Here is a 56298-nt window from a genome sequence, read left to right on the forward strand (position 1 = left end):
GGGGGGGGGGACCTCCCCCCCCCCCCCCCCCCGCTCCTGGGCGCGTGCGGTGGGTGGCGATTTCTCGTCGTCCGCCGCGCCGCGGGGCCTCCGCAGCCGCTCCAGGAGACGGTCGCGCTCGGGGATCATCCGGTCGTCCGTGGTGTAGTTGCGGTGGCCGTTGATCGGCGGGAAGACCGGGTGCCGCGCCCTCGGTCAGAAGGCGCCGAACGCCCAGGCAGACCGGCTTTCTGACGCATCTCAGGGCGCAGGGCCAGGGTGCGGAGGGCGAACGGCATGAGGGCCACGAGGGCCGCGAGCAGCGGGACACTCGCGGTACCCAGCAGGTCGTAGAGCAGGCTGCGCGCAGCCATCTCCGGTTTGCGCAGGCCCTTGACCCGGTCGAAGAGGACGATCCAGACCACGATCGCGAGCGCCGTAAGCCCGGTCACCCAGTTCGTTGACAGCGGTCGGACCGTCACGCAATGGAGTCTTGCGATGAGAAAATCTCACCCTCCGTACATGGTGGGCTCAGGTGAGCGGCGGCCCGGGCTCGGGGTTCGGCACCGGCTCCGGTCCCGGCGGGATCGGCGACGGGGAAGGGTCCGGGGGCTGGGGCGGAGGCGGACTCGGTGGCGCCGGCGGGGGCGGCCCCGGCGGGGGCGGGGGACCCGGGGGCGGTGGCGGTCCGGGCGGAGGCGGTGCGGGTGGCTCGGGAGCCGGCGCGGGCTCCGGCGGCGGAACCGGGTGCGGTTCGGGGTGCGGCGGCTCCGGATACGGCGGTTCCGGGCCCGGGGTCGGTCCCGGATGGACCGGGTCCGGATACGGGTTGGTCATGGCGTCCTCCAGCAGTCCGTGACATCGGCTCTGGACTACTCCCCCGCGTACCCGAGGGCCGCGCCACCAGTCACTCACCCGCGTCAACGACGGCGGCCAAGTGGGCCCGTCAGGACCAGTGTCGTCCTTCCCGGACCCGCCCGGGAACGGCCCGCTCGGAACCGCCCGTGTCAGAACCGCTCGGGGTGCGCCCGCAGCCAGTCCTTGGCCGCCTCCAGCAGCGCCGGGTCGGCGGCCGGGGCCTCGTCAGGGTGGCGTTCGGCCCACTTCACGACGTACGGGCACAGCGGCGCGACGACGACTCCCTCGCGCGCCGCCATGCCGTACAGCTCACGCGCCAGCGAACCCGCGATGCCCTTCCCCTCGTGGGCCGGTTCGACGATGGTGTGGACGGGGACGAGGGCGCGTGCCGGGGACTCCAGGACGAAGTACTCGATGTGGCCGGTGACTTCGTCGCCCTTCAGAGCCTCCAGGCGGCCCGCCGCACGGTCGTCGCGGATCTCGATCTCGCTCATGGCACGCTCCCTGGTCCGTCTTCCGTCTGCTGCCGCGGCGGTCAGGCCACCGGCACGGCCTGCGGGCTGCGCTCCTGGTCGGAACCCGGCACCGGCTCGGAGGGGTCGGCGCCCAGGGACACGATCCGGTTGGCGCCGTCCACGTGCACGACCCGCGGTTCGAACTCCCGCGCCTCGGCGTCGGCCATCTGAGCGTAACTGATGATGATCACGAGGTCGCCGGGGTGGACGAGATGGGCGGCGGCCCCGTTGATCCCGACGACTCCAGAGCCACGCTCGCCCTCGATGACGTAGGTCTCCAGGCGGGCGCCGTTGGTGATGTCGACGATGTGGACGAGCTCACCGGGCAGCAGGTCGGCGGCGTCGAGCAGATCCGCGTCGATGGTCACCGATCCCACGTAGTGCAGGTCGGCCTGGGTGACGGTGGCGCGGTGGATCTTGGACTTGAACAGAGTACGCAGCACTTTGGACTCCTGAAGGACGGCTCCCTGCCTGCTTTGTGCAGGTCAAGGGCGTTGTTCACTGTACCCCGGCACGCGTCGAAGTCGACGATTGTGAGGAATATCGCTCCGGTCTGGCGAGAAGGGTCTCCGCAGCGCAGCCAAGAGGCCCGCGCCCGTTGTCCACCAGGGAATTGGGAGATGGCTGCATCCCGCGAGCCGCATCGGCGCGGCCCGGACGTGTCGCCCGGCGAGGTCGGCTTGTTCGGCTGTTTCGGCTGTTTCGGCTGTTTCGGCTTGTTCAGCCCTGACTGCTCGGCTCAGGGTTCACCCCCGTTCCGCTCGGTGGATCGCGGTGTCCTCCGAGTCGACGGTGCCTCGGGCGCAGGTCCGGACCCCGGTCCCCTCGGTCACTCCGGCCCGGTCGGCCTGCGTGAGGCCGCCATCGCCCCGGCCACGTCGGCCAGCGGCCGCAGCCGGTAGGTGTAGGAGTAGTCGCGGCTCGGGAACAGCTTGTACCGGTCGTGGGTGTGGGCGCCCCAGCTGTTGTCGCCGCCCAGGCCCATCTGCCGGTGGTTCACGCGCAGGACGACCTCCTCGCGCGGGGCGAGCTGGTACTCGTGGCGTACGCCGGACGACAGGTCCTCCGGGGTGAAGTGCGAGGCGTTGACCTCCAGCAGGGGCTCCCCGGAGACGAGGAGGCCGCTGCCCGAGGTGTCGGTCAGGGCGATCCAGCGGACGTCGGTCTTGTTGCCGTTCTCCTGGGGCCGGATGTACGGGGTCCACTGCTCGGAGACGGTGCCGGAGTACACGCCCACGTCGGTGCCGTCGTGGCGGTCGACGTAGTTCTCCTCGGGCCCGCGGCCGTAGTAGCGCAGCCGCTCGAAGCGTCCGGGCAGGTGCAGCAGCGTGCCGACCTCCGGGATGTAGGGCAGTGACGCGGCGCCCGGGTGCAGCGTGTTGTCGACCTTGATCTCGCCGTTGCCGAACACCGTGTAGGTGGTGGTGTACGTCGACTCGACGGCCGTCGGCAGGGCGCCGGCGACCTTGATCTCGACGGCCCTGTCCCCCAGGGGGCGCGTGCTGACCTCCGTCACCCTCCGGTCGGTGCCCGCGTCGCGCCAGGTCTGGTTGCGGGTGTGCTGGCCGTTGCCACGGTCGTTCTCCGTGGGCGCCCGCCAGAAGTTCGGCACGGGGCCCGAGGTGATGAGCCGGGTGCCCCGGGCCTCGTAGGAGGTGATGGTCCCGGTGCTCTTGTCGACGGTGACGGAGAAGTCCTTGCCCTTGACCGTGACGGCCTTCTCCCCGTCGGTGTGCTGCAGCACGGGCACGCTCGCCAGTGGTGCGGGCGTCAGTGCCGGGACGTCGGCGTCGAGGGGCAGTTGCTGCCTGGCCACCTCGAAGCCGGCCTTCGCCCACGGGGTGGAGTCCTTGGTGGTGAAGGACAGTTCGAGGAAGTACTCGGTGCCCGGTGCCGGGTCCGCCGGCAGCCGGACCGGCACCGTGATGTCCTTGCTGCTCAGCGGCGGGACGTCCAGCTGGGTGCGGGTCAGCTTCCCGCGCCGGACCACCTCGCCGTCGGCGACCAGCTCCCAACAGCCGTCGAACTCACGGAGGTTGGTGAACAGATACTCGTTGGTGAGGGTGATCGCCGATCCGGGAGCGAGTATGTCACCGGAGGCGGGCGTCGCCTGGACGGCCTGGTAGATCCGTTTGATCTCGGCCGCCTTGCCGGTGTGGCGGCGGTCGGCGGTGACGATGCCGTCGGCGTTGGAGGTGCCGTCGTTGGGGTTGTCGCCCCAGTCGCCGCCGTATGGGAAGAACGTTTTCTGGCGGGGCCGCTTCTCGGTGAGGCCGGCGGTGGCCGCGTCGAACCAGAACCGTACGCCTTCGTCGCCGGGACCGCGGCCGTCGGAGCCGAGTTCGGCGGCGCTCAGCGCACGCGCGTACACGCGTGCCCGGCGGATCGTGCCGCTGAACTCCCGGGTGGGGTTGTCGACATCGGTGGCCAGCGAGAGCGGGGCGGTGTTGGGGGCGGGCCTGCGCGTGGTCGTCCGGGTGGCCTTCTCGGCGCCGTCGACATGGAGGGTCAGCGTGCCGGCGTCCGCGTCGAAGACACCGGCGATGTGGTGCTCGTTGCCGGTCCAGTCGTCCGGGAGCGCCCAGGTCGCGGTGATCCACTGGCCGCCGCCGTAGATGAAGAACTCCAGGTTGCGGTCCGACTGCTTGAGCGCGTACTGGGTGTCGCCCTTGACGAGGATCGGCTGGTGGTAGCCGGTGTGGTGCGGGGTGATCCAGGCTTCCAGGGTGAGCGAGCCGGTGAGGTCGAGGCGGGCGTCGCGGGGGAAGACCGTGGCGCCGGAGACGCCCTTGGCGCGGTCGAAGGTGCCGCTGGCGGTGAGGACCTCGCCGCGCAGTGCGTCGGGCCCGGACTCGGTGAGGATCTTGCGGACCGGCACGGGCCAGCTCAGCGACTGGTCGACGAAGTCCCAGATCCAGCCGCCCTGGAGGACGTCGTAGCGGCGGACGATGTCCCAGTACTCCTTGAAGTTGCCGTTGGAGTTCCCCATCGCGTGCGCGTACTCGATCATCACGTACGGCCGGGTGTCGGCGGTGTCCTTCGCACGCTGTTCGACGCGGGAGGGGCTGTCGTACATCTCCGAGCGGATGTCGCTGATCGCCGGCCGGTCGTCGCCCTCGTACTGGACGACGCGCGTCGTGTCGTAGGACTTGATCCAGTCGTGCATGGCGACGAAGGTGCTGCCACCGCCCGCCTCGTTGCCGAGCGACCAGACGACCACCGAGGCGTGGTTCTTGTCGCGGTGGACCATGGCCTGGGCGCGGGCGACGCACGCCTTGGTCCAGTCGGCGTGGTCGCCGGGGTACTCGCCGCGGATGCCGTGGGTCTCGAGGTTGGTCTCGTCGACGAGGTAGAGGCCGTACTCGTCCGCGAGTTCGTACCACAGCGGGTTGTTGGGGTAGTGCGAGGTGCGGACGGAGTTCATGTTCATCCGCTTGATGATCTCGATGTCCGTGACCATGTGGTCGCGGGTGAGTGCCATGCCGCTGTCGGGGTGCATCTCGTGCCGGTTGGTGCCGCGGAACGAGACGGGCTTGCCGTTGATCCGCATCAGGCCGTCCTTCAGCGCGAACTCGCGCAGGCCGACGCGGTGCGAGAGGGTCTCGGTGACCTTGCCGGCGGGATCGCGCAGGCGCAGTACGGCGGTGTAGAGGTTCGGGTGCTCGGCGGACCACAACCGGGGCGCGGGCACGGCCCTGCTCGCCCGGACGGTCACGTCCTCACCGGCGGGGGCGGAGGCGAGGTCGACGGGCTGCTGGAGCGGTCTGGGCCAGACGGGATGGCCGGCGGGGTCGTACAACTGCGTCTCGACGCGGTAGCCGCCCTCGCCCCGCCCGTCGTACGCGCGCACGCTCGCGGTCACGGTCAGCTCGGCGGCCGTGCAGTCGTCGCTGAGCGGGGTGTCCAGCTTGAAGTCGCGCAGATGGACGGCCGGTGTGGAGTAGAGGTGGACCGAGCGGAAGATGCCGCTCAGCCGGATCATGTCCTGGTCCTCCAGCCAGTCCCCGTCGGAGAAGCGGTAGACCTCCACGGCGATCTGGTTGGTGCCGGGCCGCAGGTGCTCGGTGATGTCGTACTCGGCGGGGGTGAAGGAGTCCTCGGCGTATCCGACCAGCTCCCCGTTGATCCACACGTAGTGCGCGGACTTGACGCCCTCGAAGTGCAGGAAGGTCCGGCGTCCCGCCCAGCCGCGCGGCACGGTGAAGGTGCGCCGGTACTGCCCCACCGGGTTGAAGCGGGTGGGCGCGGCCGGGGGCTGCGCCTCCTCGCCGAGGCCGTTCGGCCCCCACCAGGGGTAGGTGATGTTGACGAAGATCGGGCGGTCGTAGCCGTGCATCTGCCACACCGAGGGGACCGGGACGGTGTCCCAGTCGCTGTCGTCGACGTCGGTGCGGTGGAAGTCGGCGTCCCGGTCGTCGGGCCGGTCGGCATAGGCGAACTTCCATGTGCCGTCGAGGCTCAGGCGGTACGGCGAGCGGGTGCGGTCGGCGGCCAGCGCCTGGGCCACGTCGGCGTACGGCATGAGCGTGGTGTGCGGTGGCTGGGTGCCGATCCGGAAGACGTCGATGTGGCCGTTCCACTCCGGGGTGCCGGCCGCCGTCGCGGTCCCCTCGGCCGCGTGCACCGTGGCGGACGACCCGGAGACGGCGAGCGCGGCGAGCAGGGCGGCTCCGCCCTCCAGCAGACGGCGGCGGCTGACCGGCATGCCCGGCGAGCGGGACGGGCCGGTGGGGGACGCGGGAGAGAGCGGCATCGACGGTGGCCTTCCTCGGGACGACAGTGCGGCGCTGCACGGCTTGAGGGAGCGTCAGATCGTGTGCGGTGCTGTTCGGAAACCCAACGCACACTAAGTTGAGAACACAGGGGAAGCAATGAGGCTGTCGATGTTTGTGTGTTCCTGATGGGTACGGCCGACGACCTTGGCCGATTCCGCCCCCTCGGCCGCCGGCCGCACCGCGCCCTACGCCACCACCTCGACGTCCGCGATCCCGCCGGACCGCTCCTCGAACTGGGTGCGGTACAGCTCGGCATAACGTCCCTCGGCCGCCAGCAGCTCCTCGTGCGTGCCCCGTTCGACGATCCGGCCGGCCTCGACCACCAGGATCAGGTCCGCCGCCCGCACGGTCGACAGCCGGTGCGCGATCACGACCGCCGTCCTGCCCTCCAGGGCCTCGGCGAGCGCCTCCTGGACGGCGGCCTCGGAGGTGTTGTCGAGGTGGGCGGTGGCCTCGTCGAGGATGACGACGCGCTGGCCGGCCAGCAGCAGCCGGGCGATGGTCATGCGCTGGCGCTCACCGCCGGAGAGCCGGTAGCCGCGCTCGCCGACCACGGTGTCGAGGCCGTCCGGCAGGGACCGTACGAGTTCGTCGAGGCGGGACCGGTACAGGGCGTCCCAGAGTTCGGCGTCGGTCGCCGAGGGCCGGGCGAGCAGCAGGTTGGCGCGGACGGTGTCGTGGAAGAGGTGGCCGTCCTGGGTGACCATGCCGAGCGTGTCGCGCAGGGACTCGGCGCTCAGGTCGCGGACGTCGACGCCGCCGACGCGTACGGCGCCCTCGTCGACGTCGTAGAGCCGCGGGAGAAGCTGGGCGACGGTCGACTTGCCGGCGCCGGACGAGCCGACGAGGGCGACGGTCTGCCCGGGTTCGGCGCGGAAGGAGATGCCGTGCAGCACCTCGGCGCCGCCGCGCGTGTCGAGGGTGGCCACCTCCTCCAGGGAGGCGAGGGAGACCTTGTCGGCGGACGGGTAGCCGAAGCGGACGTCGTCGAACTCCACCGCCACCGGGCCCTCGGGGACCCGCCGTGCGTCCGGCTTCTCCTCGATGAGGGGCCTCAGGTCGAGCACCTCGAAGACGCGCTCGAAGCTGACGAGGGCGCTCATGACCTCCACGCGGGCGCCGGCGAGCGCGGTGAGCGGCGCGTACATGCGGGTCAGCAGCAGCGCCAGCGCGACGACGTCGCCCGGCTCCAGGGTGCCGCGCAGGGCGAACCAGCCGCCGAGGCCGTAGACCAGGGCGAGGGCCAGGGCGGACACCAGGGTGAGCGCGGTGATGAACACCGACTGGGCGGTGGCCGTCCGCACGCCGATGTCCGCGACCCGCCGGGCCCGGTCCGCGAACTCCTGCGACTCCTCCTGCGGACGCCCGAAGAGCTTGACGAGCGTGGCGCCGGGGGCCGAGAAGCGCTCGGTCATCCGGGTGCCCATCGCCGCGTTGAGCGCGGCAGCCTCCCGCTGCATCCCGGCCATGCGGTGGCCCATGCGCCGGGCCGGGATCACGAACACCGGGAGCAGGACCAGGGCGAGCAGGGTGATCTGCCAGGACAGGGTGAGCATGACGACGAGGGTGAGCACCAGCGTGACGAGGTTGCTGACCACGCCGGAGAGCGTGTTGCTGAAGGCCCGCTGGGCGCCGATCACGTCGTTGTTGAGACGGGAGACCAGCGCTCCCGTACGAGTACGTGTGAAGAACGCGACCGGCATGCGCTGCACATGATCGAACACAGCCGTCCGCAGATCGAGGATGAGACCCTCGCCGAGGGCCGCCGACAGGCGCCGCGCGAGGATCCCGAGCGCCGCCTCGGCGACCGCGATCAGGGCGATCAGCAGGGCGAGGCGGACGACGGCGGCCTCGTCGCCACCCGTCACGATCGCGTCGACGATGTGTCCGGCCAGAACGGGGGTCGCGACGGCGAGCAGTGCGGTCAGCACCCCCAGCACGACGAAGAGCGCGATCCTGCGGCGGTGCGGGCGGGCGAAGGCGCCGATGCGGCGCAGCGTGGCGCGGGCGAACGGGCGGCGCTCCCGCTCCGCGTTCATGACGCTGTGCAGCTGGGTCCAGGCTGTGGTCTCCATGCTCATGGGAGGAAACGTAGGACCTCAAGCAACGTTGAGGTCAATATCGCCGCCTTCGTGAGGACCGGTGTCCGTCCGCAGCCGGTCCGTAAGACGCCGTCTGCGCTTCCGCAACCCGCCGTTGTCGCGGCACGGAAAACCTCTCCCGATGTGACCGCTGTACGACTCCACGCGCAACGCCTGCTCCGGCGCGTCCCGATCCGCCGGATACTGGTCCTGCTACCGCTCGCCCTCGTCGTCCTGGTCGCGGTGCGGCACCGGACCGTGCTCGCCGAGGGCATCGGGCATCTGGCGACGGCCAAGTGGCCGTGGCTCCTCGCCGCGGCCGGCGCCACCTGCCTGACGTGGGTGGCGGCGGCGGTGACCCGGCAGGGAGCCGTGGTCGACCGGCTGCCCAGGCTGCGGCTGCTCGTCACGCAGTTCGCGGCGGGCTCGGCCAACCATCTGCTGCCCACCGGGCTGGGTGCGAGCGCGGTGAACCTGCGCTTCATGACGGTGTGCGGGCTGCCGCTCGCGCGCTCCTCGGCGGCGCTGGCGCTGTATCTGCTGGCGGAGAGCGTGGCCCGGGTCGGGCTGCTGGCCGCGCTGCTCATCGCCTTCCCGCACGCGCTCCAGCCGGGGCCGCTGCTGCCCGACGGGGCATGGGGTCCGCTGCTGCTGGTCGTCGGCGCGGTGGTGGTCGTGGTGGTCGCCCTCTTCGCCCTGGTCCGCAAGCTGCGCACCGCCGTGCTGTCGTTCCTGGGCACGGCGCTGGGCGAGGCGCGCTCGGTGCACACCCGCCCCTCGCGCGCGCTGGCGCTGTGGGGCGGCTCGATCGCCTTTCCGGCGCTTCAGGCGGCCGGGCTGGTGCTGGTCGGGATGGCGCTGGGCCTGGACGTGCCGCCTGCGCACATGGCCCTCGCGTATCTCGCGGCGACCGTGGCCGTCGCGCTCGTGCCGACGCCCGGCGGCCTCGGCTCGGTCGAGGCGGCGCTGATCGTGGCGCTGGTGGCGGCCGGCGGCCCGGTCGCGGTGGCGACCGCGGTGGTGCTGGCGTACCGGATCATCACGGTGTGGCTGCCGCTGCTGCCGGGGGCGCTGACGCTCGGGGCGCTGGTGCGCTTCAAGGTCATCTGAGCGACGCTTCCGCTGGAAGGCCAAGTGACCGGTAACTAACGTACGGGGTCCGACCAGAGGAGGGCCCCGCCATGCCGGTCCGTATCGAGCGCCAGGGACACGTCACCACCGTCGTCCTCTCCCGCCCCGAGGTCCGCAACGCGGTCGACGGGCCGACGGCCGTCGAACTCGCGGACGCCTTCCGGGAGTTCGACGCGGACGACGAGGCGCGGGTGGCGGTGCTGTGGGGCGAGGGCGGCACCTTCTGCGCGGGCGCCGACCTCAAGGCGCTCGGCACCGGGCGGGGCAACCGGGTGGCCGAGGAGGGCGACGGCCCGATGGGACCGACGCGGCTGCGGCTGTCGAAGCCGGTCGTCGCGGCGATCGCCGGGCACGCGGTGGCGGGCGGGCTGGAACTCGCCCTGTGGTGCGATCTGCGGGTCGCCGAGGAGGACGCCGTCTTCGGGGTGTTCTGCCGCCGCTGGGGCGTGCCGCTGATCGACGGCGGCACGGTACGGCTGCCCCGGCTGATCGGCACGAGCCGCGCGCTGGACATGATCCTGACGGGGCGGCCGGTCGCCGCCCGCGAGGCCCACGCCATGGGGCTCGCCAACCGCGTGGTGCCCAGCGGACGCGCCCGCGCCGAGGCGGAGGAACTCGCCGCCGTGATCGCCGGGTTCCCCCAGGCGTGCCTGCGCTCCGACCGCGCCTCCGTGCTCGAGCAGGACGGGCTGGACGAGGCGGCGGCGATGCGCGGTGAACTGGCCCACGGCACGGGCGTGCTGGCCGAGAGCATGCAGGGTGCGGCCCGCTTCGCCTCCGGCGCCGGCCGGCACGGTTCGTTCACGGACATGTGACGGGGCCGCGGGGACCGGCACCGGCACCGGCACCGGCACCGGCGGGTCGCGGGTCGCGGGGCCCGCGACCCGGGTGACCGTCGGAGCGCGCACCGCTGTGTGCGACCCGTGTGCCGCCCCCGCGCATCAAGCGAGCCCCGGCGTGCGGCCGTTCGGACCTCCGCGGAGACGGCGGTCCGGGAGAGAATGCCCGAAAGCGGTCGACGAGGCCGCCCGGCCGACGCTCCCTGTACGAACACGTGTACCCGATACGGCAGGATGAGCCCTCGTGCCGGTCACGGGGGACGGGTGACCGGCACGACGGCACATCGCGGAATCGAGCAGGTGACAAGGTGACGAGACTTCACATCCGGCCGTCGGCGGATGGATTCGCCGCAGTTCTTCTCCCCGGAGGTGACCGGTGAACCGAGCGCTCACCGTGGACGACCTGGTCATCGCCGGGATCGCGCTGGCCGCGGGCCTGCTCGCGGCCTTCCTGCTGCGGATGCTGATGCGCTGGCTGCGGGGGCACGCCGACCGCACCCGCTGGAGCGGCGACGACCTCATCGTGGACGTGCTGCGGACCGTGCTGCCGTGGTCGGCGTTCCTCGGTGGTGCGGCGTCCGCGGGCGCGGCGCTGCCGCTGACCAGGACGGTCCAGCACAACGTCAACCAGGCGCTGACCGTGCTGCTCATCTTCGTCGTGACGATGGCGGCGGCCCGCGGGATCGCCGGGGTGATGCGTTCGGTCACGCAGTCCCGTCCCGGCGTCGCCGGCTCGGCCACGATCTTCGTGAACATCACCCGGATCCTGGTGCTCGCCATCGGTTTCCTGGTGGTGCTCCAGACGCTGGGCATCTCCATAGCCCCCCTGCTCACCGCCCTGGGCGTCGGTGGTCTGGCGGTCGCGCTCGCCCTTCAGGACACCCTCGCCAACCTTTTCGCGGGCATCCACATCCTCGCCTCCAAGACCGTCCAGCCCGGCGACTACATCCGGCTGAGCAGCGGCGAGGAAGGCTACGTCGAGGACATCAACTGGCGCCAGACGACCGTGCGGGCGCTCTCCAACAACCTGATCGTCATCCCCAACGGCGAGCTCGCGAAGTCGAACATGACCAACTTCATGCGTCCCGAGCAGGAGTTGACGATCCTCGTCCAGGTCGGCGTCGCCTACGACAGCGACCTGGACCATGTCGAGCTCGTGACCAACGAGGTCATCGGCGAGGTGATGGCCGAGGTCGAGGGTGCCCTCCCGGACCACGAGCCGATCATCCGCTTCCACACCTTCGGCGACTCCCGGATCGGCTTCACCGTGATCCTGGGCGTCGGCGAGTTCAGCGACCAGTACCGGATCAAGCACGAGTTCATCAAGCGCCTGCACCGGCGCTACCGCAGGGAGGGCATCAGCATCCCGGCGCCCACCCGCACGGTCGCGATCCAGCAGGGCACGGTGTCGATCCCGCAGCAGCGCATTCCCGGTGAGGCGGACGAGGTGACCCCCGTCTGCCTCGACTGACCTGCCCGGACGTCCCTACAGGGTGGCCGAGTTGTCGTGCGAGCGGCTGCGCCTGCGGCTGTGCGGCGCGGCGAGCGCCGGGTCCACCGGCGTGACCGTCCAGTCCGGGTGCCCCGGCATCCGCGGCGTCTTCGTGCCGTACAGCCAGTCCCGGAGGAATCCGGACAGATCCTGACCGGAGACCTCCGAGGCGACGGCGATGTAGTCGGCCGTCGACGCCGAGGAGTTGCGGTACCGGTCGAGGAAGGCGCGCTCCAGCGCGTTGAAGGCGCTCTCGCCGACGAGGTTGCGCAGCGCGTACAGGACCAGCACGCCGCCGAGGTAGCGCTGGCCGTCGAACAGGTTGGCCGCGTCGGGCGCGGCGACCGGTCCGGAGTCGCGCCGCCACTGGTCGCCCAGGGCATAGGTGTTCTTCATCCGGGCTTCCAGGGTGGTCAGGCCCAGGGAGTCCGGCCAGCCGCGCTCGTAGCGGTAGAGCAGCCCGTAGAAGTCGGCGTGGCCCTCGTTGATCCACAGGTCGGCCCAGCCGACGGGGCTGACGCTGTTGCCGAAGTAGGAGTGGACCAGCTCGTGCATCATGTGCGAGCCGATCTTCGGCTCCGCCTGGAGCAGATAGTTCGGCTTGTAGATGGTCAGGGTCTGGCTCTCCAGACCGGTGAAGTCGAAGGCGTTCGGGGCGTCGGAGTTGCAGGGCAGCAGGCCGTACGTCTCGAAGGGGAAGGCCCCGAGCCGCGCCTCCAGCCACTCGACCAGGTTCGGCGTCAGCGCGAGCGCCGGTTCCAGTGCCTCGGCGCGCGCGACCGGGACGACGTCGCGCAGCGGGAGGCCGTGCGGGCCCTGCCGCTCCTTGATCACGTAGTCGCCGACCGTGATCTGCACCAGTTCGGTGGCCATGGGCTCGCGGGAGCGGTACGTGTACGCGCTACGTCCGCCGGACAGGCTCTCGGTGCGTTCCAGCAGGCCGGTGGCCACGCCGCGCAGGCCGCCCGGGACGGTGATGCGGAACGTGAAGTCGGCCTTGTCGGAGGGGTGGTCGTTGCACGGGAAGACGGTGTGCGCCAGGTTCGGCTGGCAGCAGACCGCGAACCCGTCCAGCGTGTCGACCCAGCCGGTGTACGGCTGCGGAATACGGCGCGGGTCCGCCGAGTACTCGACGCACACGGTCACCCAGGACTTGTTCGGCAGCGTCCGTGCGGGCGTGATGCGCAGCTTCTCGGCCACCTGCTCGTACGTCGCCGTGCGGCCGCCGACACGGACGGAGCGGATGTCGAGGCCGAGGCAGTCGAGGGAGAAGCGGGACAGCGCCTGGGTGGTGCGGATCTTCAGGGTCGCGGTGGCGTCGACCAGCCGCGTCGTGGCGTCGTAGGAGAAGTCGAGGTGGTAGGCCGAGACGCGGTAGCCGTCATTGCCGAGAGCCGGGTAGACGCTGTCACCGAGCGTCTCGGGACCCGGTGTGCCGGCGGTCCTGGCGGCCGGCGTCCCCGTGCGCGCCGGTGCCGCGTGGGCGGAGGGAGCGGCCGCCAGGGCCGCCGCGGTGCCGATCAGGGCGGCCGCGGGGGCCGTCACTCTGCTGCGATATCTCATGGTCCGCTTTCGCTGGGGCGGCCGGGTGGTCAGGACCGGCCTCCGGATCGGTGTTGATCTCCCTACATGACTGTTCGATCAGCTGATCCGGTTGCCCGGAGGCCCTGCATCCGTTTGCGCGGATGCACGATCTCGGCAGACATACCGCACCGGTGTGCGGACCCCTGTCGAGTACGGGTCGATCACGAGATATCTTGATGTCGAGCAATGTTGCAGACGTGGAGCGGAGCACCCGGTGACTGACTCGACCATCATCTATACGCACACTGACGAGGCCCCGGCCCTGGCGACGTATTCCTTCCTGCCGGTGGTCCAGGCGTACGCCTCGCAGGCGGGTGTCGCCGTGGAGACGCGCGACATCTCGCTGGCCGGCCGCATCATCGCGGTGTTCCCGGAGTACCTGACCGAGGACCAGCGCATCCCGGACGCCCTGCACGAGCTGGGCGAGCTGGCCAAGACTCCGGCGGCCAACATCATCAAGCTGCCGAACATCTCGGCGTCGATCCCGCAGCTCAAGGCCGCCGTCGCCGAGCTCCAGGGCCAGGGCTACGCGCTGCCGAACTACCCGGACGACCCGAAGACCGACGAGGAGCGGGAGATCCAGGCCCGTTACGACAAGGTCAAGGGCTCCGCCGTGAACCCGGTCCTGCGTGAGGGCAACTCCGACCGCCGCGCCCCCGCCTCGGTCAAGAACTACGCCAAGACCCACCCGCACCGCATGGGCGCCTGGACCGCCGAGTCCAAGACCAACGTGGCGACGATGGGCCGGAACGACTTCCGCTCCACCGAGAAGTCCGTCGTGCTCTCCGAGGCCGGCGCGCTGAGGATCGAGCACGTCGCCGCGGACGGCTCGACCACGGTGCTGCGCGAGTCCGTACCGGTCCTCGCCGGTGAGGTCGTCGACGCCTCCGTGCTGCACGTGGCCCAGCTGCGTGAGTTCCTCACCGCGCAGATCGCCGAGGCCAAGGCCCAGGGCGTGCTGTTCTCGGTGCACCTCAAGGCGACGATGATGAAGGTCTCCGACCCGATCATCTTCGGTCACGTGGTGCGCGCGTTCTTCCCGAAGACCTTCGAGCGGTACGGCGCCGCGCTCGCCGCCGCCGGCCTGTCCCCGAACGACGGTCTGGGCGGCATCTACAAGGGCCTGGAGGCCCTGCCCGAGGGCGCCGCGATCAAGGCGTCGTTCGACGCGGAGCTCGCCGAGGGCCCGGCCCTGGCGATGGTCGACTCCGACAAGGGCATCACCAACCTGCACGTGCCGTCCGACGTGATCGTCGATGCCTCGATGCCGGCCATGATCCGCACCTCGGGCCACATGTGGGGCCCGGACGGCCAGGAGGCGGACACCCTCGCGGTGCTGCCGGACTCGTCGTACGCCGGTGTCTACCAGGTCGTCGTCGACGACTGCCGTGCCAACGGCGCCTACGACCCGTCGACCATGGGCTCGGTCCCGAACGTCGGCCTGATGGCGCAGAAGGCCGAGGAGTACGGCTCCCACGACAAGACCTTCGAGATCAAGGCGGCCGGTACGGTCCGTCTGGTCGACCAGGCCGGCAACGTCCTCATCGAGCAGCCGGTCGCCGAGGGCGACATCTTCCGCGCCTGCCAGACCAAGGACGCGCCGATCAAGGACTGGGTGAAGCTGGCCGTCACCCGCGCCCGCGCCACCGGCGACCCGGCCGTGTTCTGGCTGGACGAGACCCGCGCGCACGACGCCAACCTGATCGCCAAGGTCAACGCGTACCTGTCGGAGCACGACACCGAGGGCCTGGACATCCGCGTCCTCTCCCCGGTCGACGCCACCAAGCTGTCGGTGGAGCGCATCCGCCGCGGCGAGGACACCATCTCGGTGACCGGCAACGTCCTGCGCGACTACCTCACCGACCTGTTCCCGATCCTGGAGCTGGGCACCAGCGCCAAGATGCTGTCGGTCGTCCCGCTGATGGCGGGCGGCGGCCTGTTCGAGACCGGCGCCGGCGGCTCCGCGCCGAAGCACGTGCAGCAGCTGGTCAAGGAGGACTACCTGCGCTGGGACTCCCTCGGTGAGTTCTTCGCGCTGGTGCCCTCCCTGGAGCAGTACGCGACCGCGACCGGCAACACCCGGGCGAAGGTCCTCGCCGACACCCTCGACCGCGCCACGGCGACCTTCCTCAACGAGGACAAGTCCCCGACCCGTCGCGTCGGCGGCATCGACAACCGCGGCAGCCACTTCTACCTGTCCCTGTACTGGGCGCAGGAGCTGGCCAAGCAGACCGACGACGCCGAGCTGGCGAAGGCCTTCGCGCCGCTCGCCGAGTCGCTCACGGCGAACGAGCAGAAGATCGTCGACGAGCTGAACGCCGTCCAGGGCAAGCCGGCCGAGATCGGCGGCTACTACCAGCCCGACCCGGCCAAGGCCGCCGCGGTGATGCGCCCGTCGGCCACTTGGAACGAGGCACTCGCGTCCCTGAGCTGACGCGGCTGCCCCTTTCAGGGGCCCGGAGGCCCGACAGGACCTCTTGAGCGAACCTCCGCCCCGGCCGAGCACCGCCCGGCCGGGGCGGAGCCATGCGCACGGGCTACCGGGGCGGCACGAGTTCCAGTCCGAGGAAGCGCGCCAGGTCCTCGATCCAGCAGCTCGGTGACATTGCGGTGGTTGCTCCAGCCGCTGGACCGCCACGGCAGCTCGCAGGTGTCGGGCAGTTCGCGGGAGGGCAGCGGTCCCGCCGCGCCGAGCCGGTCGAGGATGTCCCGGCGGCAGGCGTCGTTGGCGGCGACCCAGGTGCCGTGGTACTCGCGCCAGGACGTCGGTGTCCCTCGCTCCGGCCACTCGGCCGTCTCCTCGCGGTAGAGCGCGAGATCCTCGGCGGGCCGGAACATCGCCCGCAGCTCCGGCGGCGTCCGGCCCGCCGGCCCCGCTGTCAGGCCGGCCGTCGTGTATCCCGAGGCGCCGAGCCGGCTCCAGGCCACGAGGTCGGCGCTGGGCGCGACGGCGGCGGCGGGGTCGATCTGGAGCAGGGTCAGCCGCCGTACGACGTCCGGCAGCCCGTCCGGCCGGGTGGCGTCCAGCAGTCGGGCACGCACGGCGATCCGGCGGGCGTCGGACCGCGACACTCGTGGACGGTCATCGGCGTCACCAGTCCCGGGTGGCGATCAGTTCTTCCGCATCGGCGTCCACGAAACCGTAGGCGCCGGCCACGAACCAGAAGTCCTCGGCTATCTCCTCACGGGCCACGGTCTCGATCTCACTGCCCGCGGCCCAGAACTCGTCCTGGAGGGCGTTGAACTCGTCGGTGGCGGCATGGGTGAGCGGGTACAGCTCGGCCAGGCCGGCGGGCCGCTCGGCCTCGATGCGCTCGCACAGCCGCAGCAGGATGTCCTTGCCCCGGTCCACCACCGCGTCGGGGTAGTAGTCGTCCCTGTACAGCGCCTTGAAGAACGGGTGGGCGATCACCTGCTCGTTGCTGATGGTCATGCTGTGATGGTGCACCACGCCACTGACAACGCCCCAGGGAGCAGCCGTCATGACCTCCGCCGCGCCGTCCTTCGAACTCCTCTCCGGCGCTGAGGACTCCCCCGTCATCCTGCACGTGCCGCACTCCGCGCGGGAGATCCCGCCTGCGGTCCGTGCCGGGATCCTGCTGGACGACCGGGCACTGGAGCGGGAGTTGGACCACATCGTCGACGCGCACACCGCGGAGCTGGCGGAGGCGGCGGCCGGGATGGCGGAGAGCAGACCGTGGCGGTTCGTGAATCGGCTGGCCCGGCTGGTCGTCGACCCGGAGCGGTTCCCCGACGAGCGGGAGGAGATGCTCGCCGTGGGGATGGGCGCCGTGTACACGCGGACCACGCATCTCGCGCAGCTGCGGGCCGCCGACCGGGACCCCGAACCGCTCATCGAGCGGTACTTCCGGCCGTACGCGCGGGCCATGACGGACGCCGTGGCCGACCGGCTCGCCGCCACCGGCCGGGCCGTGCTCATCGACGTGCACTCCTATCCGACCGCTCCGCTCCCCTACGAGCTGCACGGCGGGGGCCCGCGGCCCCCGGTCTGCCTGGGCACCGACTCCTTCCACACGCCCGCGAAGCTGCTCGCCGCGGCACGTGAGGCGTTCGCCGAGTGCGGGGAGACCGGCCTGGACAGCCCGTTCAGCGGCACGTACGTGCCGCTGGAGTTCTACGGCACCGAGCCCCGGGTCTCCGCCCTGATGGTCGAGATCCGCCGGGACACGTACATGGCGGAGCCGGGCGGTCCGGCGGGCCCCGGACTCACCCGGCTCTCGCGGGCGTTGGCGACGCTGGTGGACGCCGCCGCACGTTGATCAGGCCCGCAGCCACTCCGTGACGACGACCTCCCCACCGGTCCGCAGCCGCAGGGCGAACGGTCCGCTGGGCGGGGCGTCGCTGGTGAAGCGGCCCATGTCGTCGGCGTCGACCGGGGTGGCCGTCTGCGGGCCGCCGAGCACCTCGATCCGCGCCTGCTGCGGGGGCAGCACCTGCCCCATCAGCCCCTGCGCGGTGACCTCCACGTCGACGGTCACCTCACCCGCGCGGAAGGTCAGCATCCGCGGCACATCCGTCGCGCCCCTGACCGCAATGGCGTCCTCGACCGAGTCGAAGGTCAGCTCCGCGATCCGGGCGTCGAGGTCGTGCAGCGCGAACGCCTCGACGGCGAGCTGGCACAACTGGGCCGGTACCGGGTCCAGAATGCTCGCGGCCCGGCGGAGTTCCTCCTCCAGCAGCTCGATGTCGAAACCGTCGTCGCCGGAGGATCCCTCGCCCGTCATGTCGTCGTGCATGTCGTCGTTCACTGCGCCCCCCGCGCGTCGAGTCGGGCCCGCAGCCGGCGCAGGCAGCGCTGCCGCAGCGGTCCGATGCTGCCCACGGCGATGCCCAGTGCGGCGGACACCTCCTGGTAGCTGGGCGGCGGTGAAGCCATCAGCACGCGCAGCAACTGGCGGCAGCGCTCGCCGAGTTCCTCGAACTCCTGCCACATCCAGCGGATGCGTTCGGACTCGGCGGCGGCCTCCTCCGAGTCCAGCACCGACTGTTCGGGCGTACGGTCCTCGCTCACCCGGTCGAGCAGCTGGGGATCGTTCGTCACGGTCAGTCGCCTCAAGCTCTTGAGCACCTTCAGACACTCGTGCCGTGCGGTGCTCGCCAGCCATGAGCCGGCCTTCTCGGGTTCCCTGATGCGCCCCAGGTGCTGCGCGAAGCGGAACCAGACGGTCTGGTAGACCTCATGGGCGTCGGCGTCACTCAGGCGGTGAGCGCGCACGACGGACCACACCAGTGGGCTCAGCCCTTCCACGAGCGCCTTCCAGGCCGCCGCGTCGCCGTCTACGGCGGACTGGACCAACGCGCCGACATCTGCACGGTCCACAGCCCCACCCCTCGTGTACGGCAAGTCATCGTACGCCGCGGAGGGGATGGTTCCGACCCTCATGACCGAGGAGCCGGGGGCAGGACGGGCACAGGACGCCAGGTCCCGGGGCGAAGCGCCGCCACGTGCGCCCCCCGCACCTCCGCGTAACCGGAGTTCGCGGCGAGCATCTTGTACCGGGCGACCCGCGGGTCGCTCTCCTGCTGCGCGCTCATGTGCGCCGCGATCAGACCCGCCACCAGCGGGGTGGCGAACGAGGTGCCGCTCCAGTGCGCGAGCCCCTCGAACATCACCTGGTCGGGCTTGGCGGCGCCGCCCTGCTCGCTCAGCACGCCGGTGTGGCGCGGGGACACACAGGTGCAGGCGTAGCCGAAGCCGTACCGGCAGGTGTCGTAGGTGGAGTGCTGGTAGGTGTACGGCATCGGTGCGTCGAAGCCGGTGAGGACGCCGGTGAGGCGCTCGCCGGGCGCGTACACCTTCACCCAGGGGCCGTGGTTGCTGAAGCAGGCGCCGAACTCGCCGTCGCCGCGCAGCGCGCCGACCGACAGCACGACGTCCTGGTAGTCGGGCAGATCGGCGTAGGCGGCGGGCCAGAAGGGCGTGGCGCTGCCGTTGTTGCCGGCCGCGGCGACGAGCAGGGTGCGCTGGTCGCGCAGCTCCCGCATGAACGCCTCGATGCCGAGCAGGCCGTCGGTGCGGCCGTTGGAGGTGCCGGCGGAGAGGCTGAGGACGTCGGGCCAGCCGCCCGCGTCGACGGCCTCGAAGAGCTTCTCGCCGAACTCGGACTCCAGGATGGCGCCCGCGTCGTTCAGGGAGTTGCGGACGGTGATGCCCGTGTTGGGCGCGACGGCGGCGACGAGCCCGGCGATGAACGTGCCGTGGCCGACGTACTGCTGGAGCACGCCGTCGTCGTCGCACTCCTTGATCTGAGGGTCGCCGTCGGTGTGGGCCAGCAGCGGGGAGGACCGGAAGTCGTGCATGAGCCCGGTGTCGACGACCAGGACGCCGATCGCACTGTCCGCGTCGTAAGTGCCCTCGGCCGGGGCCGGGTTGAGTCCGTCGGCCTGCGCGACGGGCGCGGGCTCGTCGCCGGGACAGGAGTTGACCGCGATCGACACCAGGTGGTTGCGGCTGACCAGCCGGCGCCCGGTCCGGCCCTCCGACTCCCGCAGGGCGCGCAGGGCGTGCGCGACGGGGCGGTCGCCCGCGCGGTCGCCCTCGCCGGGGTCGCCGACCTGGATGCGGGTGATGCCCGAGCGGTTGGTCTGCGGGCCCGCCCGGCGCACATGGTCCTGCACCAGGTCGGGCTCGGCGGTGAAGTGCGCGCGCACGGTGTCCTCGACGACGCGGGCGTCCTCGCCGTCACGGACCAGGACGTAGCCCTTCTCGTAGATGAACTCCGCGGAGTCGTCCGGTCCCATCGCGAGGGGGACGTCGGGCATGGAGCGCTGGATCTGCTCGAACTGCTCGTGGAATCGCTGTGGTGCCATGGCGTGTCCTCCCGCTGAGGCGACGGTCGTCAAATTGAGCCACGTGGTCGCTGATTGATACAGCGCCAAACCCGTGTGGCACGGTTCCGGGGCAACTACCATCCGTGGAGTGACAGCGGGAAGCGAATCGGTTCTCGAACTGCTGCCGATGGTGTTCGCCGCCCCGAACGACGCTCTGGCGCGGGCGGAGGGGCTGCTCGACGCCGATCCCTCGCCCTTGCACGCCTCCGTCGCCCACCAGGTGATCGGCATCTGGCAGCGGGACTGGGGCGACATGCGGATCGCCCTGCACCATCTGCGGCGCGCCCGGGATCTCGCGGCACGGGCGGATTCCGCCGACCGGGAGGCGGACGTCCTGGCGGCGCTCGGGGTCGCGTTGGTGCATGCGGGGCGCACACAGCAGGGGCTGGCCGCGCTGGAGCGCGGGATCGAGCGCGGCAGCGGACACACGCGTGCCCGGGTGCTGTTCCGGCGCGCCTACGCCCGCTGGGTCCTCGGCCACCACCGGGAGGCGCTGGAGGACGTACGCCGGGCCATTCCGGTGCTGCGGCAGGTGGACGACGTCATCTGGACGGCGCGGGCGCTGACGCTGCGCGCGACCGTGCATCTGGCGCTCGGCGCGGTGGACCGGGCGGACGCCGACTTCACGGCGGCCGTCGTCCTGTGGGACACCACGGGCCAGGAGCACGACAAGGCGGACGCGGTGGAGAGCCAGGGCCTGGCGGCATTCCGGTCGGGCGACATCCCTGCGGCGCTGCGGCTGCTGGACGAGGCGGAGGAGCGCTACGCCAAGCTCGGCACGCCGACGTTCATGCTGAGCATCCGCCGCTGCGAGGTGCTGATGGCGGCCGGGCTGGCGCCGGAGGCGCTGGCCGAGGCGGACGCGGCGATCGCCGTGCTCGACGGCATCGGCGGCCAGTCCACCCGCAAGGCGGAGCTGCTGCTGGCCGCGGCGCGTGCCGCGCGGCTGGCGGGCGACGCGCACACCGCGATAGCACGTGCCGACATGGCCGTGCGGCTCTTCGCCGGGCAGCGGCGCAGCTGGTGGGAGACGCACGCCCGGCTGGTCCTGATCGAGGCGCGGGTGGCCGCGGGGCGCAGTTCGGGGCGGCTGGTGGCCGACACGGCGGCGGTCGCCGACCGGCTGGCCTCCTTCGGCGCGCCGGCCGCGCCGGAGGCCTCGCTGCTCGCCGGCCGGATCGCGCTCGGGCTCGGCTGGACGGCGGACGCGGAGCGGCATCTGGCCGTCGCCGCCCGCAGCCGGCACAACGGGCCGCCGCTGGCGCGGATGACGGGCTGGGCCGCGCAGGCGCTGCGGGCACGGGCGGCAGGGTCCGGGCGCGGTGTCCTGGAGGCGTGCCGGCGCGGCCTGGACGTGCTCGACGCGCACCGGATGACACTGGGCGCCTCGGAGCTGAGGGCCCGGGCCACCGCGCAGGGCGCCGAACTGGCCGCTCTGGCCCAGCAGGCCAGCCTCGACTCCGGCAGCCCGCGCCGGCTGCTGGTGTGGAGCGAGCGCTGGCGGGCCACCGCGCTGTCGACGCCGCCGACCCGGCCGCCGGCCGACCCGGAGCTGCTGAGCGACCTGACCGCGTTCCGGGAGATCGCGGCGCGTGCCGAGGAGGCCCGCAGCGAGGCGCGTCCGGTGCCGGTCCTGGAGCGCGAACAGCGGCGCCTGGAGCGGGAGATCCGGTCCCGGACGCTGCATCTGCGGGGCGACACACCGGGCGACGGTCACCGCTTCGACCCGGGCCGGCTGCTTCAGCGGCTGGGCGACGACGTACGGCTGGTCGAACTCGCCGTGCTGGACGGGCGGGTGCAGGTGCTGCTGTGCGGGCAGGGTCGGGTGCGCCGCTTCGAGGCCGGGCTGCTGGCGGAGGCGGAGACCGAGGCCGAGCACGTGCAGGCCGGGCTGCGGCGGCTGGCCCACCCGGGCGCGGAGGCACGGCTGCCGGTGGTGGAGGCGGCGGGGCGGCGGCTGGAGGAGCTGCTGCTCGGCCCCGCGGCGGCGCATCTCGGCGACGGTCCCGTGGTGGTCGTACCGCCCGCCCGGCTGCACCGGGTGCCGTGGGCGCTGCTGCCGTCGCTGCGGGAGCGGGTGCTCAGCGTGTCGCCGTCGGCGAGCGGCTGGCTGCGCGCCCGGGAGACCGAGCCGCCGCCGGGCGGCCGCCAGGTCCTGGTGCGCGGGCCGGGACTTGCGACCGGCGGCGCCGAGGTGCCGCATCTGGCGGGCCGGTACGGCGGTGCCGTCGTCCTGGAGCACGCCGACGCGCGGGCGGCGCAGGTGCTGGAGGAACTCGACGGTGCCGCGCTGGCCCATATCGCCGCTCATGGCACGTTCCGTGCGGACGGTCCGCTGTTCTCGTCGCTGCGGATGGCCGACGGGCCGCTGATCGTGCACGACTTCGAGCGCCTGGACCGCAGCCCGTACCGCATCATCCTGTCCTGCTGCGACACCGCACGCTTCGCCTCCGTCGGCGCCGACGAACTGCTCGGCCTGGTCACCGCGCTGCTGCCGCTCGGCACGGCGGGCGTGGTGGCGTGCACCGCGCCCGTCAACGACGCCGCCGTGGTGCCGCTGATGCTCGCGCTGCACAAGGGACTCAGCGAGGGCCTGTCCCTCGCCGAGGCGCTGCGCGACGCGCGGGCGGCGCTGCCGGGCGACGCGCTGCATCGGGCCACGGGGTGGGCGTTCTCGGCATTCGGAGCGGCCTGACCCGTTCTTCGGCCCCGACCCGGTCGACCGGCTCACGCCGGCTGTGCGTCCGGCTGTTCCACCAGCCACGGCAGGGCCCCGCGGTCGCTGGCGCCGAGGCGGGCGTAGGCGCTGTAGAGGTGGTTGCCGACGGTACGCACGGACAGGGTGAGCTTCTCGGCGATCTGCCGGTTGCTCAGGCCCGTGGCGGCCAGGGTGACGATCTGCCGCTGCCGGGAGGTCAGTTCGCCGAGGACGAGACCGGACAGCGCCGGGGTGCGGGCGCCCTGGCAGCGGCGGGCCAGCGCCACGGCACGCGTGCGTGAGGTGCGGGCGGCGCGCGGGTCGCGGTGCGCCCGTACGGCCTGGGCGTGCGCCTCGGCCGCGAAGAGCAGGAAGCCGCGCTCCTGGAGCTGCCGGGCCACCTGATCCAGCGCGGCACCGTCGGCGCGCGCGAGCGCGTCGGCGTGCTCCGCGAAGACACCCGTCAGGCGGCCCGCGGCGCGCTCGGGGTCCCCGAGGCGCACGGCGTCGTACGCGTCGCCGCCGACCGCCCCGGCCGTTCCGCCGATCGCCCCGCCGTCGCCACCGCGAGCCCCGGCCGCCGCACCGGCGTCGCCGCCGAGCGCTGCGGGCCGGGTGACCGCCCCACCCCCGTGGGGGCGGCCACCCAGGATCTCGTGCGCGGCCGTCGCATCGCCCGACTGCGCCTCGGCGAGGGCGAGTTCGCGACGGCAGGACGGCTCGTCGGCGCCGGCCCACAGCCCCTCCCGCGCCCAGGCAGCCGCCTCCCGCAGCTCACCGCGCAGTCGCGCGAACCGGGCCCGTACGGCCGCGTATCCGGCCGGCAACCGCGCGCCCTCCGCGACCAGCCACTCCCCCACCGGCGCCGGCACCGCCCGTACGTCCGCCCGCTCGATACGGCGGCTCAGCGCGGCCAGCTCGGCGTCGAGGGCGGGGCGGCACTGTTCGGGCGTACGGGACAGGCGCCTCGCCCGCAGCCGGCCGGCCGCGGCCCGCAGCACCGGGCCGTGCAGGGGGTGGGCGAGGCGGACCGCGCCCCGGTCGTCGACCTGGACCAGTGCGTCGGCCTCCAGGTGTTCCAGGGAACGCAGTTCGAGCCGGTCCCCCTCCAGGTCCAGCGGCAACGGCTCGGCGAAGGCGAGGCGTTCGAGGATCTCGCGCTGCTCGGGGCAGGTGCGGTCGAGGACGTGCGCGGTGCGCTCGCGCACGGTCGGGGTCATCGGCACCGGGCCGCGCCACGCCCACTCCTGGGTGTCCTCGACAGGGGTGAGCAGCCCGCGTTCGCGTAGCGCGCCCGTCAGGTCGCGCATCAGCCGCAGGTCGCCCCGGCACAGGCGGTGCAGCCGGTTGACGGTGAGCGGGTCGAGGCCGGCGCCCGCCGCTTCCGCGGCCAGCAGCCGGGCGGTGTCCTCGCGGGGCAGCGGCTGAAGGGTGAGGCGGGGCAGGAGGTCGCCGGTCCACAGCCGGGAGATCGCGCCGGGTGCGGGGGCGCCGTCGGTGGTGACGACCAGGAGCCGGGTGCGTCCGTGCACGGCCAGCTGGTGGACGAGGGCGGCCGAGGCGTCGTCGAGCAGATGGGCGTCGTCGACCAGCAGCAGCCGTACGCCGGACAGATACTGAAAGGCGCCGTGCAGGGAGGCCGTCTCGGGGACGAGGTGCGCGAACGCGGCGAAGCGGATACGGCGGGTCTCGGGGGTGCCGGCCACCCGGGCGCAGTCGGTGCCGCGGGCTGCCTCGGTGACGAGGCGGGTCTTGCCGCTGCCGGCCTGACCGGTGATCACGATGCCCTGCCGGCCGGCGGCCAAGGCCCCGCGGACCAGCTCCAGTTCGTCCTCCCGGCCGGTGAACGGCCAGGGCATTTCCAGGGTCTTCGGGTCGCGTACGTAGGTCGTCACGGAAATAGGAGCGCGGTGACTCACTTCTGATACACGGGTACTTGAGTAGCCTTCGACTCAGGCGCCGGCGGCGGGCTCACGGCAACCTGTCCGCATGACCGCTCGCTACTGCTCCCTCGCGCAGCAGCCGGCGCCCGCGTTCGCGCCGGGCCTGGCCGCCGAGCGGCTCAGTGCGCTCATCGGCGGACGCCGCATGTGGGTCAACGGAACGGTGCTGCATTACCACTTCTTCGACCGGGACTCCGACGGATCCTCGATCCCGGACCCCGAGACCGGGGAGAGCCGGCACGTCTCGTGGGTCGGCAGCAAGGAGCAGCGCGAAGTCGTGCGTGAGTGCTTCCAGGAGTGGCAGGGGCTGGGGATCGGGCTGTCGTTCGTGGAGGTGGGCGACCGGTCGGAGGCCGAACTGCGCATCGGGTTCCAGCTCGGCGACGGCTCCTGGTCGACCGTCGGCAAGGACGCGCTCCAGGTCGGCCTGAACGAGCGCACCATGAACTTCGGCTGGGACCTCACGGTGCCCGGGGAGCGCGGGACGGCCCTGCACGAGATCGGGCACGCGCTCGGCATGCTGCACGAGCACCAGAGCCCGTTCGCCGGGATCCACTGGGACGACGAGGCCGTGTACGCCGATCTGGCCGGCCCGCCGAACTTCTGGAGCCGGGACAAGACGTTCTTCAACATCCTGCGCAAGCTGGACGCGAACGAGGTCAACGGTTCCGTCTGGGACCCTCAGTCGATCATGGAGTACCCGTTCTCGGGAGGGCTGATCCTGGAGCCGGAGCAGTACCGCGGGGGGCTGAATCCACCGGGTGTACTGTCCCGGGCCGACAAGGATTTCGTCCGCCGCTGGTACCCGCCGGCCCAGGCGCCGGGACCGCGCGAGCTGGTGCCCTTCCGTTCGGTTCCGTTGCGGCTGGGCCCGGCGGAGCAGGCCGACTTCGTCGTCGAGCCGCCGGAGACGCGCGAGTACACGGTGGGCACCTTCGGCGACAGCGACACCGTCGTCGTGGTCTTTGAGGAGCGCGACGGGCAGCCGCGCTACCTCACCGCCCAGGACGACGGCGGCACCCCGCACAACGCCACGCTCAAGGCGCGCCTCGTCAAGGGCCGCCGCTATTTCGTCCGGGTACGCCTCTATACCGGCTGGGGGTCGGGGGAGACAGCGGTCATGTGCTGGTGACGGCACGGATCCGCTGACTGCACGGACGCGACAGTCCACAGTCCGGCGCCGGGGAAAGTGGGCGGGACGCCACCTTCGGGGGAGGGTGACGTCCCGCCCACGCCGCGTTCCCGCCCGGCCGCAGGGCCACGTCACTTCACGACGCGACCCGTTCGTCGCGCACCTCGTCCGGGTGCGCCGGGCCGAGGTGGTCGCGCGGGGTCGTGCCCTCGTACTCGGTGCGGAAGACGCCCCGTTCCCGGGAGACGGCGGCCCTTCCGTACAATTTGAACCCGAACGAAAAGCGCCTGTTGCCCGTCCGACACCGTCTGTCCGACGTCTCGGCCAAAGGAGAGTTCCATGCCCGGCCAACGATCGATCACCGCCGCCGAGCAGCTGGCCGAGGCCAAGCTCGGCGGTATCCCGCTGCACCGGGACCAGATGGCCGTGGTCGCCAACATCTATCGCGCGGCCTCGACGGTCCGGCAGCACCTGGAGAACTCCGTGCTGCGCGGGGCCGATCTGACCTGGACGGCGTTCGTGGTGCTGTGGGTGGTCTGGGTGTGGGGCGAGTCGGAGACCCGGCATGTCGCGGAGGAGGCCGGGATCTCCAAGGGGACGCTCACGGGCGTGGCTCGGACGCTGGAGGGGCGGGGGCTGGTGAAGCGGGCCGGGCACCCCGGTGACGGCAGGCTCGTGCTGCTCAGCCTCACCGAGGAGGGCGAGGAGCTGATGCGCCGGCTGTTCCCTGCCTTCAACGAGGAGGAGGCCTTCGTCGCCGGGCAGCTCAGCGACGAGGAGTGCCGCACTGTCGCGGAGGGGCTGCGGCGGGTGGTGATCCAGGTCGAGGAGCAGGGCGAGGAACGCCGCCTCGCCCTGCTCGACGGCGCCGAACCGGCACCTCGCCGCAGCGGACGGCGGGCCAGGACCGACGGCTGAGGGCCTCCTCGCTCAGCGCCGCTCGCGTGCCGCCCCCACCAGGGCGTCGAAGAGCGACTGCTGTGCCGGGTCGCGGTCGGCCGTGTCCTCGGGGTGCCACTGCACCGCCGTGCACCACCCCCGCGCGCCGGGGAGTTCGAGACCCTCCACCGTTCCGTCGGCGGCCCGGGCGGTGATCGTGAGGCCGCTGCCGAGGCGGTCCACGCGCTGGTGGTGGTAGCAGGAGGCCTCCGCCTTCTCCGCGCCGAGGGCACGTTCCAGCAGGGTGCCGCGCTCGACCGCCACCGGATGCACGAGGTGCCGGTGCTCGCGTTCGGGGCCGCCCATGTCCTGCTCCAGCGTGCCGCCGAGGGCGACGTTCACGGTCTGCAGCCCGCGGCAGACCGCCAGCAGGGGGATGCCCAGGTCCACCGCGCGCCGCGCGACTTCGAGGTCGAAGGAGTCCTGGAGGTCGTCGACGTCGTAGACGGTCGCGTGGGTGTCGGCGGCGCCGTAGCGGTGCGGGGCGAGGTCACCGCCGCCGGGGAGCAGGACGCCGTCGAAGCGGGCGAGGCGGTCCGCCACATCCGCTTCCGCGGGGTCGGCCGGGTGGATGCCCGCCGGTTCGCCGCCCGCTCGCCACACCGCCTCGATCAGGGCGCGGGCGTTGGCCTCGGCGGCGTACCGCAGGGCCGAGGTGGTGGCGGAGAAGCGTGCGGGGACGGCGATCAGGGGACGGGTCACAGCTGGATCCAGACCGTCTTGAGCTCGGTGTACTTCTCCAGGGCGTGCGCGGACTTGTCGCGGCCGTTCCCGGACTGCTTCATCCCGCCGAAGGGGACGGTCAGGTCGCCCTCCTCGTAGCAGTTGACCCAGACCGTGCCGGCCTTCAGGGCACGCGAGGCACGGTGGGCGGTGGACAGGTCGGAGGTCCACAAGCCGGCGGCGAGGCCGTACTCGGTGGCGTTGGCCAGCCGTACCGCCTCGTCCAGGTCGTCGAAGGCGAGCACGGACAGGACGGGGCCGAAGATCTCCTCACGGGCCAGCCGCATCGTCGGCGCGACCCCGTCGAAGACGGTCGGCTCCAGGTAGGTGCCGCCGGTCCCGGCGAGGACGCGCTCACCGCCGGTCCGCAGCCGCGCGCCCTCCTCCCGGCCGGTCCCGATGTGTCCGAGGACGCGGCCGAGGTGGGCCTCGCCGACCAGGGCGCCCATCTCGGTGGCCGGGTCCAGCGGGTCGCCGATCCGCAGCTCGCGGGCCCGGCGCACGACGGCCTCGGTGACGCGTTCGGCGACGGAGGAGTGCACCAGGAGCCGGGAGGGCGCCGTGCACATCTCACCCTGGTTGAAGAAGATGCCCCAGGCCGCGGTGGCGGCGGCCCGGTCCAGGTCGGGGGCGTCGGGCAGGACGATGTTCGGTGACTTGCCGCCGAGTTCGAGCCAGACGCGCTTGAGGTTGGAGTCGGCCGCGTAGCGCAGGAAGTGCCGGCCGACGGCGGTGGAGCCGGTGAAGGCCAGGACGTCGACGCCGGGGTGGAGCCCCAGGGCCCGTCCGGCGACGGGGCCCTCGCCGTTCACCACGTTGAGCACACCCGGCGGCAGTCCCGCCTCGGTGGCCAGACGGCCGAGCAGGAGGGCGGACAGCGGGGAGTTCTCCGACGGCTTCAGTACGACCGTGCAGCCCGCGGCGAGCGCCGGGGCGACCTTCCAGCCGGCGAGCGTCAGGGGGAAGTTCCAGGGCACGACCGCGCCGACGACACCGGCCGGTTCCCGGGTGACCAGGGCGAGGGCGTCGGGGGCGGTGTGCGGGGACTCGTCGGTGAGCTTGTCGGCGAGCTGGCCGTACCAGCGGAAGGTGTTGATGGCGGCGCGCAGCTCGATGTCGTGGGCGTCGGTGACGGGCTTGCCCATCTCCAGGCTGACGGTCAGGGCCAGTTCCGCGCGCCGCTCCTGCAGCAGGTCGGCGATCCGCAGCAGCACATGACCGCGCTCCACGGGCGCCAGGCGCGGCCAGGGCCCGGTGTCGAAGGCGCGCCGGGCGGCGGCGACGGCCGCGTCCACCTCGGCGGCGCCCCCGTCGGCGACCTGCGCCAGCACCTGCCCGTCCCGGGGCGATACGGCCGCGAAGGCCGCTCCCCCGCCCGGCTCGTCGGCGCCGTCGATGTGATGGGCACCAGACAGGTGCAGGGTCTTGGCGCGACGCAGCCACTCTTCGTGGGTGACGGCCGGCATGCGAGGACCTCCAGGTGACGTGCGATCTCGAAGAAGAAGACGGTCGGGGCCGGGCGCCGCCGGGCGCTCACCGCCGTCCGGTCGGCGGCTCCTCGGCCCCGACCGGACGACAGGCGTGGCCTGCGGGCCTATGTGCGGGCCGGGCGCGTCAGGCGGCCGGTGACGACGCCGAGCACCAGGACGGCCGGGACCGCCGCCTGGAGCCACAGGGCCGTGGTCCGGTCGCCGCCGATGAGCGTCGTGAAGTTCTCGACGATCAGCCAGATCGCCCCGGCGATCCCCACGGCACCCAGCAGCGGGGCGACCAGCGTGTTCCACGGCCGCGTGTCGAGGCGCTCGCGCCGGAAGAAGGCGACGACCGAGACCGAGGTCAGGAAGTACAGGAGCATGATCGCCAGTACGGCGATGCCGCTGCCCCACGAGAACAGGGTGAGCACCGGGTCCTTGCCGGCCAGGGCGAACGGGATCACCAGCAGGGCGGCGATCGCCGTCTGCACGAAGCCCGCGACACCGGGCGAGTGCCGGCGGTTGACCGCCGACACCCCGCGCGGCAGGAGTCCCTCACGGCTGAGCGAGAACAGATAGCGGTTGGCCGAGTTGTGGAAGGCCAGGATGCCGGCGAAAAGCGAGGTGGCCAGCAGGATCGGCAGCACGTCGTTGACCCAGGTGCCGAACTGGGCGGCGATCGGCGCGAAGACGAAGGCCGTCGAGTCACCGCCCTGAAGCGCCTTGCCCGCGGCGCCGGCCGCCTGCGAGGCGCCGTAGGAGGAGATCAGCATCCAGGAGGCGAAGGCGAAGAAGCCGGTGACGAGGGCGACGGCCGCGTACGTCGCACGGGGCACCGTTCTGCGGGGCTCGCGGGCCTCCTCGCCGTAGATCGCGGTGGCCTCGAAGCCGATCATCGACGCGACGGCGAACATCAGCGCCACGCCCGGCGCCCCGTCCAGGGCCGCGCCCGGCGAGAAGGTGTCCGCGAAGCCGAGGCCCTCGGGCCCGCCGCCCTTGGCGAAGGTGACGGCGGCGAAGGCGCTGAGGATGCTGAACTCGGCCAGTACGAAGACGGCCAGCACCTTCGCGCCCATCTCGATGCCCAGGGCACCGAGGACCTGCACGATCGCCATCGTGACCAGGGCACACACCCACCAGGGCACGTCGATGCCGGCGTAGTGCGCCAGCAGCCCGTTCACGGTGGCGCCGTACAGGCCGTACATGGCGGCCTGGATCGCGCAGTACGCGAAGAGGGCGATGCCCGCGCTGCCGTGGCCGAGGTCCCGGCCGAGCCCTTTGCCGATGTACCGGTAGAAGGCCCCGGCGTCCACCACGTGCCGGCCCATGGCGACGAAGCCGACCGAGAACAGCAGGGTGATCAGACCGGCCGCGAGATAGGCGGCCGGGGCCCCGACGCCGTTTCCGATGGCCACGGCGATGGGGACGGCGCCCGCGACGCCGGTGAGCGGCGCCTGGGCGGAGAGGACGAAGAAGAGGATGCCCAGCACGCCGAGAGAGTTGGGCTTGAGCTTGCCTGCGGTGGAGGCGTCGGGCGCGGTCTGGTTCGGGACCGCCGTCTGACTGTCCACTCGGATCACCTGCCAGGGGAAAGGAGGATTTCGTTTCAGGCCAAACGAGTTGCCCCATGGTGGGCTGGAACTATCCGTTTGGCAAGGGGGTGGCGCCGAGAATTGCCGCGACAACGTGAAAGGACCCCGGGCCACGGGTGCCCGGGGTCCTTGAAGGTGCAGGTCAGCCGTCGTTCTCCGGCGCCTCGTGGCCGTCGGCCGCGAGCAGTCGGAGCAGCCCGCGCAGCTCCTCGATCGCGGCGTCGGTGGTCCCGGGTTCACCGAAGACGAGCTGGTGCAGCACGAGCCCGTCCAGAGCGGCGAAGATCAGCCGGGTCAGCGGTTGCCCGGCGTCCTCGGGGAGCATCCGGGACAGCTCGCGCCGGGTGGCGTCGAAGTAGTCGTCGTACAGGGCACGGATCTGCGGCAGCAGCTCCGGGCGGCGCCGGGCCTCCAGCAGCAGCTCGTACTGGAAGGCCTGGATGTCCGGGTCGGCGATGACCATGTCGGAGACGCCCACCGAGAAGTCGGCGACCTTGCCGGTGCCCGGTTCGAGCGCGCTGACGTTCAGCGAGGTGCGGATCGCGTGCGCGAGGGCCTCCTCGATCAGCGCGTCGCGCGAGCCGAAGTGGTGGACGACCAGGCCGTGCGTGGTACCGGCCTCCTGGGCGACCGCCCGGTAGGTGAGCTTGCGCAGCCCGCCGCGCGCCACGACCCGCACCGCGGCGTTGAGCAGGGCCTCACGGCCCTCGCCGTAGTTCATGCGCCGGCGCGGCTTGCGGTCCCCCTCGGTGGTCCCGGGGGCCTTGGAGCCCGTGGCACGGCCCGGGCCGCCCGTCGGCCTCTCGGATCGCTCGGGTCCCTCGGCGGATGCGGTCATGTTCGCGACCTTACCCGCCGGGTCCGGCGCCGCCGTGCGCACGGTCAGCGCCTGGGCGGCCGGAGGCCGCGGAACTCCCAGTCGCCGCCGAGCGCCGTGGACAGCACCTCCTCGGACTCGGTCGGCTGGGCGCCCACGTCGGTGCGGACCGGGGTCGGGCCGGTGACGACGTGGTTGGTGAGCCTGCCGAGACCCTCGACCTCGACCTCGACGACGTCGCCGGGCCGGACGGGGCGGGAGTTGGCCGGAGTGCCGGACAGGAGCACGTCGCCCGGGTACAGGGTGATGGTGCGGGCGATGTCGGCGACGAGGTAGTGCATGTCCCACTTCATCTCGTCGGTCGAACCGTCCTGCACCACCTCGCCGTTGACGTACGTCCGCAGCCGCTTGCCGTGGAAGTCCCAGTCCGTGACCAGGCCGGGACCGAGCGGGCAGAGGGTGTCGGAGCCCTTGACCCGGAGCATGGAGCCCGCGTCGGTGTCGCGGAAGTCGTGCAGCCCGTAGTCGTTGGCGATCGTGTAGCCGGCGATGTACTCCCCCGCCTCCGCCGGGGAGACGTTCCGCGCGGTCCGTCCGATCACGATGGCGACCTCGCCCTCGTAGTTGAGCCACTTGCAGCCGTCGGGGCGGACGATCGCGCCCATGTGGGAGTTGAGGGAGGAGGTCGGCTTGTGGAAGTAGGTCGGGGTGTCCGGAAGGTCGATCCGGAACTCCTCGACCCGGCTGCGGTGGTTGAGGTGGACGGCGACGACCTTGGACGGCACGACCGGGGGCAGGTGCTGGGCGTCCTCGGTCTTGACGCGGCGGCCGTCTCCGGCGACGAGTTCGTCCCCGTCGACGGTGACCTGGACGGCGGCGCCGTCGAGGAGGACGCGGCGGTATTCGGGCATGACAGCCTTCCTAGAAGCGACGGTGCGGGTTGTGGGGCGCGGCGGGCCCGGATGCGGACGCTTCCGTGCCGGTCCAGCCGTCGGCGGGACGGTCGAACCACAGATGGACCTGGCCGGTGCCGATGGAGTTCTCGTACTCGCCGTACTGGCGGGCCCTGGCGACGCAGGACTGTTCGCCGAGGGCGCCGGCCATCATCAGGTAGTGGAAGAACTTCGCCTCGGGCTTGTACTTCCAGAACTCGTCCATGGTGTCGAGGACCTTGTCGTGGCGGCCCTCCTTGAACCAGGCGATGCGCTCGTGGTCGGCCGCGCGGGCCTCGGGAGTGAAGATGTGGACCGGGTCGCTGGCCTCGTGGTCGCGCAGTTCGCGCAGCGGCCAGAAGGTGTGCGACAGGGCGCCGGAGGCGATGAGCAGGACGCGGCGGCCCGGGGTGGCGGCGATGCCGTCGGCCAGGGCCCGGCCGAGCCGCAGATGGTCCTCCATGTCGCCGGTCTGGCAGACGCCGATGGTGACCCACCGCTTGTCCGGCAGCCCCTCCCCGAGGAACTTCCAGAGGTTGATGGTGGCGTAGTAGATCGGCAGGTACTCGTCCTCGATCGCGGTGATCCAGGTGCCGTGCCCGCCCGCGAACTTCTCGACGTTGCGGGCCAGTTCGGGATCGCCCGGGAAGTCGTACGGCATCCGGCACATGCCGCGCGGCAGTTCCTCGGAGGTGAAGAGACCGGCGCGGCGCTGCTGCGCGGTGACGACGAACTCGACCGTGGTCGCCCAGTGCGAGTCGAGGACGACGACCGTGTCGTAGTCGTCCCGCTCGAAGACCTCGGCGCGGAGCTCCTTCAGGCCGGTGACGAGGGTGATCTCCCTGCCCTCGTTCAGCTCCAGCCGGTCGGCCTCCGGCAGCACGACGGTGGGGACGTGGGCGAGCAGCCCCGCCCCGACGATCTCACCCATGGTTCCGGCTCCATCCCTTCGGGGCGGTGACGGTGTTCTTCAGGTCGCAGTAGAAGTCGAAGCTCCAGGTGCCGCCCTCGCGTCCGACGCCGGACTGGCGGGAGCCGCCGAAGGGGGCCCGGAGGTCGCGCACGAAGAAGCAGTTGACCCAGACGGTGCCCGCGACGAGCCGCGCGGTGACGCGTTCGGCGCGCTCGGGGTCGCCGGTGGCGAGGGTGGCGGCGAGCCCGAAGCGGGTGTCGTTGGCGAGGCGTACGGCCTCGTCCTCGTCGGCGAAGGTCTGGAGGGTGAGGACCGGCCCGAAGACCTCCTCCTGCACGATCTCGGAGTCCTGGGCGACATCGGTGAGCAAGGTCGGCGCGTAGAACTGCCCGTCCAGGCGCTCCCCGCCGACGACCGCACGGGCCCCTGCCTCGACGGCCCGCCGCACGAACCCGTCGATCTTCTCCAGCTGGCGGGGGTGGATGTTGGGCCCGATGTCGGTGGCCTCGTCGCGCGGGTCGCCCTGCGTCAGCGCACGCGCCTTGTCCGCGAAGCGCCGGGTGAACTCCTCGGCGACGGACTCCTCCACCAGGATGCGGGTGGCGGCGAGACAGACCTGCCCGGCGTTGTCGTACTGCTCCACGGCGAGGTCGACCGCGAGGTCCAGGTCGGCGTCGGCGAACACCAGCAGCGGTGACTTGCCGCCGAGTTCGAGGCTGAGCGGGGTGAGGTTCGCGGCGGCGGACGCGGCGATCCGCCTGGCGGTGGGGACCGAGCCGGTGAAGCTGATCCGGCGCACGTCCGGGTGCGAGGTGAGGGTGTCGCCGATCTCGGAGCCGTGGCCCTGGACGACGTTGAGGACACCGGCGGGCAGGCCGGCCGCGGCGGCGATGTCGGCGAGGAGGGAGGCGGTCAGCGGGGACCACTCGGCGGGCTTGAGGACGACGGTGTCGCCCGCCGCGAGCGCCGGGGCGACCTTCCACGTGGCCAGCATGAGCGGGGCGTTCCACGGGGTGATCAGCACGCAGGGCCCGGCCGGGTCCCACGAGACGTGGTTGGTGTGCCCGCGCGTCTCGAAGTCCTCGTGGTCGAGGGTGAGCAACCAGTCCGCGAAGAAGCGGAAGTTGTGCGCGACCCGGGGCATCACGCCCCGGCGGTGCGAGCGGAGCAGGGCGCCGTTGTCGGTGGTCTCGACGGCGGCGAGCTCTTCGATCCGCTTCTCGACCCCGTCGGCGATGGCGTGCAGGATGCGGGCGCGCTCGGCACGGGGGGTGGCCGCCCAGGCGGGAAACGCCTCACGGGCGGCGGCGACGGCGGCTTCGGCTTCGGCGGGGCCACCACGGGCGATCTCGCCGATGACGCTGCCGTCGATGGGGGAACTGTCGGTGAAGGTGGCACCGGAGGCGACACGCTTGCCGCCGATCCAGTGCCGGGTGTCGACGGGGACACCGGCGACGGTGATCTTCTCAAGCATGGGAAGGGCTCCATTCATACGAAGAGGAATCTGACCCACCGGGGGCGCGGGGCTGGATCGATTTGCGGCTCCGCCGCGTGGGCGCGACCAACCACGACGAACCCGCGGCCGCCCACCGGCCTCACTCGGCGACGGCTTCCGACGTTCCGGCCTCCAACAGCCGTCCCCCGTCCCACACCACCCCGACCTGCCGGTAGTACGCGGCGATCGGCTCATGGATCTCCAACCGGGCCAGCTCTTCGGCAGGCGCCTCGAACAGCTCCAACTCGGCCTCCCCGACCCACGGGCGCCCCGCCTCGAAGGACGCCGCCCCCGTCTCGATCAGCTCGTCGAGAGCCAGCCCCTTCCCCTTCTCGATCGAGGGCAGCCACCGGTGATGAGCCATCGGATGCGCGTTCACGAACCCGTTCGACTCGGCCGGCTCCCGCAGGGTCACCACGGCCTGCGCCAGCCGGCGATCCGCGGCGGCCAGCGTCGCCCCGAACCGCGCCCCCGCCTCGATCCGCGGAGCGGGCCCGTACGGATGCGGCCGCGTCTGGTGGATGGACCCGAGCTTCTTCGGATACCCCTGGTGCAGCCCGCGCGCGATGGCGAAGTCCTTGTCGACCCAGATGTACACGCACCGCGAGTAGGTCTGCCCCCGGTACTTGCACCGGACGACCGCGAACGCCTCCTTGTACTGGGACAGCACCGGGTCGAGCAGCTCCGCCCCGGACTGCGAGCAGGACTGCCAGTCGGCCCAGATCAGGGCGACGGCCCCGGGATCCTCGTCGGCCAACTCCAGGGGCTCGGGCAGCAGTTCCCGCACCCGTGCCGGATCCGTGCGGTACTCGACGGTCAGCAGGTCACCGGAGTAGCGCCACGGCGGCGACGGGATCAGCGACGAGGCGCCGCTGCCGGTCTTGGGGTGGAAGTAGCCACGGACTGGGGACATGAGGGGGTTCCTTACGCGGTGAGGGCGGGCTGCTTCAGCAGCTGGGCGCGGTAGCGGGCGGCAGCCATGGCGGCACTGTGGCCGCCGAGCGCAACGACACCGACCAGCCGGTCGTCGGCGTGGTAGCCCACCAGGACATCGCCTTCGGGGTCGCCGTCCAGGACGCGCACGTCGCCGAGGCCGAGGACGGGCGCGCCGAACGACTGGAGGCGGAAGTCGTGCTGGTCGCTCCAGAAGGTGGGCAGGGGGGCGAAGGGAGCCGAGTCGGCCCGGCCGCCCGCCAGATGGGCGGCCAGCGTCCGGGCCGCGTGCTTGGCCGTGTCGGTCGGGACGGACCAGTGCTCGACGCGGCGGGACGCGCCGCCGTAGCGGGCGTTGGGGAAGCGGGCCACGTCACCGACGGCCACGACCTCCGGCCGGCCGCCGACCCTCAGCTGCTCGTCGGTCAGTACGCCGTCGGTGAGGTCGAGTCCGTTGTCTGCCAGCCATTCGGTGTTGGCGACCGAGCCGACCGACTCGACGACGACGTCGGCGGGCAGGACCCTGCCGTCGGAGAGGACGACGCCGGTCACGCGGTCCTCGCCCTCGAACCCGGCGACCCCGGTGCCGAGCGCGAAGCGGACTCCCCGCTTCTCGTGCCGCTTCAGCAGGGCCCGGGCGAGCAGTTCGCCGAGCGGTCCGACCATGGGCAGGGGCAGCGGGTCGACGACGGTCACCTCGGTGACGCCGAGCGCGACGGCGGTCGCGGCGACCTCGCAGCCGATGAAGCCGGCGCCGACCACGACCACCCGCGCGCCGGGCCGTGTCAGCTCCTCGCGCAGGCCCTGGGCGTCGTCGATGGTGCGGACGGTGTGGCGGCCGGCGAGCGGGCCGGGGCAGCGCAGCCGCCGCGGGCGCACACCGGTGGCGACGACGAGTCCGCCGTACGGGATCTCGCAGCCGTCGTCGAGGACGACGGTGCGCTCGGCCAGCCGGGCGGCGGCGACCCGGGTGCCCAGGCGCCACTCCACGTCGGCGGTGGCCGCCTTCGGGGTGAAGGCCAGCGACTCGAAGGGCGCCTTGCCCGCGAGGACCTCCTTGGACAGCGGAGGCCGGTTGTAGGGCATGTGGGGCTCGTCGCCCACCACCGTGATCGGGCCGGTCCAGCCGGCCGCGCGCAGCTGTTCGGCCGCGCGCAGGCCGCCCATCGAGGCGCCGGCGACGACTACGCGTCCGGTCATGGGGCTCAGCCCTCGATCCGGATGGCCTGCAGCGGGCACACGTCGGCGGCTTCCTCGACCTCGTCGCGCAGCGTGTCGTCCGGGTCGGAGACGTACGCGAGGCGTCCGGCGTCGTCCATCGAGAAGACGTCGGGGGCCGCGAAGACGCACTGGCCGTGGTCCTGGCACTTGTTCATGTCGACTACGACCTTCATGGCCGGTCCTCCTGGAGGTGAGGGCGTCGGAGCGGAGTGAAGGGGGGTGCGGGGCCCGGCCGGCTGTGCGGCCGGGCCCCTTGGCCAAAGGGGTGCGAGAGCCGCACCCCTGACTCGTTTGGCTTCAAACAACATAGGAAGCCGCTCGACCCTGGTCAATACCTGTCCAGGTGGATAAATTCTTGAGACCGCCCCCTTGCGGGACGGCGAGTCCCCTCCATACCGTTCGGGTTCAAACGACGACCCGGGATCGCCTCTCCCTCATCCCGCACCCCTGCTCAGGTCGTCCGCACGCCACCCTTCCCCATCCGCCCGAGGAGACATCGGTGAGCGCTCACGACAAACCAGACATCCGCCGGCACATGGAGCGGCTCGCCGCCGAGGGTGTCGACGTGGTCCGGGTGACCTATCCCGACCTCATCGGCACCGACCGCGCCCGTGACGTGCTGGTGGACCATCTGCCGGCGGCCTGCGAGCACGGTCTGGCGTTCTGCCGGGCCGTCTACCACACCACCCCGCAGGGCGACGTGGTCCCGGTCGCCGGCGGTCTGGACGCCGGCCTGCCCGACGTGACCGTGCGCCCCGACCTGTCCACCCTGACCGCGCTCCCCTGGGAGCCCGGCGTCGCCACCTGTCTCGGCGAGGTCACCGACCCGGCGACCGGCGCCCCCGCCCCCGAGTCGCCGCGCGACCTGCTGCGCACGGTCCTGGCCCACTGTGCCGAGCAGGGCCTGCGTCCGATCGTCGGCCCGGAGCTGGAGTACTTCCTGCTGGAGCAGACCGCCGCCGGCTGGCGCCGGCACCCCGAGACGACCGGCGCCGTCTACACGGCGGGCCTGCGCGCCGACCCCGCGAACCATCTGCTGGGCACCCTGCGCCACCTGCGTGACCTGGGCATCGGCGTGATCACCGGCAACCACGAGTTCGACGGCGGCCAGTACGAGATCAACCTCACCCACTCCGAAGCGCTGGACGCGGCCGACCGCTCCTTCCGCTTCAAGGCCGCCGTCAAGGAACTGGCCCGCCGGGACGGCCTGCTGGCCACCTTCATGGCCAAGCCGTTCGGCGACGCCGGCGGCTCGGGCTTCCATCTCCATCTGTCCTGCGACGACGCCGAGGGCCGCAACGCCTTCGACGACCCCGCGGGCGCCCACGGACTGTCCACCGTCGCCCGGCACGCGATCGCCGGCATCGTCGCCCACGCGCCCGCGCTCGCCGCGCTGCTCAACCCGACCGTGAACTCCTACAAGCGCTTCGGCCCGGACACCCTCGCCCCCTGGCTGATCGACTGGGGCCTGGACAACCGCAGCGCCATGGTCCGCATCCCTCCGGAGCGCGGCTCCGGCGCCCGCCTGGAGCTGCGCCTCGGCGACGCGAGCGCCAACCCCTACCTGGCGATCGCGGCCACCCTCGCCGCCGCCCTCCTCGGCATCCGGGCCGGCGAGGAGCCCCCGCCCCCGCTGCAGGGCTACGGCTACGACACCGCGCGGTCCGCGCTGCTGCCCACCGACCTGTCCGCCGCGCTCGACGCGCTGGAGGCGGACACCGACCTGGCCGACCTGCTCGGCAAGGACTTCACCACCTCCTACCTCACCTACAAGCGCAACGAGGTCGAACGCTTCCAACGGCACGTCACCGACTGGGAGTTCACCGAGTACGCCTACCACCTGTGACCCCGCAGCCCCGTGACACCCAGGAGCCATCGATGACTTCCGCATCCGCATCCGAGCCGATGCCGCTCGCCGACGTGAACCTCACCGACCTCGACAAGTTCACCGACGGGGTGACCCCCTGGCGCATGTTCCACACCCTGCGCCACGAGGACCCGGTGCACTGGCAGCCGGAGAACGCCCCCAACTCCGGCTTCTGGGCGGTGACCCGGCACGCCGACATAGCCCGTGTCGACCGCGACCCGGAGACCTTCACCTCCACGAGGTTCGTCAACCTGGAGGAGGTCGACGACGACCAGATCAAGAAGCGCGCCTCCATCCTGGAGATGGACGGTGTCCGGCACCGCGCGCTGCGCAGCGTCATCCAGCGGCAGTTCGGCGCGAGCGTCATCAACAGCTACGCCGACTTCCTGCGCGGTCTGACCGCGACGACGCTCGACGCGGCGCTCGCGAAGGGCACGTTCGACTTCGTCTCCGACGTCTCCGCGGACTTCCCGATCAACGTCCTGGCGCGCCTTCTCGACGTGCCGCCGGAGGACAACCAGCAGCTCATCGACTGGGGCAACCGCATCATCGGCAACACCGACCCCGACTACGCGGACGTGCTGCTGCACAGCGCGGAGAGCGAGAAGTACCGCGATCTGCCGTTCCGCTCCCCCGCGTCCGTCGAGGTCTTCGAGTACGGCCGCGAGCTGGCCCGGCAGCGCCGCGGCGGCGACGGCACGGACCTGGTGTCGAAGCTGGTCAACACCGTCCCGCGCGACGGCGTCCCGCTGTCCGCGCAGGACTTCGACAACTACTTCCTGCTGCTGGTGGTGGCCGGCAACGAGACCACCCGGCACACCATCACCCACTCCATGCTGGCCCTGCTCCAGCACCCCGAGCAGCTGGCCCGCCTCCAGGAGGACCCCTCGCTGATCCCCGTGGCGGTCGAGGAGTTCCTGCGCTGGGCCTCCCCCGTCTACCACTTCCGGCGCACCGCCACCCGGGACGTCGAGCTCGGCGGCAAGCAGCTCAAGGAGGGAGACAAGGTCGTCATGTGGTTCGCCTCCGGCAACCGCGACGAGGAGGTCTTCGGCAACCCGTACGACTTCGACGTCACCCGGGCCGACAACGACCACGTCACCTTCGGCAAGGGCAGCCCGCACCTGTGCCTGGGCAACCTGCTCGCCCGCACCGAGATCCGCATCATGTTCGAGGAGCTGATCCCGCGCCTCGCCGACATCAGACTGGCCGGCGAAGTGCCGCGCGTGCGCTCCAACTTCGTCAACGGCGTCAAGAAGCTGCCGGTCAAGGTCACGCTCGCGTGAGGACGTGACCGCGTGCGCGCCGGGGCACCCGGAAATTCGGGTGCCCCGGCGCGGCGACCGGCAGTAGCGTCCCGGCGTGATGGATGACGACGGCTACTTCGGAGAGAACATCGCGGCCGGGTACGACGATTCGGCGGCGGACATGTTCCGCGCGGACGTGGTGGACCCGGCGGTGGACCTGCTCGCGGAGCTCGCCGGTGACGGCCCGGCGCTCGAACTCGGCGTCGGCACCGGCCGGATCGCGCTTCCGCTGGCCGGCCGCGGGGTCCCGGTGCACGGCATTGACATGTCCCGCGCGATGGTGGAGCGGCTGCGCGCGAAACCCGGCGGTGCCGCCGTCGCGGTGACGATCGGGGACTTCGCGACGACCCGGGTGCCGGGCGAGTTCGCCCTCGCCTACCTCGTCTTCAACACGATCGGCAATCTGACCAGCCAGGACGCCCAGGTCGACTGCTTCGCCAACGCCGCCGCCCATCTGCGGCCCGGCGGCTGCTTCGTGATCGAGGTGGGCGTGCCCGACCTGCGGCGGCTGCCGCCCGGCCAGAGCGCCGTACCGTTCCACATCAGCGACACGGGCTGGGCGTTCGACACCTACGACGTCGCCACACAGGCGATGAGCTCGAACTACGTCACCGTCACCGACGGCCGCGCCGAGTACTGGTCGGTCCCGTTCCGCTATGTGTGGCCGGCCGAACTGGACCTGATGGCCCGGCTGGCCGGCCTCACGCTGCGCGACCGCTGGGGCGACTGGACGCGCGAGCCGTTCACCGCCGAGAGCGGCAAGCACGTGTCGGTGTGGGAGAAGCCGGCCGGCTGAGGACGTCAGCCGCAACAGCAGCATGTCGCAGGTCGTCCTGGCCATCTTCCTGATCCCGCTGGTCGGCCTCGCCGTCGACCTGCTGATCTTCGGCCCGCTGGAGCGGCGCGTGCTGCGCAGCCGGGGTCTGCTCGTCACCCGCTGAGCGGCGGGACCACGAGCGGCGGGGGGCGGACACCCAGCGGGTCCGCGGACGGTGGCGGACCCGCCGGGCACAGCCGTCGGCCCGGCGGGTCAACGGCGCTTCGGTGGCTGGATCCACCCCAGCGACCGCTCGACGGCCCGCTTCCAGCACTCGTACTCCCACTCCCGCCGCTCGGCGTCCATGTCCGGCAGCCACTGCGCGGCCCGGTGCCAGTTGCGGCGCAGGACCTGGAGGTCCGGCCAGTAGCCGGCCGCGAGTCCGGCCGCGTAGGCGGCGCCGAGGGACACCGTCTCGGCGACGAGGGGCCGTACGACGGGAACGTCGAGCACATCGGCCAGGATCTGCATCAGCAGATGGTCGGACGTCATGCCGCCGTCGACCTTGAGCTGCTTCAGGGCGAGCGCGGAGTCGGCGTTCATGGCGTCGACGACCTCCCGGGTCTGCCAGCCGGTGGCCTCCAGGACGGCCCGGGCCAGGTGGCCCTTGGTGATGTACGACGTGAGTCCGACGATCACGCCGCGGGCGTCGCTGCGCCAGTGCGGCGCGAACAGACCCGAGAACGCGGGGACGATGTAGCAGCCGCCGTTGTCCTCGACGGTGCGGGCCAGCGTCTCGATCTCGGGGGCACTGTGGATCAGGCCCAGCCGGTCGCGGAACCACTGCACCAGTGATCCGGTGACGGCGATGGGGCCCTCCAGCGCGTAGATGGTGGGCTGGTCCCCGATCTTGTACGCGACGGTCGTCAGCAGCCCGTGTTCGGAGCGGACGACGTCGGTGCCGGTGTTCATCACCAGGAAGCTGCCGGTGCCGTAGGTGCACTTCGCCTCGCCCGGCGAGAAGCAGGTCTGCCCGAACAGGGCCGCCTGCTGATCGCCGAGGGCCGCTGTGATCCGCACGCCGGGAAGGAGGGCGCTCGCCTCGCCGTAGCTCTCCGCCGAGGACCGGATCTCCGGCAGCATCGCGCGGGGCACGCCGAAGAAGGCCATGAGCTCCGCGTCCCAGGTCAGCGTCCGGATGTCCATGAGCATGGTGCGGCTGGCGTTGGTGGCGTCGGTGATGTGCAGGCCGCCGGCGGGGCCGCCGGTGAGGTTCCAGATCAGCCAGCTCTCGATGGTGCCGAACAGCACCTCGCCGTCGCGGGCGCGCCGCTCCAGCCCGTCGACGTTGTCGAACAGCCAGCGGATCCGGGGTGCGGAGAAGTACGTCGACGGCGGCAGCCGGCAGCGGTCGAGGAAGAAGTCGTCGCCCGGGTCGCTCCTCAGCTCCTCGACGAGCGGGGCGGTGCGGGTGTCCTGCCAGACGATCGCCCGGACCAGCGGGATCCCGGTCCGCGGGTCCCAGAGCACGGTCGTCTCGCGCTGGTTGGCGATCCCGATGGCCGAGATCTGGCTCGCCTCGATCCCGGCGTTCGACAGTGCCTCGGGGACGATCCGCTGAAGGTTGCGCCAGATCTCGACGGCGTCGTGCTCGACCCATCCCGGCCGGGGGAAGAACTGCTGGTGCTCCCGCTGGGCGACCGACACCAGCCGCCCGCCGTGGTCGAACAGGATGCAGCGGGTGGACGTGGTGCCCTGGTCGATGGACATCACATACCGTTCAACCATGATCGGCCCTCCCTTCCGATGTGTCGCGGAGGTGCTGGGGGCCTACCAGCGAGCCGCGCCCAGGTCTCTGGAGATCGCGCGCGCCGCCTCCCGCAGCACGGTGATCAGGGCCGGCAGCGGCCGGCCTTTGGAGTCGCAGATCCGCTCCACGGCCCCGGACACGCCGATCGCGCCCACCACGAGACCGCCCTGTCCCCGGATCGGCGCGGCGATCCCGGCTTCGCCCATGCTCATCTCCTGTACTTCGGCGCCCCAGCCCAGGTCCCGTATCTCCGCGAGCGCCCGGTTCAGCTCCGAGGGGTGGACCAGGGTGTGCCGGGTGTACCCCTCCGGCTCGTCCTCCAGCAGCGGCTCCACGGGGGTCGCTCCGAAGGCCAGCAGGACCTTGCCCAGCGAGGAGGCGTGCAGGGGCAGCAGCGCGCCGACGTCCAGGGTCTGGAGGGTGTCGTCCGGGCGGAAGACGTGGTGGATGACGAGCACCTTGCCCTCCAGGGGCGTGCCCAGCCGGACGGCCTCCCCGCTGCGGCCGGCCAGGGCGTCGGCCCAGTTGATGGAGCGCGAACGCAGTTCGTTGACGTCGAGATAGCTGGTGCCGAGGTGCAGCAGGGCCGCCCCGAGCTGGTATTTTCCGGTTGCCGGGTCCTGCTCGACGAAGTCCACGTGCTGCAGGGTCCGCAGGATTCCGTGGGCGGTGCCCTTGGCGAGCCCCAGCGACGAGGCCACCTCCCCCAGCCCCAGTCGGCGGGATCCGCCGGCGAGCAGTCGCAGGATCGCCGCCGCCCGCTCGATGGACTGGACTGGGCCGGCCATGAGGCGATGGTAGTCCCAGTTTTTCCTCTTTGGGACTGTCGTTCGGTAATGCCGACCCCGGTTCGTTGACCGGTGGATTCTCCTTGTTTAGCGTTCGATGACGCCTACGCCCCGACCTGGAGGCCGGCAGGGACCGCTCGAGGAGGACAGATGACTACAGCGCAGCTCGCCGCCGCGCCTCGCGGGGAGGTCGAGCACGTCTTCTCCCTGCCGCACGTCCCGGGGGCGGTCGCCGCCATGCGGCGGCGCGTCCGTGCGGTGCTGTCCGAATGGAACCTGACGGCCGACTGCGCCGCCGACGTCCTGCTGGTGGTCTCGGAGCTCCTCACCAACGCCATCGTCCACGCCGTGCCGCCGGCGACTCTGCGGCTCTCGCGGAGCCTGTTGGAGGGGTGCGGAACGGTACGCGTCGAGGTGAGCGACCTGGGCCCCGCGGCACCGGCCGAGGATCCGAGCACCACGATCGACCCGGACGAACACGGCCGCGGCCTCGACATCGTCAACGCACTGGCGTCCCGCTGCGGCGTCCACGTCCACACGGGCGGAACCAGCCGCTGGGCGGAGCTGCCGTCGGCCTGAGGCCGACGGCACACGAAAAGGGTCCCCGCGAGCCGCTGCCCGCGAAGACCCTTCGCACCGTCGGGACGACAGGATTTGAACCTGCGACCCCTTGACCCCCAGTCAAGTGCGCTACCAAGCTGCGCCACGTCCCGGTGCCGTCACGCGGCGTACCGCGTGATCACGCAGGTCAACCCTACCCCATCGGCGCCTCCGCCCAGACGCGACTCAACCCTTGACCCATCATTGTCGGCACCTATAATTGCCTAACTCAACAGAGCCTTCCTGGGGAGTGGCCGGCCCGCGGGCCGCGATCGATCGGAGCCGTATGTCTGTGCTGGCCCGGCCCTCGGTGGCCGCCCTGGTGGCCAAGGTGATGCAGCGGGTGACGGTGATGGCGGAGCGCCGTGCCGCCGGGCGGGGATCGGCCTCGTCCCGGCACGCGCGGTTTCCCGAATATCCGCGCAAGGTACGCGAGTTGACGATTCCGACGTCGGTCGCTCCCGCCCGGGTCACCGTGCATCTGCCCCCGGGCGACGACCCCGCTCCCCCGGTGCACGTCAACTTCCACGGCGGCGGCTACGTCATGGCGCTCACCGAGATCGACGACCCGCTGTGCCGTCTCCTCGCCGTCGAGGCCGGGGCGGTCGTGATCAACGTGGACTACGTCGTCGCCCCGCAGTATCCGTTCCCGGCGCCGCCACGGCAGGCGTACGAGGTCGTCCGGTGGGTCGCGGAGCACGGCGCCGAGGAGGGCTGGGACGGCGAGCGGCTCACCGTGGGCGGGCAGAGCGCCGGGGGCGGACTCGCGGCCGCCGTGGCACGGCAGGCACTGGAGGAGGGCGGACCCTCGATCGCCCTCCAGGTGCTGCACTATCCCCCGCTCGACCTGGCGACCGACGCCCGCGACAAGCGCGCCGCCACAGCCAAGCCGATGCTGCGGCCCTGGATGGCCGACGTCTTCGACACGTCGTACGTCCCGGACGTCCACCGGCGGGCCGACCGGCTCGTCTCCCCTGCACACCCCTCCGACACCGCCGACCTGAAGGGGATCGCCCCGGCGCTGCTGATCACCGCCGAGTACGACCTGCTGCGGGCCGAGGGCGAGCGTTACGCCGAGCGGCTGCGCGCGGCCGGGGCGCTGATCGAGCACCACGACGTGGCCGGCTTCGATCACGGGTACGACGCGACCGACGACGCCAAGGCACGCGAGGTCTACGCGCTCATCGCCCGGCATCTGCGGGAGGCCGCCGGGGGTCGCCTCACCTGAGCGCCCGGTCCGATCCCGCGGTCGGCGCCGGCGAGTCCCAACCGTCCGGGACCGCCGCTCCCACGTTCGCCGCGACCGGCGGGGCGACGGCGTCCCTGTCGTCCAGCGGGGGCACCGGTACGGCCGGGCCGGGCGTCGTCACGCTTCTGGCACTCCGGGCCGGGCCCCCGGACACCCCCGCGGCGAATCCCGCCGTCAACAGGGCCACTGCCGCGACCACCCACCAGGGCAGACCGGCCTTTGCCATGTATCCGACGACGGCCACCACCGCGAGAAGTGCCACCACGTCCCCCGTCCCCCTTCAAGTTCAACTCACTGACCCCCGACGTCCCGAGAGCCGCCACGCGTCACAGCGGGCATATGACGCAACAATACGCGAGACCGTCGTATAACCCAGTTCGGACCATCAGTACATATGAAGGGCCAGTTGATATGACGGGCGTCGCTCGCCGCGCATGACTGCGGCGAGCGGCCTCTCAACTCTCCCCCCGGGGTCGGCACCTGTCGGTCAGTGCGCGCCGATCAGCCGCTGTTCACTGCCGGTCGAGGCCGTCCGCTTCGAGCCGCGCAGGGCGGCGATCCCTATGAAGACCGTGGACGACAGGCCCGCGAGGGCGTAGGCGGTGAAGCCCCGGTCGCCGTTGTCCGCGGCGAGCAACTGCCCGCCGAGCCATGGCCCGAAGACGGCGCCGAAGCGGCCCATGCCGAGATCCGCGGGGCACCGAACCGGTCGGAGGCGTGTCCGGCGACCAGCGTGCCGGCGATGCCACCGAGGTTTAATTCAATATTTTTGTCAACAATCTCCGCGACAGTCCAGGGCTGCTGAGAAAGCGTCTGGCGCAGGGTGCCGTCTCAGGCGACCGGGGGCGTCCCGTGGGTGTGGAAGGACTCGATCGTCTTCAGGCCCCACGCCTGCCCCTTGGCACGCTCGGCCTCGGTCCAGGTGATCAGCGGCCAGTCCGGGGCCAGCACGAGCCGGGTGAGCGGGTTGCACAGCTCGATGCGGTTGCCGCCGGGCTCGTAGACGTACAGGAAGAACGTCTGCTGGATGGCGTGCTTGTGCGGGCCCGTCTCGATGAACACGCCGGTGTCGATGGCGAGGTCGGCGGCGCGCAGCACGTCCTCGCGGGTGTCGGTCGCGAAGGCGATGTGGTGCAGTCGGCCGCTGGAGCCGGTCCAGTCCGAGGTGTAGACGACGTCGTACGACTTGTTGGTGTACGTCAGCCAACGCGCCGCGACTCGGCCGGAGTCGAGCCGGATCTGCTCCGTGGGCCGGGCTCCCAGCACGCGTTCCTGGAACCCGGCGTTGGCGAGCACGTCGGCGGCGAGGAAGTTGACGTGGTCCAGCCGCCGTACGCCGACACCCCGGTTGGGCTTGGCCTGCGGCTGGTTCTTCAGCGCCGGCCGCAGCTCCTCGGGTGCCCGGTAGTACTCGCTCTCCCAGTACAGGGCGTGTTCGTGCCCGTCCGGGTCGGTGGTGAGGTACAGCCTGCCGAGCCCCGGCTCGTCCTCGACCCATTTGCCGCTGCCGCCCGCGGCCCCGACGGCCTCGACACGGCGGTGCAGTGCCGCCTCGCCGGCGGTGCGCAGGGCGAGGCGGCCGAGGCCGGGCCGGTCGCGGGCGGTGAGGACCAGGCTGTGGTGCTCGTAGTCGTCGTAGGTCCGCAGGTAGACGGTGTCGCCCTGCCGGTCGTTGACGGTGAGCCCCAGGTAGTCGGTGAAGAAGGCGACGCTGGCGTCCAGATCCGGGGTGAACAGCTGGACGTGGCCGATGTGGGCGATGTCGCCGAGCGGCGGGGTCATCGGGGGCCTCCGGGGGTGGGTGCGGGCAGTGCGGCCGTCCCGGCGGACCTTGGGAAGGCGGTGCCGTCGAAGATCTTTCGGGCGGTACGGACGACGGCCGTACGGCGGGCGGTGGGCAGACCCGTGGCGTCGGTGGCGAGGCCGCTCTCGATGTCCAGGAATCCCGTGGGGTGTTCGATGCGGATGCGGTCGCCGCCGTCGGGGAGGCGGGCGAGGTCCGCGCCGACGCCGCCCTCGACGCGCAGCCCGGCGGCGACGCTCGCCGCGCCCAGCACACCGATCGACGTGTGGCAGCGGACCGGGATGAAGGTGCGGGTGGTGATCGCGCCGCCGTGGCGGGGCGGGGCGAGGAGGGTGAGCTTGGGGACGGTGGCGTCCGAGACGTCGCCGAGTCCCATCAAGTGGCCTGCCGCCAGGCGGAGTTCGCGGAGCCGGTCGGCGAGGGCCAGGTCCTCCTCCAGGTCCTTGGGCGTCTCGTAGCCGGTGACGCCGAGGGATGTGGCGGTGATCAGTACGGTCGGCATGCCGTTGTCCACGCAGGTCACCGTGGTGCCGTCCAGGGTGTCGCGGACCCTGCTCGTGGGCAGCAGCTTCCCGGCGCCGGGCGGGAACTCGATCACCACGGGAGCGGCGGTGCCGGGCACGCCGGAGATCTCGGCGTCGCCGGTGTACTCGACCCGGCCGCCGGGGGTCGGGAAGGCCGCGGTCGCGAGGCCGCCGGAGTTGACCATGCGGATCCGCACGGAGGTCTTGTCCTCCCCCGCCGGGACGAGCCCGCGTTCCACGGCGAAGGGGCCGACTCCGGCGAGGATGTTCCCGCAGTTCTGACGGTCACTCACTTCACTTCGGTCGACAGCGACTTGGAGGAAAAGGTAGTCGACGTCGGCCCGTGGATCGGCCGAGGGCGACACCACGGCTACCTTGCTGGTGAGGGGGTGCGCGCCGCCGAGGCCGTCGATCTGCCGCTCGTCCGGGCTGCCCATGACGCGCAGCAGCAGCTCGTCGCGGGCGGCGGGGTCCGCGGGCAGGTCCGCGGCCAGGAAGTAGGCGCCCTTGGAGGTGCCGCCGCGCATCAGCATGCAGCGGACTTCCGTGTGCGTCCGCGTCATGAGCGTTCTCCGTCGCGTCGCACGCTGCCGCGGTCGTCGCGGACGTACTCGTCGTACGACTGGTACACCACACCCAGCCGTACGAGCGTCTCGCGCAACCCGTAGCGGTCCAGGCCGAGTCGGCCGTCGAGGAAGGCGGCGCGGGTCGCGGCCTCCTTCGCCTCGCGGGCCTCCGCCTTCCCGACCGTCTCCCGGGCGCGCCCGCGGGGGACGACCACGACCCCGTCGTCGTCGGCGAGGATCACGTCGCCGGGGTGGACGACCTGGCCGTCGATCGCGACCGGCACGTTCACCGAGCCGCCGGTGGCCTTGACCGTGCCCTGCGCCGAGACGGCACGCGACCAGGCGGGGAAACCCATGTCGCGCAGCTCCTGGGTGTCGCGTACACCGGTGTTGATGACGACCCCGCGCACCCCGCGGCGTCGCAGGGCGGTGGCGAACAGCTCGCCGAACAGGCCGTCGGTGGAGGGAGAAGTGGTGGTGACGACGAGGATGTCGCCCTCGCCGCACTGCTCCACCGCGGCGTGGATCATGAGGTTGTCGCCGGGCCAGCTCAGCACGGTGACGGCGGTGCCGGCGACCCGTACGCCCTGCTGGACGGGGCGGATTCCCGGTCCCAGCAGCCCGGTCCGTCCCATGGCCTCGCTCACGGTCGCGACGCCGAACCCGGCCAGCGCGTCGACGTCCTTCAGTTCCGCCTTCGGGGGGTTGGTGACGATGACGCCGCTCATGCCAGCTCCTGCGCGATCTGCGGGTAGGGGCGCATGTACGCCTCGGCCAACGTCCTGTGGGCGAGGCCCAGGTTGGGGCCGGCGTTGCGCTTGAGCTGGACACCGCGGCGGACGGCGAGGTCGGTGTAGTAGTCCCACAGGTGCTGCTGGGCGCCGAGGCACTCCATCGCCTTGCGCTTGGTGTCCCACACCTCGGTGATGTCGAGCAGGACCTCGGGCCTGAAGCCGCTCATCTCGGGCTGGTGCGGCTCGAAGTAGAAGACGGGCGGGGCGCCGATGATGTCGCCGTCGCCGGGGTAGCCGATGGCCTGGGCGAGGATCCGGGCCTCGACGGCCATGCGGTTGGCGGCCGGGTGGTCGCCGTTGTACGGGTCCTCGGCCGGGTGGGTGAGAACGACGTCGGGCTGGACCTCGCGGTACACGGCGACGAGCTGGTCGGTCAGCTCTGCGGTGGGGAGCAGCGGGTAGTCGCCGGCGTCGAAGAAGCGGACCTCGGCCCCGAGGGTGGCGGCGGCGCGCTCGGCCTCGTCGCGGCGTATCGCCTTGATCTCCGCCAGCTTCCGGCCCTCGCGCCAGGCCTTGGCGGACTCGCCGCGCTCGCCGAACGTCAGGCAGGCGATGGTGACCTGCTCGCCCCGGGAGGCGGCCAGGGCGATGGCGCCGCCCGCCCGCCACACGAAGTCGCCGGCGTGCGCGGTGATGACGAGGGTGGAACGTGGGACGGCGGGCGCGTTGGCCTGGCTCATGGGTGCAATCTCCTAGATGGACAGGTGGGGCGCCCGCCTCCCCCGCGTCCGGTGCGTGTGCGTCAGGCGCGCAACGCCTCGATCACGCTGGCGAGATGGGCGCGGACGGCCGCTTCGGCCGCCTGCGGGTTCCTGGCGCGGATCGTCTCGATCATGGCCAGGTGCTCGTTCAGGGAGTGCTGCGGGCGACCGGGCCTGAGCGCCAACTGGAAGCGGTGGCGCACCAGTTGCGCGTTGAGCCGCTCCAGCAGCTGCACGGCCGTGCGCTGGCCGGAGAACTCACGGATCCTGGCGTGCAGTTCCTGGTTCAGCTCGGAGTACGTCATCGGCTCGCCGTCGTTGACGGCCTTGGTCATGGCCGCACCCAGATCCGCCAGCACGGTCAGCTGCTCGTCACTGGCGGCGACCGCCGCCTTTGCCGCGCAGAGCCCTTCCAGCACCATGCGGCACTCGGTGATGGCGACCGCTTCCTCCACGGTCACCACCCGCACCCGTGAGCCACGGTTGCGGATCCGCTCGACCAGTCCCTGAGCCTCCAGATCGATGAGTGCCGCGCGGATGCTGGCCCGTGTCACACCGAACTGCTCGGCGAGTTCGTTCTCCACCAGCCGCTGGGCCGGTGCCATCTCGCCGTGCAGGATCGCCTGCCGCAGCTGCGCGAGCGCATGCTGCTTGGCCTGCTCTCCGGTGCCCGGACGGGCTTCGTTCGGCATGTGCCCTCCCTGAGTGAGTGCCTGTCGAACGTAAATCTAGCCAAACAGAATTGTCAACAATTTTGTCTGCCGTATTGGAGGCACAGCTGGTTGCCGACTGCGACGATGTGTCCGTCCGACCCCGCCGACACCGCACACTCTGTCCAGGCCGCTCACGCACCCACCCCGGCTAGGGTCGGCCGCATGACGCACAGCTTCGTACTGAACATCCCCGACGCCGACCTCGAACCCGAGCCCCTGGCCCCGGAGCAGATCCTGGCCGGGACGCCCGAGGTGACCGGAAAGGTGGTGTGGGAGTCGCAGGACGGCCGTCAGGTGCGGGGCATCTGGCAGATCACGCCGGGCGTGGTCACCGACACCGAGGCCGACGAGCTGTTCGTCGTGATCAGCGGCTCGGCCACCATCGAGGTCGAGGACGGACCGACACTGAAGGTCGGGCCCGGCGACCTGGCCGTGCTGCGCGAGGGCGACCGTACGACGTGGACGGTGCACGAGACGCTGCGGAAGGCGTACGCGATCAACCTGTGAGCGGGGGCGCCGTCGAGCCCCGGATCTCCAACGTCGGTGCCGCGAGATGGAGTTCGCCCGCTCCGGTGGCGCCCTCGAACCGGTCCAGCAGGCACCGGGCGGCGCGGCGGCCCACCTCGTGGCTGGCGTTGTCGACCGTGGTGAGCCAGACATGACGCAGGCGGGCGATGCTCGTGTTGTCGTAGCCGGCGACGGAGAGGTCGCTCGGGACCCGTAGCCCCGACTCCTCGGCCGCCGACAGCGCGCCGATCGCGGCGATGTCGTTCACGGCGAAGACGGCCGTCGGCCGGTCCGTGCGGCTGAGCAGGCGGACCGTCGTGCGGTAGCCGCCCTCCTCCGTCATGTCGCTCGGCTCGACGACGGCCTCGTCCGCGAGGCCGTGGGCCCGCATCGTCGCCTCGAAGCTGCGCCGTCGCAGCTCGCCGACCGCGCCGTACCCCGCGATGTGCGCGATGCGCCGGTGCCCCAGCCCGATGAGGTGCTCCGTGACCAGGCGGGCACCCCGCTCGTCGTCGTTGGCGACGACCTGCACGCCGGGCAGGGCCGGCTCGCGGGCGCCCGCGACCACCACCGGGAGCCGCTCGGCGACCGCCCCCAGAGCGGCCGGGTCGGGCAGCGTGCCGACCACGACCAGACCGTCGACCCGCAGGTCCAGGAAGGGCCCGGCGGGGTCCTGGCCGGTACGGCGGTTGAGGCGTGCGTCGGCCAGCAGCATGTGCAGACCGTTGTCGTGCAGGAGGGAGTTGAGGCCCTCCAGCATGTCCACGAACCAGGGGTTGCGCAGGTCATTGAGGAGGACGCCGACCGTGCGGGTGCGCTGCTCGCTGAGGCTGCGCGCGGCGGCGTTCGGGCGGTAGCCGAGTTCGGTCACGGCCCGCAGGACGGCTTCCCGCTTCTCCGGACGCACCTGCTCCGAGCCGCGCAGCACGAGCGAGACCAGCGACTTGGAGACGCCGGCCCGGTCGGCGACGTCACGGATGGTCGGCGGTCTCATGAGAATGGACCGTTCCACAGGCACCCGTCCTTGTCAAAGGAAGCCGGAGGGGTTGACACCGGTCACAGACGGAACCCAAGGTGGCCGGGACAGAAAATGGACCGGTCCAAAGAAGGGCTGCAATGGTGGACACGCTCGGCGTCGCCGTCGTCGGATTCGGCTGGATGGGACGGGTGCACACCCAGGCGTACGCCCGCGTCCCGCACCACTACCCGCAACTGTCCCTGCGCCCGGAGCTCCTGACCGTCGCCGAGGAGGTGCCCGGCCGGGCCGAGGAGGCCGCCGCGCAGTTCGGGTTCGCCGCCACCGCCCGCGACTGGCGTGACGTGGCCGCCGACCCGCGCGTTCGGGCCGTCAGCATCACCGCCCCGAACTTCCTGCACCGGGAGATCGGCGTGGCGATGGCCCAGGCCGGCAAGCACATCTGGATCGAGAAGCCGGTCGGCCTGACCGCCGAGGACGCCCGCGCGGTGGCCGACGCGGCGGCCAGGGCCGGCGTGCACAGCGCGGTCGGCTTCAACTACCGCAACGCCCCGGCCGTGGAGACCGCCCGCGAGCTGATCGCCTCCGGTGAGATCGGCGCCGTCACGCATGTCCGCGTCCGGCTGTTCAGCGACTACGCGGCTCACCCGCAGTCCGCTCTGACCTGGCGCTACGAGCGTGAGCGTGGCGGCAGCGGGGTGCTCGGCGACCTTGCCTCGCACGGCGCCGACCTGGCCCGCTTCCTGCTCGGCGACATCGCCTCGCTGACCGCCGACACCGCGATCTTCGTGCCCGAGCGCGCCCGCCCGACCGGCGCCACCGCCGGGCACACCCTCGCCACCGGTGAGCTCGGCCCGGTCGAGAACGAGGACTACGTCAGCTGCCTGCTGCGCTTCGCTTCCGGCGCCCGTGGTGTGCTGGAGGCCTGCCGGGTCTCGGTCGGCGAGCAGAACAACTACGGCTTCGAGGTGCACGGCACCGAGGGCGCGCTGTTCTGGGACTTCCGCCGCATGGGCGAGCTCGGCATCAGCCGGGGCACCAGCTACCAGGACCAGCCGGTCAGCACCCTCTACGTCGGCCCGGCGCAGGGCGAGTACGGCGCGTTCCAGCCGGGCGCCGCGACGAGCATGGGCTACGACGACCTGAAGGTGATCGAGGCGTACCGCTTCCTTCGTTCGATCGCCGAGGGCACCCCGCACGGGGCGACCCTCGCGGACGCCGTGCACAGCGCCGCCGTACTGGACGCCATGTCCCGGTCCGCCGAGAGCGGTTCCTGGGTGGACGTGCAAGTGCCGGCATGACCGTCCCGGTGGGTTCGTCGGCGCGGGCGTGATGGGCGCGGACCATGTGCGGCTGCTGCCCGGCCATGTCTCGGACGCCGAGGTCGTGGCGGTGACGGACGTTGACGAGGCGCGTTCCCGTGCTGTCGCCGACGCCGTACCGGGCGCGCGGGTGAGCCGCCGGCGATCCGACGCCCCTCAAGGGGCCCGGGGCTGCGGCGGTGTGCGGCTCCGCCGCGTGGGCGCGATCCGCCGCAACGGCGTGGCATCCGCCCGACGGCCTAACCCGGCATGTTGTACGGCGTGACCACCTGGATCGCCGAGGGCACCGTCCCACCCGCCGGCGGCAACGCCCCATGCGCCCGCATCACCGCATGACACGCCTCCCGCATGTCCTGCCGCAGATCGTGATGCAGCACGGCGGACAGCCGATGCTCCCGCAGCAGCCGCGTGTTGTCGTGGTCGAGGTCGTGCGCGACGAACACGGCGCATTCGCGGCCCGCGTCCTGAAAAGCCCTCAGCGTCGCGATGTTGCCGCCGCCGATCGAGTACACGGCACGGATGTCCGGGTCGCGTTCCAGCGCGGCCCGGACCAGGTCGTACTGCGTGGCGTCCAGCCCCTGCCCCTCGGCGATCTCGACGAGCGTGCGGTCGGGGTGGAGGGTGCGCATGGCACTGCGGAAGCCCATCTCGCGCTCCTCCTCGTTGCGGAAGAACCCGCTGCTGAGGCTGGTCAGCACATTGCCGGGACGGTCGCCGAGCCACTGGCCCATGAGGTAGGCGGCGGTCGCGCCCGCGGCCCTGTTGTCGATGCCGACGTACGCGAGACGGGCGGTGGACGGCAGGTCGGTCACCAGGGTCACCACCGGGATGCCGGCCTCGGCGAGCCGGGCGACGGCCGCGGTGACCTCCGGGACGTCCGGGGCCTTGAGGATCACGCCCTGCGAGCCGCGCCGCGCGATGCGGTCCAGCGTCCGGGTCAGCTCCGGCACCGGCCCGGTCTCACGGAAGTGGAAGCGCGAGCGCACCACCGCCGGGTGCAGGGACGGCAGCTCGGCCTCCAGGGCGGCGCGTACGGCGGTGGTGAACCGCTCGGGTGCCTGCACCACCATGTCGATCATGAAGGTACGGCCCACCAGCCGCACCTGGGTGCGCTGCCGGTCCAGGTCGGTTATCGCCTGCTGGACCTCCCGCGCCGTGCTCTCCCGCACCCCTCCGCGGCCGTTGAGCACCCGGTCGACCGTGGCCTCGCTCAGGCCCGCCTGACGTGCGATCTCCCGGATCGGGAAGGGGTGCCCCATGGGACGGCTCCTTGAGGGGTTTTTGATGGTCGCCTGCTGGTTGTTCGACGGGATTGTCATGACAAGAATGGCATCGCTGAGTCGCCCCTGTCACCGAGAGGACACCGATGTCCTTCACCCCCGTACACCGCCGGACCTGGCTGTCCGAGCACGACTGCGACCTCGCCGACTTCCGTGAGCTGGTCGAGCGCACCACCGACCTCGCCGACTACCCGTACGCCTGCGCCGTGGAGCGCGAGGTCCTGGTCTACGACAGCGACCGGCTGCGCGGGGCCGGGGACGACCGGGCGGTGCGGGCCGAACTGGCCCGTGCGCTGACCGACGGTCCGGGCATCGTGGTCTTCCAGGGCGCCTTCGCGGACCACGGCGTCGTCGACCGGCTCAGTGCCGTGTTCGACGCCCTGATCGCCGAGCAGCGCGCCTCGGGCGCGACGGCCGGGGACCACTTCGCCAGGCCGGGCGACAACGACCGGGTGTGGAACGCGCTGGAGAAAGCGGCCCTGTACGACCCCGAGGCGTTCGCCGACTACTACGCCAATGACATCCTGGCCCTGGTCTCGACCGCCTGGCTCGGGCCCGGCTACCAGGTGACCTCGCAGGTCAACGTGGTCAACCCGGGCGGCGCGGCGCAGAGCGTGCACCGTGACTACCACCTGGGCTTCCTCTCCAACGAGGTCGCGGCGGCCTACCCGGCCCACGTCCACCGCCTCTCCCCCGTGCTCACCCTCCAGGGCGCCGTCGCGCACTGCGACATGCCGGTGGAGTCCGGGCCGACGATGTACCTGCCGTACTCCCAGACGTACGAGCCGGGTTACCTGGCGTGGCGGCTGCCGGCGTTCGGGGAGTACTTCGAGACACACCACGTCCAGCTCCCGCTCGCCAAGGGGGACGCGGCGTTCTTCAATCCGGCGCTGTTCCACGCGGCCGGCACCAACCGGTCGGCGGGCATCCGGCGCATGGCGAACCTGCTCCAGGTGTCCTCCGCTTTCGGGCGGGCGATGGAGACGGTGGACCGCGAGGCCGTCGCGAACGCCGTGTTCCCCGTGCTGTTGAAGCGTGCGGGTGAGGGCGCGGACGAGGCATGGACGGCGAACGTGATCGCCGCGAGCGCCGAGGGCTACCCCTTCCCGACCAACCTGGACAGCGACCCGCCGGTCGACGGCCTCGCGCCGCCCTCGCAGGCGGACGTCGTACGCCGCGCGCTGGCCGGGGCGTGGACCCCGGAGGCGCTGCGGGCCGAGCTGCGGGCCGGCGCCGAGCGGCGCCAGAGCTGAAAGGAACCTGTGAGGCATGGGACTTCTCGACGACAAGGTCGTCCTCGTCAACGGCGGCAGCCAGGGCGTCGGCGCCGCCATCGCGCGGGCGGCCGTCCGCGAGGGAGCGGTCGTGGCCGTCACCGGGCGTCGCCCGGAACCCGGTGAGGCCCTGGTGGCCGAGCTGGCCGCCGACGGCGGCAAGGCCATGTTCGTGCGGGCCGACCTGTCGGACGCCGAGCAGGCCAAGGCGTCCGTCGCCGAGGTCGTCGACGCCTACGGCCGGGTCGACTGCCTGGTCAACTCGGCGGGGCTGACCTCCCGCGGCACTCTGCTGGACACCACGCCCGAGCTGTTCGACCAGCACATCGCGATCAACCTGAAGGCGCCGTTCTTCGCCATGCAGGCCGCGGTGGCGGACATGGTGGGCCGCAAGGCGCCCGGCACGATCGTCAACATCATCACGTCCTCGGCGCACGGCGGACAGTCGTTCCTCGCGCCGTACGTCTCCGCCAAGGCGGGCCTGATCGGGCTGACCCGCAATGCCGCGCACGCGCACCGCTGGGACCGGATCCGGATCAACGG

51 protein-coding genes, 1 tRNA gene and 1 pseudogene (1 of these 53 only partly in view) are annotated in these 56298 nt (G+C 72.0%); 18 read left to right on the plus strand and 35 right to left on the minus strand.

All coding sequences use genetic code 11. The features are described 5' to 3' along the window. Window positions 1-125 precede the first annotated feature (125 nt). The 5 genes from AC3ETA_RS24240 to AC3ETA_RS24260 form a co-directional block, all read right to left on the minus strand. Entirely contained in the window at window positions 126-461 is a 336-nt protein-coding gene (locus AC3ETA_RS24240) for a hypothetical protein (protein ID WP_432195005.1), read from the minus strand. A 525-nt stretch (window positions 462-986) separates the two neighbouring features. Further along, window positions 987-1331 carry a GNAT family N-acetyltransferase gene (locus AC3ETA_RS24245; RefSeq protein WP_432195006.1) on the minus strand — a complete coding sequence of 115 codons (345 nt, stop codon included), beginning with the start codon at window positions 1329-1331 and terminating at the stop codon, window positions 987-989. 41 nt (window positions 1332-1372) lie between these two features. Continuing rightward, on the minus strand, window positions 1373-1795 hold the full coding sequence (panD, locus tag AC3ETA_RS24250) for an aspartate 1-decarboxylase (RefSeq protein ID WP_432195007.1): 423 nt from the start codon (window positions 1793-1795) through the stop codon (window positions 1373-1375). 386 nt (window positions 1796-2181) lie between these two features. After that, a complete protein-coding gene (locus AC3ETA_RS24255; protein ID WP_432195008.1) occupies window positions 2182-6105 on the minus strand; it encodes a glycoside hydrolase family 2 TIM barrel-domain containing protein in 3924 nt (1307 codons plus the stop codon). A gap of 207 nt (window positions 6106-6312) precedes the next feature. Beyond that, the gene (locus AC3ETA_RS24260; RefSeq protein ID WP_432195121.1) at window positions 6313-8202 is read right to left on the minus strand and encodes an ABC transporter ATP-binding protein; all 1890 of its coding nucleotides are present in this window, start codon (window positions 8200-8202) and stop codon (window positions 6313-6315) included. A gap of 150 nt (window positions 8203-8352) precedes the next feature. On the opposite strand from AC3ETA_RS24260, the gene AC3ETA_RS24265 reads away from it, so the two are divergent. From AC3ETA_RS24265 to AC3ETA_RS24275, 3 genes are all read left to right on the plus strand, one after another. Continuing rightward, a complete protein-coding gene (locus AC3ETA_RS24265; RefSeq protein ID WP_432195009.1) occupies window positions 8353-9318 on the plus strand; it encodes a lysylphosphatidylglycerol synthase transmembrane domain-containing protein in 966 nt (321 codons plus the stop codon). A 71-nt stretch (window positions 9319-9389) separates the two neighbouring features. Next, complete coding sequence (locus tag AC3ETA_RS24270; protein WP_432195010.1) at window positions 9390-10154, plus strand: crotonase/enoyl-CoA hydratase family protein; 765 nt, start codon at window positions 9390-9392, stop codon at window positions 10152-10154. Window positions 10155-10554: 400 nt separating this feature from the next. Beyond that, window positions 10555-11649: a mechanosensitive ion channel family protein gene (locus AC3ETA_RS24275; protein ID WP_432195011.1), complete on the plus strand. Its 1095-nt coding sequence runs from the start codon at window positions 10555-10557 to the stop codon at window positions 11647-11649. A gap of 15 nt (window positions 11650-11664) precedes the next feature. On the opposite strand, the gene AC3ETA_RS24280 is transcribed toward AC3ETA_RS24275, so the two are convergent. After that, window positions 11665-13233 carry a M1 family metallopeptidase gene (locus AC3ETA_RS24280; RefSeq protein ID WP_432195012.1) on the minus strand — a complete coding sequence of 523 codons (1569 nt, stop codon included), beginning with the start codon at window positions 13231-13233 and terminating at the stop codon, window positions 11665-11667. A 235-nt stretch (window positions 13234-13468) separates the two neighbouring features. Here AC3ETA_RS24280 and AC3ETA_RS24285 point away from each other — a divergent pair, with 235 nt between their 5' ends. Continuing rightward, a complete protein-coding gene (locus tag AC3ETA_RS24285) occupies window positions 13469-15688 on the plus strand; it encodes an NADP-dependent isocitrate dehydrogenase (protein WP_432195013.1) in 2220 nt (739 codons plus the stop codon). Window positions 15689-15702: 14 nt separating this feature from the next. Here the strand turns inward: AC3ETA_RS24285 and AC3ETA_RS24290 are convergent, their stop codons facing one another. Beyond that, complete coding sequence (locus AC3ETA_RS24290; RefSeq protein WP_432195014.1) at window positions 15703-16326, minus strand: winged helix DNA-binding domain-containing protein; 624 nt, start codon at window positions 16324-16326, stop codon at window positions 15703-15705. Between the two features lie 19 nt (window positions 16327-16345). Further along, entirely contained in the window at window positions 16346-16687 is a 342-nt protein-coding gene (locus AC3ETA_RS24295) for a DUF5713 family protein (RefSeq protein ID WP_432195015.1), read from the minus strand. Between the two features lie 49 nt (window positions 16688-16736). On the opposite strand from AC3ETA_RS24295, the gene AC3ETA_RS24300 reads away from it, so the two are divergent. Then, the gene (locus AC3ETA_RS24300; RefSeq protein ID WP_432195016.1) at window positions 16737-17534 is read left to right on the plus strand and encodes an N-formylglutamate amidohydrolase; all 798 of its coding nucleotides are present in this window, start codon (window positions 16737-16739) and stop codon (window positions 17532-17534) included. On the opposite strand, the gene AC3ETA_RS24305 is transcribed toward AC3ETA_RS24300, so the two are convergent. The 3 genes from AC3ETA_RS24305 to AC3ETA_RS24315 are packed head-to-tail and all read right to left on the minus strand — an operon-like array spanning window position 17535 to window position 20085. After that, window positions 17535-18011, minus strand: a complete 477-nt coding sequence (locus AC3ETA_RS24305) for a hypothetical protein (protein ID WP_432195122.1) — start codon at window positions 18009-18011, stop codon at window positions 17535-17537. 8 nt (window positions 18012-18019) lie between these two features. Beyond that, on the minus strand, window positions 18020-18595 hold the full coding sequence (locus AC3ETA_RS24310) for an RNA polymerase sigma factor (RefSeq protein WP_330357429.1): 576 nt from the start codon (window positions 18593-18595) through the stop codon (window positions 18020-18022). A 59-nt stretch (window positions 18596-18654) separates the two neighbouring features. Then, window positions 18655-20085, minus strand: coding sequence for a S8/S53 family peptidase (locus tag AC3ETA_RS24315; RefSeq protein WP_432195017.1), 1431 nt, complete (start codon window positions 20083-20085; stop codon window positions 18655-18657). A gap of 148 nt (window positions 20086-20233) precedes the next feature. On the opposite strand from AC3ETA_RS24315, the gene AC3ETA_RS24320 reads away from it, so the two are divergent. Then, a complete protein-coding gene (locus tag AC3ETA_RS24320; RefSeq protein ID WP_432195123.1) occupies window positions 20234-22801 on the plus strand; it encodes a CHAT domain-containing protein in 2568 nt (855 codons plus the stop codon). Window positions 22802-22833: 32 nt separating this feature from the next. Here the strand turns inward: AC3ETA_RS24320 and AC3ETA_RS24325 are convergent, their stop codons facing one another. Continuing rightward, the gene (locus AC3ETA_RS24325; protein WP_432195018.1) at window positions 22834-24699 is read right to left on the minus strand and encodes a LuxR family transcriptional regulator AbsR2; all 1866 of its coding nucleotides are present in this window, start codon (window positions 24697-24699) and stop codon (window positions 22834-22836) included. Window positions 24700-24793: 94 nt separating this feature from the next. Between AC3ETA_RS24325 and absR1 the strand changes: the two genes are divergently transcribed. After that, the gene (gene absR1 / locus AC3ETA_RS24330) at window positions 24794-25879 is read left to right on the plus strand and encodes a beta-glucuronidase AbsR1 (protein WP_432195019.1); all 1086 of its coding nucleotides are present in this window, start codon (window positions 24794-24796) and stop codon (window positions 25877-25879) included. A 136-nt stretch (window positions 25880-26015) separates the two neighbouring features. On the opposite strand, the gene AC3ETA_RS24335 is transcribed toward absR1, so the two are convergent. After that, window positions 26016-26144, minus strand: coding sequence for a hypothetical protein (locus AC3ETA_RS24335; protein WP_432195131.1), 129 nt, complete (start codon window positions 26142-26144; stop codon window positions 26016-26018). A 74-nt stretch (window positions 26145-26218) separates the two neighbouring features. Between AC3ETA_RS24335 and AC3ETA_RS24340 the strand changes: the two genes are divergently transcribed. Beyond that, a complete protein-coding gene (locus tag AC3ETA_RS24340; RefSeq protein WP_432195020.1) occupies window positions 26219-26797 on the plus strand; it encodes a MarR family winged helix-turn-helix transcriptional regulator in 579 nt (192 codons plus the stop codon). Between the two features lie 12 nt (window positions 26798-26809). Here the strand turns inward: AC3ETA_RS24340 and AC3ETA_RS24345 are convergent, their stop codons facing one another. The 10 genes from AC3ETA_RS24345 to AC3ETA_RS24390 form a co-directional block, all read right to left on the minus strand. After that, window positions 26810-27520, minus strand: a complete 711-nt coding sequence (locus tag AC3ETA_RS24345) for a gamma-glutamyl-gamma-aminobutyrate hydrolase family protein (protein ID WP_432195021.1) — start codon at window positions 27518-27520, stop codon at window positions 26810-26812. Beyond that, entirely contained in the window at window positions 27517-29007 is a 1491-nt protein-coding gene (locus AC3ETA_RS24350; RefSeq protein ID WP_432195022.1) for an aldehyde dehydrogenase, read from the minus strand. Before AC3ETA_RS24350 ends, AC3ETA_RS24345 begins: the two co-directional genes overlap by 4 nt. A 128-nt stretch (window positions 29008-29135) precedes the next feature. Beyond that, on the minus strand, window positions 29136-30584 hold the full coding sequence (locus AC3ETA_RS24355; protein ID WP_432195023.1) for an APC family permease: 1449 nt from the start codon (window positions 30582-30584) through the stop codon (window positions 29136-29138). 163 nt (window positions 30585-30747) lie between these two features. Next, the gene (locus AC3ETA_RS24360) at window positions 30748-31326 is read right to left on the minus strand and encodes a TetR/AcrR family transcriptional regulator (protein WP_432195124.1); all 579 of its coding nucleotides are present in this window, start codon (window positions 31324-31326) and stop codon (window positions 30748-30750) included. Between the two features lie 161 nt (window positions 31327-31487). Then, window positions 31488-32333, minus strand: a complete 846-nt coding sequence (locus AC3ETA_RS24365; protein WP_432195024.1) for a fumarylacetoacetate hydrolase family protein — start codon at window positions 32331-32333, stop codon at window positions 31488-31490. Window positions 32334-32343: 10 nt separating this feature from the next. Further along, window positions 32344-33285, minus strand: coding sequence for a 3,4-dihydroxyphenylacetate 2,3-dioxygenase (locus AC3ETA_RS24370; RefSeq protein WP_432195025.1), 942 nt, complete (start codon window positions 33283-33285; stop codon window positions 32344-32346). Beyond that, window positions 33278-34741: an aldehyde dehydrogenase gene (locus tag AC3ETA_RS24375; protein WP_432195026.1), complete on the minus strand. Its 1464-nt coding sequence runs from the start codon at window positions 34739-34741 to the stop codon at window positions 33278-33280. Before AC3ETA_RS24375 ends, AC3ETA_RS24370 begins: the two co-directional genes overlap by 8 nt. Window positions 34742-34862: 121 nt before the next feature. Further along, window positions 34863-35675: an acetoacetate decarboxylase family protein gene (locus tag AC3ETA_RS24380; protein WP_432195027.1), complete on the minus strand. Its 813-nt coding sequence runs from the start codon at window positions 35673-35675 to the stop codon at window positions 34863-34865. An 11-nt stretch (window positions 35676-35686) separates the two neighbouring features. Then, window positions 35687-36895: an NAD(P)/FAD-dependent oxidoreductase gene (locus tag AC3ETA_RS24385; RefSeq protein ID WP_432195028.1), complete on the minus strand. Its 1209-nt coding sequence runs from the start codon at window positions 36893-36895 to the stop codon at window positions 35687-35689. Window positions 36896-36900: 5 nt separating this feature from the next. After that, entirely contained in the window at window positions 36901-37089 is a 189-nt protein-coding gene (locus AC3ETA_RS24390) for a ferredoxin (protein ID WP_432195029.1), read from the minus strand. A gap of 362 nt (window positions 37090-37451) precedes the next feature. Between AC3ETA_RS24390 and AC3ETA_RS24395 the strand changes: the two genes are divergently transcribed. From AC3ETA_RS24395 to AC3ETA_RS24410, 4 genes and pseudogenes are all read left to right on the plus strand, one after another. Then, on the plus strand, window positions 37452-38762 hold the full coding sequence (locus AC3ETA_RS24395) for a glutamine synthetase family protein (RefSeq protein WP_432195125.1): 1311 nt from the start codon (window positions 37452-37454) through the stop codon (window positions 38760-38762). Window positions 38763-38794: 32 nt separating this feature from the next. Further along, window positions 38795-40069 (plus strand): cytochrome P450, encoded by a 1275-nt coding sequence (locus tag AC3ETA_RS24400; RefSeq protein ID WP_432195030.1) that lies wholly within the window; start codon window positions 38795-38797, stop codon window positions 40067-40069. Between the two features lie 76 nt (window positions 40070-40145). Then, on the plus strand, window positions 40146-40886 hold the full coding sequence (locus AC3ETA_RS24405) for a class I SAM-dependent DNA methyltransferase (protein WP_432195031.1): 741 nt from the start codon (window positions 40146-40148) through the stop codon (window positions 40884-40886). A gap of 13 nt (window positions 40887-40899) precedes the next feature. Then, window positions 40900-41031 (plus strand): annotated as a pseudogene (locus AC3ETA_RS24410) (ABC transporter permease); the annotation flags it as partial. Between the two features lie 89 nt (window positions 41032-41120). Here AC3ETA_RS24410 and glpK read toward each other — a convergent pair. Further along, on the minus strand, window positions 41121-42635 hold the full coding sequence (glpK, locus tag AC3ETA_RS24415) for a glycerol kinase GlpK (protein WP_432195032.1): 1515 nt from the start codon (window positions 42633-42635) through the stop codon (window positions 41121-41123). 42 nt (window positions 42636-42677) lie between these two features. Further along, on the minus strand, window positions 42678-43445 hold the full coding sequence (locus AC3ETA_RS24420; protein ID WP_432195033.1) for an IclR family transcriptional regulator: 768 nt from the start codon (window positions 43443-43445) through the stop codon (window positions 42678-42680). 150 nt (window positions 43446-43595) lie between these two features. On the opposite strand from AC3ETA_RS24420, the gene AC3ETA_RS24425 reads away from it, so the two are divergent. Further along, window positions 43596-44024 carry an ATP-binding protein gene (locus AC3ETA_RS24425; RefSeq protein WP_432195034.1) on the plus strand — a complete coding sequence of 143 codons (429 nt, stop codon included), beginning with the start codon at window positions 43596-43598 and terminating at the stop codon, window positions 44022-44024. 60 nt (window positions 44025-44084) lie between these two features. Here the strand turns inward: AC3ETA_RS24425 and AC3ETA_RS24430 are convergent. Beyond that, a tRNA-Pro gene (locus AC3ETA_RS24430) sits at window positions 44085-44158 on the minus strand. 173 nt (window positions 44159-44331) lie between these two features. Between AC3ETA_RS24430 and AC3ETA_RS24435 the strand changes: the two genes are divergently transcribed. Continuing rightward, the gene (locus tag AC3ETA_RS24435; RefSeq protein WP_432195035.1) at window positions 44332-45273 is read left to right on the plus strand and encodes an alpha/beta hydrolase; all 942 of its coding nucleotides are present in this window, start codon (window positions 44332-44334) and stop codon (window positions 45271-45273) included. Here AC3ETA_RS24435 and AC3ETA_RS24440 read toward each other — a convergent pair. From AC3ETA_RS24440 to AC3ETA_RS24470, 7 genes are all read right to left on the minus strand, one after another. Continuing rightward, complete coding sequence (locus tag AC3ETA_RS24440) at window positions 45266-45559, minus strand: hypothetical protein (protein WP_432195036.1); 294 nt, start codon at window positions 45557-45559, stop codon at window positions 45266-45268. The genes AC3ETA_RS24435 and AC3ETA_RS24440 overlap by 8 nt on opposite strands. 222 nt (window positions 45560-45781) lie before the next feature. Next, window positions 45782-45976, minus strand: coding sequence for a hypothetical protein (locus tag AC3ETA_RS24445; RefSeq protein WP_432195037.1), 195 nt, complete (start codon window positions 45974-45976; stop codon window positions 45782-45784). Window positions 45977-46125: 149 nt separating this feature from the next. After that, window positions 46126-47076, minus strand: coding sequence for a catechol 2,3-dioxygenase (locus AC3ETA_RS24450; protein ID WP_432195038.1), 951 nt, complete (start codon window positions 47074-47076; stop codon window positions 46126-46128). Beyond that, entirely contained in the window at window positions 47073-48185 is a 1113-nt protein-coding gene (locus AC3ETA_RS24455; RefSeq protein ID WP_432195039.1) for a 4-oxalomesaconate tautomerase, read from the minus strand. The genes AC3ETA_RS24450 and AC3ETA_RS24455 overlap by 4 nt, the downstream gene beginning before the upstream one ends. Continuing rightward, window positions 48182-48916, minus strand: a complete 735-nt coding sequence (locus AC3ETA_RS24460) for a 4-carboxy-4-hydroxy-2-oxoadipate aldolase/oxaloacetate decarboxylase (protein ID WP_432195040.1) — start codon at window positions 48914-48916, stop codon at window positions 48182-48184. Before AC3ETA_RS24460 ends, AC3ETA_RS24455 begins: the two co-directional genes overlap by 4 nt. Further along, window positions 48913-49662, minus strand: a complete 750-nt coding sequence (locus tag AC3ETA_RS24465) for a PIG-L deacetylase family protein (RefSeq protein WP_432195041.1) — start codon at window positions 49660-49662, stop codon at window positions 48913-48915. Before AC3ETA_RS24465 ends, AC3ETA_RS24460 begins: the two co-directional genes overlap by 4 nt. Before the next feature lie 62 nt (window positions 49663-49724). Beyond that, window positions 49725-50375 carry a GntR family transcriptional regulator gene (locus AC3ETA_RS24470; protein WP_432195042.1) on the minus strand — a complete coding sequence of 217 codons (651 nt, stop codon included), beginning with the start codon at window positions 50373-50375 and terminating at the stop codon, window positions 49725-49727. A 183-nt stretch (window positions 50376-50558) separates the two neighbouring features. On the opposite strand from AC3ETA_RS24470, the gene AC3ETA_RS24475 reads away from it, so the two are divergent. Then, window positions 50559-50903 carry a cupin domain-containing protein gene (locus tag AC3ETA_RS24475; protein WP_432195043.1) on the plus strand — a complete coding sequence of 115 codons (345 nt, stop codon included), beginning with the start codon at window positions 50559-50561 and terminating at the stop codon, window positions 50901-50903. Here AC3ETA_RS24475 and AC3ETA_RS24480 read toward each other — a convergent pair. After that, window positions 50893-51897, minus strand: a complete 1005-nt coding sequence (locus AC3ETA_RS24480) for a LacI family DNA-binding transcriptional regulator (protein WP_432195044.1) — start codon at window positions 51895-51897, stop codon at window positions 50893-50895. The genes AC3ETA_RS24475 and AC3ETA_RS24480 overlap by 11 nt on opposite strands. A 122-nt stretch (window positions 51898-52019) precedes the next feature. Between AC3ETA_RS24480 and AC3ETA_RS24485 the strand changes: the two genes are divergently transcribed. Then, entirely contained in the window at window positions 52020-53180 is a 1161-nt protein-coding gene (locus tag AC3ETA_RS24485) for a Gfo/Idh/MocA family protein (protein ID WP_432195045.1), read from the plus strand. Window positions 53181-53440: 260 nt separating this feature from the next. Here the strand turns inward: AC3ETA_RS24485 and AC3ETA_RS24490 are convergent, their stop codons facing one another. After that, window positions 53441-54460, minus strand: coding sequence for a LacI family DNA-binding transcriptional regulator (locus AC3ETA_RS24490; RefSeq protein ID WP_432195046.1), 1020 nt, complete (start codon window positions 54458-54460; stop codon window positions 53441-53443). 107 nt (window positions 54461-54567) lie between these two features. On the opposite strand from AC3ETA_RS24490, the gene AC3ETA_RS24495 reads away from it, so the two are divergent. Together AC3ETA_RS24495 and AC3ETA_RS24500 are read left to right on the plus strand one after the other, a co-directional pair. Then, entirely contained in the window at window positions 54568-55734 is a 1167-nt protein-coding gene (locus AC3ETA_RS24495) for a phytanoyl-CoA dioxygenase family protein (protein WP_432195047.1), read from the plus strand. 16 nt (window positions 55735-55750) lie between these two features. After that, a protein-coding gene (locus AC3ETA_RS24500) for an SDR family oxidoreductase (protein WP_432195048.1) crosses the window boundary here: on the plus strand, window positions 55751-56298 show its 5' portion. 229 nt of this gene lie beyond the right edge of the window; the window shows 548 of its 777 coding nt (coding positions 1-548); it begins with the start codon at window positions 55751-55753; its stop codon lies off the right edge, out of view.

The organism is Streptomyces sp. bgisy027 (assembly GCF_057710365.1).

Coding starts and splice junctions, on each gene's coding strand:
- AC3ETA_RS24315 (WP_432195017.1), bottom strand. CDS start 20,085: ATGGCACCACAGCGATTCCACGAGCAGTTCGAGCAGATCCAGCGCTCC.
- AC3ETA_RS24475 (WP_432195043.1), top strand. CDS start 50,559: ATGACGCACAGCTTCGTACTGAACATCCCCGACGCCGACCTCGAACCC.
- AC3ETA_RS24465 (WP_432195041.1), bottom strand. CDS start 49,662: ATGAGCCAGGCCAACGCGCCCGCCGTCCCACGTTCCACCCTCGTCATC.
- AC3ETA_RS24370 (WP_432195025.1), bottom strand. CDS start 33,285: ATGGGTGAGATCGTCGGGGCGGGGCTGCTCGCCCACGTCCCCACCGTC.
- AC3ETA_RS24490 (WP_432195046.1), bottom strand. CDS start 54,460: ATGGGGCACCCCTTCCCGATCCGGGAGATCGCACGTCAGGCGGGCCTG.
- AC3ETA_RS24270 (WP_432195010.1), top strand. CDS start 9,390: ATGCCGGTCCGTATCGAGCGCCAGGGACACGTCACCACCGTCGTCCTC.
- AC3ETA_RS24300 (WP_432195016.1), top strand. CDS start 16,737: ATGACCTCCGCCGCGCCGTCCTTCGAACTCCTCTCCGGCGCTGAGGAC.
- AC3ETA_RS24365 (WP_432195024.1), bottom strand. CDS start 32,333: ATGCCCGAATACCGCCGCGTCCTCCTCGACGGCGCCGCCGTCCAGGTC.
- AC3ETA_RS24280 (WP_432195012.1), bottom strand. CDS start 13,233: ATGAGATATCGCAGCAGAGTGACGGCCCCCGCGGCCGCCCTGATCGGC.
- AC3ETA_RS24460 (WP_432195040.1), bottom strand. CDS start 48,916: ATGAGCGGCGTCATCGTCACCAACCCCCCGAAGGCGGAACTGAAGGAC.
- AC3ETA_RS24380 (WP_432195027.1), bottom strand. CDS start 35,675: ATGTCCCCAGTCCGTGGCTACTTCCACCCCAAGACCGGCAGCGGCGCC.
- AC3ETA_RS24350 (WP_432195022.1), bottom strand. CDS start 29,007: ATGCCGGCCGTCACCCACGAAGAGTGGCTGCGTCGCGCCAAGACCCTG.
- AC3ETA_RS24255 (WP_432195008.1), bottom strand. CDS start 6,105: ATGCCGCTCTCTCCCGCGTCCCCCACCGGCCCGTCCCGCTCGCCGGGC.
- AC3ETA_RS24445 (WP_432195037.1), bottom strand. CDS start 45,976: ATGGGCCGCTTCGGCGCCGTCTTCGGGCCATGGCTCGGCGGGCAGTTG.
- AC3ETA_RS24455 (WP_432195039.1), bottom strand. CDS start 48,185: ATGACGCGGACGCACACGGAAGTCCGCTGCATGCTGATGCGCGGCGGC.
- AC3ETA_RS24480 (WP_432195044.1), bottom strand. CDS start 51,897: ATGAGACCGCCGACCATCCGTGACGTCGCCGACCGGGCCGGCGTCTCC.
- AC3ETA_RS24385 (WP_432195028.1), bottom strand. CDS start 36,895: ATGACCGGACGCGTAGTCGTCGCCGGCGCCTCGATGGGCGGCCTGCGC.
- AC3ETA_RS24395 (WP_432195125.1), top strand. CDS start 37,452: ATGGAGCGGCTCGCCGCCGAGGGTGTCGACGTGGTCCGGGTGACCTAT.
- AC3ETA_RS24485 (WP_432195045.1), top strand. CDS start 52,020: ATGGTGGACACGCTCGGCGTCGCCGTCGTCGGATTCGGCTGGATGGGA.
- glpK (WP_432195032.1), bottom strand. CDS start 42,635: ATGGTTGAACGGTATGTGATGTCCATCGACCAGGGCACCACGTCCACC.
- AC3ETA_RS24450 (WP_432195038.1), bottom strand. CDS start 47,076: ATGACCCCGCCGCTCGGCGACATCGCCCACATCGGCCACGTCCAGCTG.
- AC3ETA_RS24245 (WP_432195006.1), bottom strand. CDS start 1,331: ATGAGCGAGATCGAGATCCGCGACGACCGTGCGGCGGGCCGCCTGGAG.
- AC3ETA_RS24400 (WP_432195030.1), top strand. CDS start 38,795: ATGACTTCCGCATCCGCATCCGAGCCGATGCCGCTCGCCGACGTGAAC.
- AC3ETA_RS24260 (WP_432195121.1), bottom strand. CDS start 8,202: ATGGAGACCACAGCCTGGACCCAGCTGCACAGCGTCATGAACGCGGAG.
- AC3ETA_RS24435 (WP_432195035.1), top strand. CDS start 44,332: ATGTCTGTGCTGGCCCGGCCCTCGGTGGCCGCCCTGGTGGCCAAGGTG.
- AC3ETA_RS24470 (WP_432195042.1), bottom strand. CDS start 50,375: ATGCCGAACGAAGCCCGTCCGGGCACCGGAGAGCAGGCCAAGCAGCAT.
- AC3ETA_RS24295 (WP_432195015.1), bottom strand. CDS start 16,687: ATGACCATCAGCAACGAGCAGGTGATCGCCCACCCGTTCTTCAAGGCG.
- AC3ETA_RS24425 (WP_432195034.1), top strand. CDS start 43,596: ATGACTACAGCGCAGCTCGCCGCCGCGCCTCGCGGGGAGGTCGAGCAC.
- AC3ETA_RS24340 (WP_432195020.1), top strand. CDS start 26,219: ATGCCCGGCCAACGATCGATCACCGCCGCCGAGCAGCTGGCCGAGGCC.
- absR1 (WP_432195019.1), top strand. CDS start 24,794: ATGACCGCTCGCTACTGCTCCCTCGCGCAGCAGCCGGCGCCCGCGTTC.
- AC3ETA_RS24305 (WP_432195122.1), bottom strand. CDS start 18,011: ATGCACGACGACATGACGGGCGAGGGATCCTCCGGCGACGACGGTTTC.
- AC3ETA_RS24360 (WP_432195124.1), bottom strand. CDS start 31,326: ATGAACTACGGCGAGGGCCGTGAGGCCCTGCTCAACGCCGCGGTGCGG.
- AC3ETA_RS24320 (WP_432195123.1), top strand. CDS start 20,234: ATGGTGTTCGCCGCCCCGAACGACGCTCTGGCGCGGGCGGAGGGGCTG.
- AC3ETA_RS24390 (WP_432195029.1), bottom strand. CDS start 37,089: ATGAAGGTCGTAGTCGACATGAACAAGTGCCAGGACCACGGCCAGTGC.
- AC3ETA_RS24375 (WP_432195026.1), bottom strand. CDS start 34,741: ATGCTTGAGAAGATCACCGTCGCCGGTGTCCCCGTCGACACCCGGCAC.
- AC3ETA_RS24420 (WP_432195033.1), bottom strand. CDS start 43,445: ATGGCCGGCCCAGTCCAGTCCATCGAGCGGGCGGCGGCGATCCTGCGA.
- AC3ETA_RS24495 (WP_432195047.1), top strand. CDS start 54,568: ATGTCCTTCACCCCCGTACACCGCCGGACCTGGCTGTCCGAGCACGAC.